This is a genomic window from Levilactobacillus zymae DSM 19395 (genome assembly GCF_001434115.1).
Taxonomy (GTDB): Bacteria; Bacillota; Bacilli; order Lactobacillales; family Lactobacillaceae; genus Levilactobacillus; species Levilactobacillus zymae.
Genome location: NZ_AZDW01000006.1, coordinates 1 through 47,645 on the forward strand (window position 1 = coordinate 1; position 47,645 = coordinate 47,645).

The window sequence follows — 47,645 nt, forward strand, 5'->3', positions numbered from 1 at the left end:
AGTTTCTTATCATGAATCGTTGATTTAACAACATTTCCATTGACAAGACGTAGAAACTAGGGCCTGTCTTAAAACTCAATCACCGATTTAAATGATCATCCATTACCCTCTACTGAAAAGAATCCAGTTTATTTATTGTTATAACTCGTATCAGCTGGAGGGCCAGTCAGAAATGGGCTCAGGGGTGAAATTTGTGTTGGCCGGTGTCCTTTGCCGGCCTAGACAAAGGTCGGTCTTCAAGACCTGGGCTATGGGCTTGAAGCCGTGCCCACCCCGTTCCAGCCCGTTTCTGACTGGCCCGGAGGCGCTGAATACTCAAAATTAGTCTTTTAAGACAGGCCCTAGTAATCCGCCTATACTAACGACAAAGGAAGTGTTTGTATGATTAATTGGGCCGCCAGTCTTCCGGCCATTAAACCCAAATACCTAGCCATCACGCAACTGATCAAAACGCTCATTCAAAGCGACCAGCTGCTTCCCGGTCAACGATTGCCCGCCGAACGCCAACTGGCGACCTGGTTGCGCGTCGACCGGTCCACCGTCAGCCGGGCGTTGGCCGACCTCAGCGCCCAGGGCGTGTTGGTCAAACGCCGCGGCAGCGGGACTTTCGTGGCGCAGATTCCCCAACTCAAGCCACTGACCACCAGCGTGAACTGGCAGCTCTTGCGGCATCCCGCTCCGCCCAGCGCCTCGTTACAGGCCCAACTGACCCAGGCTCGGGCCCTCGACCACGGTCAACTCATCGACGGAGCCGCGGCGGGCCTGCCCCCCGAACTGATTCCTCGGCTGGGACAGTTTCAGCTGGATTGGGCGACCTACCTGGCCCAGCAGACACCGGCGACCACCCTGGGTGACCCCGACCTGTTGGCTACGCTAAGCCGGCAACCCGTTCTCTTTCCCCAACTCGACCTGACGCACCAAACCCTCATGGTCGCCGGGGGCGCGGAACAATCCCTCTTTTTAGTCCTCAGTAGCCTCCTGCAGCCGGGCGACGCGGTGGCGTTCGTCACGCCCTCCTACTTCAACGCCACGGCCGTTTTCAACACCCTGAGCATTCGGACCTACCCCGTCCCACTGACCACGACGCATTTTGCCCTCGACCAACTCGACCAAACCATCCGCCAACACCGTATCAAACTGCTGATCATGAATCCCACGTTTGAAAACCCGACCGGCGAAACGTTGACGTTGACCCAACGCCAGCGACTCCTGCGCCTTTGCCAGCATTATCAAATCCCTATCGTCGAGGATGACGTGTTTGGCTGGCTGGTGACCGACGAAACGGCCATGCCGCCGCTCAAGGTCCTTTCCCCGGCCAACGTGATCTACATCAGCTCCCTATCGAAACTTCTAGGCGCGAACACCCGTATCGGGTGGCTGATTGCCCCGCAAGCCATCGGTCAGCGCCTGTTGCAGGTCCAAAAACAACTCGATATGGTCCCCAGTATGTTAGCGCAAGCCTGGGTCAACCTGGCTCTCAACAGTCCGCGCTTCGACGGTGAGTTAACCCGGCTAACCACCGAACTGACCCAGCGCCGGCAAGCTGTGGCCGCCATCTTTCGGCGGTACCGCCCCACTTGGCGTTTCACCCTCCCGCAAGGCGGCTTTTATCTCTGGGTCCACCAAGATGACCGCACCATTTTTAACCGCCTTCTCGAGCAGGACATCCTGGTACAGCCGGGAACCCTGTTCGGCGCCGGTCGGGGGGACTTTCGCTTCAACGTGGCGGGGATGACTCCCAGCCGCCAACGTGACTTGGCCAACCGTCTCGCTGCCACGCAATCGTCCTAAAATGTTTCATGTGAAACAACGTTCCGTGGTGTTCACTAAATTTAGACGTTATCAGGACGCAAAAGGCCGTGCTGCGAATTTTCGCAGCACGGCCTTTACTAGCTTTAATTTTTAGAAATCGGCGTTTCCTGGCGTCCGTGGGTAAGGGATCACGTCGCGGATGTTCTTCATCCCGGTGACGTACATCACTAACCGTTCGAAGCCAATCCCGAAGCCGGAATGGACGGTTTCCCCGTACTTCCGGAGGTCTTGGTACCAACCGTATTCTTCTTCCGACATGTGGTTGTCCTTGATCTTTTCGGCCAAGACATCCCGGCGTTCTTCCCGTTGGCTCCCACCAACCAGTTCCCCGATTTCAGGAACTAACAGGTCGACCGCAGCGACGGTCTTGCCGTCGTCGTTGGCCCGCATGTAGAAGGCCTTGATTTCCTTAGGGTAGTCCGTCAAGAAGACCGGCTTGTTGTAGATGTGTTCACACAGGTAGCGTTCGTGTTCGGCTTCCAGATCCAAGCCCCAGTAAACCGGTACTTCGAAGTCCTGGTCGGCGTCTTCGAGTTCCTTGATGGCTTCGGTGTAGGTCAGGCGCGCAAACTTTTCATCGCGGGTCTTTTCCAACCGTTCGATCAAGTGGTCGTCCACGTTGTCGTTCAAGAAGGCCAATTCGTCCTGGGCGTTGTCCAGCACGTAGCTGACCACGGCCTTGATCAGTTCTTCGATGGTCACGATGTCGTCATCCAGGTCTTCGAACGCCATTTCGGGTTCGATCATCCAGAATTCGGACGCGTGCCGGGCCGTATGCGAGTTTTCCGCCCGGAACGTTGGGCCGAAGGTGTAGACCTTCCGCAAAGCCAAGGCAAAGGCTTCGGCTTCCAGCTGACCACTCACCGTCAGGTTGGTTTCCTTCCGGAAGAAGTCCTTGCTGTTATCGACCTTGCCGTCCTCGGTGTGCGGTAAGTTGTTCATGTCGAGCGTGGTGACCCGGAACATCTCTCCGGCCCCTTCGGCGTCACTCCCAGTGATGATTGGGGTGTTCAGGTAGTTAAACCCGTGCGCCTGCAGGTACTGGTGCGTAGCAAACGCCGCCAACGACCGAATCCGGAAAACCGCGTAGAACGTGTTGGTCCGGGGCCGCAAGTGCGCGATGGTCCGCAGGTATTCGTAGGTGTGGGCCTTCTTTTGCAGCGGGTAGTCGCTGTCCGAAGCGCCTTCGAGAACCACGGCGTCCGCGTGGATTTCTAAAGGTTGCTTAGCATCCGGCGTGTAAACGACTTTCCCGGTCACCGCAATCGTGGAGCTGATGGGGAACTTAGCAATGTCGGCGTAGTTGTCGAGGTCGCTGGCCTTCATCACGATTTGCGCGTTTTTAATGGTCGAGCCATCGTTTAATTCGATGAACCCGATCTTCTTGGAACTCCGAATCGTCTTGACCCACCCGTGAAGCGTGATGGTCTGGTCTTCAGCGTAATGTTGGTCGCTGAATAAATCTTTTACTAAAATGTCTGACATGGTGGATTCTCCCTTCGTGTCTTATCCTTGGTCAAAACCATAAAAAAAGATCCATCATCCCCTGTAACAGGGACGAAAGATCTTTCCGCGGTACCACCCAATTTGTTTATTGTTAAACCGACTTTAATTGGCATCCTAACAGATGCCCCGAACGATAACGTGTCGGCCACGGTCCTTCCTACTAGCGGTGCGTTCAGAAGACAACAGAAAAGGTGTTTTTCCGATAAGTGACCGTGCTAAGCTTTCACTGCCCTTAGCTCGCTAGATGCGGCGGCGTTACCGTACTCTCGTTTTCTATAGTTTTTAACACTATTCAGATAAGCACAGGTTACCACGGATTACGGTTAGACGCAATCCCCTAGCTTAAGCCCGTTGGTGCGCGTAGGCGCCGCGCAGGGCCACCTTATCCTGAGAACTAATGGTGGCGTAACGGTTCGTCGCGTTCATCACGCTGTGCTTATCCTGGGAATGACTCAGGCCTAGCGCGTGTCCCAGCTCGTGGGTGGCGACGTTGACGCGTTGGGTCTTGGTGTAGCGGTAACCCGTGAGGATGCCCCGGTTCAAAATCGACTTGGCGGAAACGATGCGGTTGTCGTGAGGCCGTTGATAATAGCTGTAATCCGTATAGCCCGCAAAGACCTGTGCCCGGGTGATCGACTGGGCCGACGTTAACTCGATATCGGCCTTCTGCCCGGCGGGAACGGCTCGCAGCCGCACCACGCCAGTGTTATTCCATTGCCGGATGGCCCGTTGCCAGACATCCCGATAATATGTAGATTTAGACGCGCAATGGTAGGTAATCGTCAGGGAGTTCCAGTGGCCCCAGGTGGGCGTCACGGTCGCCGCCGATGAGGATTGCCCGGTCAGACACGTTAAGGTTCCGGCAGTCAGTAAAACGGTCAGGGTTTTCATGAGTAGTTTAAACATCAATCAGCACTCGCTTTCGTTGGCTAGGATGAGATACGGTGTCAGATGACCCGGTCGGGGGGTATTTGACATTTCAAATTGTACGCAATTGAATTGTGAAGAAAATTGTGACGCAATTTTGACCGGTTTCCCGTGATTAATTTCGTCAAGCCCCTCAGGTGTGTGTGGGCTTCACCATCAGGCCAACTCATCGCTTATGCTCTGGTCAACCCACGCAAAACGCCCACCGGACAAGGCCGGTGGGCGTTTTTTTTCGGTGCTGATTTTATCTGATTGGCTAACGGGTTCACCCAATGGGCTATCGGCCACAAGTTATTTTTAAGCGTTTTCATCTCACGCAAATTGCGTAAGTTCGTTCAGTGGTAGCTTCGTTGCCACCGTAAATCCCTTGTGTCCCAAGGGGTCACAACACTGTCCAGCCACTCGTTCAAATTTGAGCGCTCACTACTGGACGAAGTCGTGCCAACCGTCCGGGACCGCTCAGCCGCGTGCTCATTGGCTTTTGCCACCACCGGGCCACCTTGACGGGCCGGGCGTTCGTCGTCTACTTAACTTGTGCGCAAAAACCATCTTCTTGCGCGTAAAACTTGAAAACGACCAAAAAAACACTTCGTTTCAGCTGATTGCCGAAGCGAAGTGTTGATTTCCGTTTAGTTAAAAACATTTAAGTTGCACTCATAACCAGTATAAGCTGGAGGACCAGTCAGAAATGGGCTCAGGAGTGAAATTTGTCTTAGTCGGCGTTACTCAGCCGACTTAGACAAAGGTCGGTCTTCAAGACCCGGGTTGCGGGCTTGAAGCCGTGCCCACTCCGTTCCAGCCCATTTCTGACTGGTCCGGAAGCGCTGAATTAGCCTTGAAATTTAGGACTAGTTTAACTGCTCGCGGTGCCACATCCCCCAAACGTTCGGGATGATCACCGCCGTGATAATCAGCAGGACCCCCACGATTTGCAGGCCGCTGACCGTTTCACCCAAGACGACAAAGGCCACCACGATCGACGCCGGCAATTCCAGCGACGAGAGGATCGGGCCAATGCCGAGTTCCAGGTGCGGCATGAAGATCGAATACGCCACCAACGGAAAGACCATCGAGAACAGCGCAATCCAAAAGCCCCACTTCAACGTCGGCCAAGTCGTCGGCGCCGTCACGATTTGCGGCCCCCAGACAATGGAAATCAGGATAAACGCCCCGAAACACAGTAACCAGGTCTTGGTCAACGGGTCGAGGTTGTTGCCCAAGTGCGCCGTGAACTGCATGGTGCAAGCGTACCCGCAAGCCGCCAGAAAGGCGTAAAACAGACCCAGCGGCGACAAGGCCTGGGTAATCGGGAACAGCCCCGCCGCCAGCACGGTCCCAATCAGGACCAAGATGATGCTTAACACCTGCAGCCGTGACGGCCAGCGGCGTTGAATCAACGAACCCAGTAACACGGATAACCACACGGCCTGCATCAGCATGACCGCGGCCGCCGCCACGGGGATCAATTTCAACGCCTGAATATAGAAGGTGTTGGTGAACCCCGAGCCGGTCCCCGCCGCAATCACTAGTAGGAGTTGTTTCCAGTTCGTATGTTGATACCGTAGCCATTTGCGACGGGCTAGATGCACGATGCCCAGCACAATCACCGCGCTTAGAAACGACCAGAATAACAGGGGGCCGTTGACGACCCCTTCTTGGCGGGCAATCTTAAACAGTGTCGCGGGCACCCCAAAGCTGATGGCCCCCAACGCCACAAAAATTGGCGCAATTTTCTTCACTTCACTCATCCTTTATGTAGTAAAAAGTTCTACTACCTTATGATACACGGCCAATTTACGATTGCCAAATTCTTGGGAGAAATTCCGACCAGATGAAAAGCCCCACCGTATTTTTCAACGGTGGGGCTTGCGCCACTTAAGTTAAGCTGTTGCCACTTTTGACGTAATCTTCGCTTTGTTCAACAGAACCGAACTGGTGACCACGGACAAGGAACTAAAGGCCATCGCCAAGCCGGCCAATTCCGGACTCAGGGTTAACCCGATGGCGAAGAAGACGCCGGCCGCCACCGGAATCCCCAAGACGTTGTAGACGAACGCCCAGAAAAGGTTGAGCTTGATGCGGTTGAAGGTCTTTTGGCTTAACGCCAAGGCCCGGTCCACGTCGCGCAGGTCGTTTTTCATCAGCACGATACCCCCGGAATCGATAGCGATATCGGTGCCGGACCCCATGGCGATGCCGACATCGGCAGTGGTCAGCGCGGGCGCGTCGTTGATCCCGTCACCCACGAAGGCCACCTTACCGGTCTGCTGGTGCTGGTGAACCCAGTCGGCCTTGTCCCCTGGTAAAACGTCGGCAATCACGTCGTCGATGCCCACTTGTTGGGCGACGGCTTCCGCGACCCGCTGGTTGTCCCCGGTCAACATGACCGTCTTCAACCCGCGCGCCTTCAGCGCCGCAATGGCTTCACGCGACGTGGTCTTCGGTGCGTCTTGAATGGCGACTAACCCGATAACCTGATCAGCTAACCCGACCAGCACCACCGTCTTGGCTTCGTTTTGCAGGCGCACCATTTCTCGCTTCAGGGTCGCGCTGAGTTGGTCGTCGGTAACCATCTTCTGGTTGCCGACAAACCCGGTCTGACCGTTGAGTTGAGCCGTGACACCTTTCCCTTCAACGGCGCGAAAGGCCGTCGTTTCAATCGGTGTCAGGTTTAACGCCTTGGCCCGGGCCAAAATAGCCGCGGCCAACGGGTGTTCCGAGGCGGCTTCCAAACTGGCGGCGACTTGTACCACTTGGGCTTCGTCGCCCACCACGTCGGTCACTTGTGGCTGGCCAACGGTAATGGTCCCCGTCTTATCGAAGATCACGGTGTCCACGTCGTTCACGGCTTCGAGGACTTCCCCGTTCTTGATCAGGATGCCCATCTTAGCGCCGCGGCCGGTCCCGACCATCAGGGCCGTGGGCGTCGCCAAACCTAAGGCACACGGGCAAGCGATGACCACCACGGAGACCGCAAAAATCAGCGCGTTCGCCAGGCTGGCGCCCAAGAAGACGTACCAAATCAGGAAGGTCACGATGGCTAAATTCAACACCACCGGCACGAAGATATCGGATACCTTATCGGTCAACTTTTGAATCGGTGCGTGACTGTTTTGAGCCTTTTTGACCAGCTCAACAATCTGCGACAACATGGTCTTTTCGCCGACCTGGTTGACCCTGAATTGGAAGGTTCCCGTGCTGTTTAGGGTGGCGCCAATCACGGCGTCGTCGACGTGCTTTTCGACCGGCATACTTTCACCGGTGACCATCGACTCGTCCACGCTGGAACTCCCGGCGGTGATCACGCCGTCGACCGGGACCTTCTGGCCGGGCTTGACCCGCACGATGTCGCCTAATTGCACGTCGGCAATGGGGACCCGGACAAAGTCGCCATCCCGTAAGACTTCGGCATCCTTGGCTTGCAAATTCATCAGTTTTTCCACGGCGTTGGCGGAATTATTACGCATCCGCTCTTCGAAAACCTGACCCAGCAGGACGAAGGTGGTCACGAAGGCCGCACTTTCGAAGAAAACCGCCTGGTGGGTGATCATCGCGTACAGGCTATAGACGTACGCCGTCGCGGTCCCAATCGCCACTAAGGTATCCATGTTGGCGTGGTGCTTGGTAAACGACGCCCAGGCACTCTGCCAGAACGGTCGCGCCGACACCAGCATCACAATCGTGGTCAAAATCAGCTGGGTCCAGTCCCCGCCCGGCAACATCCAGCCGAACGGCATCCCGATCATCCCCGCCAACATCGGTAGCGAGAAGATCAGGGAAACCCAGAAACGCTTGGTGATACTCATCGGTCGATCACCACTTTCCCGTGCACCATGTCCATGCCACAACTAAAGTCGAATTTGCCGGCTTGATCCGTGGGAATCGTCACGGTCTGGGGCGCGTTCAGCGGCAAGTCCAGCTTAAACGCCAACGCGGCGGAATGCACTTGGTCCAAACAGCCGCGGTCGCTGACCCGCTTAAAGGTCAGTTGCGCCGGTTCGCCCTGCTTCACGTGAATTTCTTGGGGTGCATAGCCCCCGTCTACCGTAATCTGTTTTTCAGTCATGTGCTCGTCCTCCGTTATTTGATAATCAATTTGCCGTGAAACATGTCCATGCCGCAGGCCCATTCGTACTCGCCGGGCTTGCTGGTATCAATCTTAATGGCTTGGGGTTGGTTTTGCGGTAACTCCTGGTTGATGCCGAAGTCACTGAACACCACCCGGTCCAAACAACTTGAGGCGTCCTGCCGGGTAAAGTTCAAGACGGCGGGCACCCCCTGCTTGAGCACCACTTGTTCGGGCGAATAGCCCCCATTAACGTCGATATCCACGCGTTGTTGGTCGACCGTCACGTTGGCTTGGACCTCCTGGATTGCGTGCTTCCCGAAGAACCACCAGGTGATAAACCCAATCAGGACCAAGCCGCCCAGTAGCACCATTAATTTAATCATGAGTTAACGCTCCTTTTTATAATTTACATTTGTAATCGATAAATACAGGTTACCGCCATCGTTTACATTTGTCAACAGAAAGCCAACAAAAAATGCCTAACTCGTCACCGAATTAGGCAATTCCCTTAAATTCAGTTGGGATACTTCGCCAGCAACTGCCGCAAGCGCGCGGCCTCGCCCGGCCGTTGGGTCACCCGTGTCAGTGCCGGTAAATCGTGGGTGTACACGTGGCCCGTGGTCAACTGATCGGCGTAAAGGTCGGCGTAGGGCAACTGCCGGGACCGGGCCAACGCGATCTCGGTGGTCGCATCGTAGGCCACCTGGCGAAAGGTCACGTTGGGCATCCGCCGGCCCTGCGTGGTGATGATGGCGTATTGCGCGCGTAAATCCTGAGCGAAGCGCCCCCAGTGGGGAAACGGCATCCCCACGGTGCCGGGGTTCACGATCAGTTGCCCGGCGGTACTTTGCCGCATGAGCTGATGGTGAACGTGGCCGTAGACCATCACGTCCGCCCCACCCCGGGCGAGCTGGTCGAACCCGGTTTGGTCGCCTTCCGGACTCAGGGTCTGTCCCGAATTACGGTCCGGTAGGTTATGGGTCAATTGGAAGGTCAAGCCGTCCAGCGTAAGGGTCTGCACCATGGGCAAGTGTCGAATCCGCGTCACGTCAGCGGCGGTCAGGTGGTCGTGCACGTAGTCGTCGATCCACGATTCGTAGACGTCGCTGGGGTCGTGCGGGTCGATTTTCCCGGCCAATGTTTCCAAGAGGCCGTCCTCCCAGTTGCCCCGCAGGTAGGCCGTGATTGGTAACTCATCCAAAAGGGTTAACAGGTCGTGGGCCCCGGGACCCGGCACGAAGAGATCGCCCAGGTACCAAAAGTCGGTACAGTGGGATTGACGCGCATCGGCAATGACTGCCTTGAGCGCGGTGACGTTGCCGTGAACGTCCGAAATAACGGCAATTCGATGCATATGCTCACCTCATTTATAGTTTAGTCTAGCAGATTCTGACGTAAAAGCGGCGCCCACCACCTCAGTGATGACCGCCGCCAAACGAACCGAATTAATCACAATGCCGCCACTTTTTGTCCAACAGTGCGCGGGCCACGAACAGCCCTAACGGCAGGAACATGATGATCAGAACGGCCTTGGTCAGCCATAAGGCCCCCACGCCGATCTGATTCATCCCGATGTTGTAAATCGCCCGGTAGATGTACAAGCCGGGAACCATGATGACGATGGCCGGCACCGTCAGCGAAATGCGCGGATACCCGTTATACCGGTTGACCACCGAGGCAATCAGCCCCGCCACCAGCGCCCCCGTAAAGGCCGCCGCGGCCGGGGGCATCACCGTAAAGTCGACCAGTTCCAGCCGCAGGGTGTTGGCCACCGCCCCGATGCAACCGGCCACGATGGCCATTTTTTGCGAGCTGTTAAACATAATCGAGAAACCGTAGACCCCACAGAAACTGGCCGGGATCCGTAACAACCCGATGACCAACGGCGACAGACCCAACGGTAGGAAGTCTTCCGGCTTAAAGTGAAAGATCGTGGCGACCAACCAGCCGACCAACGTCGCAATCAACGTAATCATGATAGCGTAGGCCAGCCGCTCGAGTCCGGAGCGCATATCGAGTTTGGAAATATCCAACATGCTGGTGATAAACGGGAACCCCGGAATCACGAACAACATGGCGCCGATGTAGCCGGCCTCGTGTTGGGCCAAGACCTGAAACGACGCCTCGAACAGCCGGAAGCTAAACATGTAGACCAGGCAGGCCACCGCCACGCTGACGGCAATCTTGGCGACCGTCGACATGGTGTGTTCCCCCATCACGGCTCGCACGTAATTCCCGATGCCGGCCCCCAGAAAGGAGCAGACCATTTCGGGAATCCCGCCGCCCAAGAGAAAAATAAAGGCGCTGCAGGCCAGAGCCGCGGCTAAACCCGAAATCAGCGGCGAATACTGCTTGGGGCGGTTCTGCACCTCGTCGATCATGGCGTGAATCTCTTGCACGGTCAGAAAGGAAAAGTCGTTGTCGAAGTTCTTCACGACTTCTTCCATGATATTGAGCTTGTCGGTGTTGACCCCGGTGTTCGGCAACGCCAAGACCTGCGTATAACTCTGCTCGCTACTGCTGAAGCAGGTGAACTGCAACGAAATCAGCCCGATATCGGCCGAGCAGGTCAGGTTGAGGCTCCGGGCCACGCGGTCCATGGCGTCGCGCACCCGCCAGGCCCCGGTACCACACGACAACAGGGTAATGCCGATGCGGCCCACGATGGACGCTCTGGCCTGCACGCTGGCCTCGCGGGCCGGAACGTCCTTATCTTGAATAAAATTTTTCCAGCGAATCTTCATGTGATGCCGGCGAGAGAGCTGTCCTTCTGGGGCACTCGCCGTTGGTTTCTTATCCATATTCTCCTCCGTTAACCCTTAACTAGTTTTAGGAAACGTCATTCAGCTAATCATCCTTTTCATTATAGAAGCATTGCCCCACCGGCTTCAATACAGGATTGTGCCGTTAGCGCTTACAATTAAAAGGGCGTATACTTGATTTAAATAGTCTAGGAGGCGTTTTCGATGTTAAATCACCTATGGTCTACGCACCATCGTCCACTCTCTAAGCGCGCCCGTCAGCGTTTGTTACCGCTGGCGGCCTTCGAATTCACGGCGAGCACCCTGGCCCTCAGCGACCTACTGCGCGCCAATTCCTTCCGTCACGGTAATAAATTCTTGTGGTTCTGCCTGGCCTTCGTCCAACCGATTGGCCCGTGGCTATACTTTGCTTTCGGGCAGGAACGCGACGATTAAGTTCCCTTGCGGCATAAAAATGGATTCGACCACCCGGCCGAATCCATTTTTAATTACGAATTAATATAATCGAGTAACTGAAAGAGCATGCGCCGGTTTTGACGGGGAATCGGATGATCCACGATTTCCTGTGCCGTCTGGTGAATCACCGACCCAATCAAGTAAGGGTAATCGTTGACCATCATCTCGCGCACGTTGTTGCGCCGCGGTTCCAGGTGAAACTGGAGGCCAATCACCCGGTGATTTAAGACAAAGCCCTGATTGCGGACCCGGTCGCTCGAAAATAACAAATCGGCGTGGGCCGGAATTTCAAACATTTCCTCGTGCCAGTGCAACACGTCGGCCTTAAGCGGAATCCCGCGGACCGTGGTGGCCTGCCGGTAAACCGGGGCCCAGCCCACTTCTTTGGCCGGAGCCTTGGTCACCGGATAGCCCAGCGTTTTGGTAATCTGCTGGGCGCCGAAACACACGCCAAAGAGCGGTTTGTTTTGGGCCAACAGGGCTTGGATCAACTGCCGTTCCTGACCGATCCACGGCAGATCGTCGTTGGGACTCATCGGTCCACCCAAGATCACCAACATGTCGGTCTGCGCCGCGCTGGGCAGGTGGCCGAACTGGTACGGGTGGTACACGTACAGGTCAAATCCGTGGGTGTTGGCCCAATCTTCAATCATTCCGGGCCCCTCGTTGGGGGTGTGCTGTAAGACGTTAATTCGCATAGAATCCCTTCCATCAACGGCAATGTTTGGCTGGGGATCGCCTGCAATTCCCCAAGATGGGCCTATTATAACATGTTTAATAAAAGGGGCCCTAGCGTTCGCCGTCTCAGTTGCCCGCCTTGCATACCAGATAACGTATTAATTGCGGCTGCCATAATCTAAAACCATCAGCTCGGCCATGGCGACTTCGCGATATAGACTGTTGAACAGCTCTTCGGAAACCTCGTGCTGGGTGTAGTACAGGTCAATCAAGTATTGCCGTTCGGTTTTGAAGACCCGCTGATAGGTCGCAATCAACAAATTCATTTCGGCCTGCGTGTATTCGGGATGGCGGACCATTCGCCGCCACTCACTGACAAACTGCTGAACCGTGGTATGCCCGTCTTGGGATTTCAAATCAAACGTGACGGCCTGCTTAAACTCGTCAGATAGCTCCGGTAAGTCGTCCAGGTGATCGATGCCGCGCTGAATCATCTTCTCGCGCACTTGGCGAATATCTTGGGCCAACGCCTCATCGGTCTCGATCTTGGGTAACATCAGCCGGAACAGAATCGTCGGCACCACCATACTTAAGATGATCAGCACGCTTTCCGACATCAACACCAGGTTAAAGTCCTGCGTCTTAACCTGCGTTGCGGCCACGGTAAAGGCCAACGCAAAGGTAACCGCCCCGTGAATGCCACCCAGCGCAAAGATCCAAGCTGACCGATTATCGCGTCGTTGAACCAGCCGACAGTAGACGTACCGACCAAGCAGGTTGGCCACGTAAAGAATCACCCCGACCCCAATCCAAATCAGACTGCCGTGATAGGTCACAGATTTGTCCAGCGACGTCCGGACTAACATGATTCCTAGCACCACAAAAACAACGCTGTTGAGCACGTCGCTGACCAGATCCATTAATTGAAAACTATCGTAGGCCAGTTTGGGGTTGGCTAAAGCGCTCCGTTCCCCTTCGGCGTTGTGCACCAGACCAGCGAAGACCACGGCGATGATGCCGGAGACGTGGAGTTCTTCGGCCCCGAAATACAGGAAGAACGGCGTCAGCATGTAGATAACCTTCAACGGCGTGCCCCGGTTATAAGTATTATTGATGAAGTTCAACCGCGACCGCAACATGCTCTGCCGCAGATAAATCAAAACGCCGCTGACCAGGGAGCCGAAAATCACCCCACCCAGTGCGGAATAGAGGAAGTCGCCTAACGTTTGACCGTAATTAATGTAGCCGTTAACGTACCAGAGAATCGCCATGTTCAGCAAGATGATGCCGGACGCGTCGTTGAATAACGATTCGAGTTTCAACGAGGTGGCTTCCCGGCGGGGCAGTTCCAGCCCCATCACCACGGACTCGGTGGCCGTGGCGTCGGTCGGCGTGCTGATGGCCGCCAAGATAAAGGCTAACGGTAGCCCCAGTGAGGTGAGCCAGGCCGTGCTAAAGCCAGCGACCACGGCGCACACGATGACCATCCCCACAGTTAAACTAATAATCTGGCGAAAATTTCGCCCCACGCTATTCATCCGGGTACCCTGGCCCTCGAAGAACAGCAGGGGCGCCACGATCAACCCAATAAACACGTCCGCGTCAAACTTTGCCACCAACCCGTTTAGCACGGGAATTGCTGCTAACACGCCACCCAGCACCATACTAACGTAATTGACCGAAATCTTCGGTACCAATTGGCGATTGACGATGATACTTAAAGTGGCCGCCAAAATCAGGGTGGTCGTTGAAACTAGGAGGGTCATCCCCCATCACTTCCTTATCCGCTGGCTATTTCATTACACTAAGAACCGTTACTAGCCATCATTATTTTTTGGCTTTATCATACCGTTTCCGGTTTCTGCTGACCATCAAAGCGATCCCGCATAAAAAAATTTTTAGCCACCAGCACTTTTTTTGACCCATAACGGGCAAAATCGTGGTAGAATATCTTGATTCACAATATGCTGAATCATTAGTGATGTGTCATTTATCACACCACATAACTTTACGATGCGGAGGCGCACAAGCATGGGATACTTATACTTAGGCATTGCTATCACGGGGGAACTCGTGGGCACGAATTTGTTAAAGGCTTCGGCCGGATTCACGCGGTTGTTTTTCACAATGGGGAGTTTAGCGGCGTATGTACTTTGCTTTTATTTCTTATCGTTAGCCATTAAAACGATTAACCTGAATATCGCCTATGCCTTGTGGGCCGGCGTCGGCATCGTGGCCACCACCGCATTATCCGTGCTGGTCTGGCACGAGCAGCTCAACCCGGTGATTATCTTTGGGATTGGGTTTATCGTAGTGGGCACCATTCTGTTAAACATCAACGTAAGCTAACACTTATAAAACCAGTAAAAGAGCAACGCCCGGCAGCAGGGGCGTTGCTCTTTTTTAGGAAGTGAACCCAAAGTTAGTTCCCTTGAAAGGGATTGGACCAGCGCCATGCCCGCACTTCGGGAATATCCCGACCGTATTCGCGGATGTAATCATGGTGCTTCTGGAGTAACTGATTCATCTGGTGGTCGAAGTCCTGCGCTTGGGTCGCAAACGCCGTCTTGTGGATGGCTGACTTCGCCAGGTGGAACCGGTCTAGTTCGTTTAACACCCGCATATCGAACGGCGTGGTAATGTCCCCGTTTTCACGGTAACCGTGGAAGTCGATATTGTGGTTGTGCCGGGCGTAAACCAGACCTCTAAACGTATTTTCAAAGCCGTGGAAGGCGAAGATTACCGGCGCATCCGTGGTAAAGTAGCGGTCAAATTCCGCATCCGTCAGACCACGACTGTCTTGGTCCGCCCCCGCCGGCCGGAGTTTCAAGATATCCACCACGTTGACGAAGCGTACCCGCAACTTCGGAAAGGCTTGGTGCAAAAGGTCGATGGCCGCCAAGCATTCCATGGTGGCCTCCGTTCCGGCCGCCGCAAATACCACGTCGGGATGACCTTCATCGTTAGACGCCCACGGAATGATGCCCAGGCCTTGGTGGACCAGCGTTTGCGCTTCGTCTAAGCTGAACCACTGGGGCCGAGGGTGCTTCGATGCCACGATCAAATTGATTTTTTCGCGCACGGTCAAGGCCTTGTGCATCACGGCCAATAACGAGTTGGCGTCGGCCGGGATGTATTCGTTCACCAGTTCGTGGCCCTTTTCCGCCAGGTGACCCAGCATGCCGGGATCTTGGTGCGTGTACCCGTTATGGTCCTGCTGGAAGGCGTGCGAGACGTTCATGATGTTCAATGACGGGTAATCGTGCCGCCAAGGTTGTTCGGACGCCTTACGCAACCACTTGTAGTGCTGCGTCAACATCGAGTCGATGACCCGGGTAAACGCCTCGTAGGAAGCAAAGAAGCCGTGCCGACCACTCAACACATATCCCTCTAACCAGCCCTCTGCTTGGTGTTCCGACAACTGCGCGTCCAGGACCCGACCCGCGGGGGCCATGTCCTCGTCATTGGGTTCTTGAATCGGTTCTAGCCACTGCCGTTTACCGTAGTCCAGCATACTGAAGAATTTGTTGGACTTGGTTTCGTCGGGGCCAAACGCCCGGAACGTGGACGCGTTGGTCTTCATGGCCTGGGTCAACATTTTCGCTAAGACCTCGGTATCCTGGGCGTCTTGAGCCCCCGGTCGGTCGATCTGCACCGCGTAAGGTTGAAGATCCGGCAACTTCAGTGGTTGTGGGGACAACCCGCCGTTCACGATTGGGTTCATCGCCATGCGTTGCGTCCCCCGCGGCGTGGTGGCCTGAATGTCGGCGTTGAGCGCGCCATTTTCATCAAACAGGGTCCCTGGGTGATACGACCGTAACCAGTTGACCAGCAGATCCTGATTTTCCATGTGCGTCGCGTCCACCGGGATCGGCACCTGGTGCGCCCGGAACGACCCAGCGATTGGCAGGTGATCCAGGTCGTATTGCGGTCCCGTCCACCCCTTAGGCGACCGCAGGATCAGGAGCGGCCAGGTCGGTAGCGTCTCGTCGTGGGTTCGGCGCGCTTTGGTCTGAATGGCTTGAATCTGTTCCACGATGCGGTCCATGGTTTGCGCCATGCGCTCGTGCACCGCCATCTCGTCGCTACGTTGACCGTCCGTTTCAACGAAATAGGGTTGCCAGCCTAAGCCTTCGAAGTAGTCGTTCAATTCTTGGTCCGTCATCCGCGATAAGATCGTCGGGTTCGAAATCTTAAAGCCGTTGAGGTTCAGCATCGGCAAAATGGCGCCGTCGTTGACCGGATTGATAAATTTATTAGAGAACCACGAGGTGGCTAACGGACCGGTCTCGGCCTCGCCGTCACCAATTTCCACGGCCGCAATCTGATTCGGATTGTCCAAGATGGCGCCAACCCCGTGCGAGATGGAATAGCCCAGTTCGCCCCCTTCGTGCATGGACCCCGGCGTTTCTGGTGCCGCGTGAGATGCCACCCCACCGGGGAACGAGAACTGCTTGAACAGGCGTTGAAGCCCCGTGGTGTCCCGCGTGATTCGAGGATAAATTTCGCTATAACTGCCGTCCAGGTAGGAATTGGAAACCATCACCTGGCCCCCGTGACCGGAACCCTCGATGTAAAACATCTTCAGGTTGTACTTCTTGATGACCCGGTTCAGGTGCGCGTACATGAAGTTCTGCGAGGCAATGGTTCCCCAGTGCCCAATGGGTTTAAACTTCACGTCATCGGCCCGCAACTCGCGTCTTAACAAAGGATTGTCGCGTAAATATAACTGGCCCACCGAAATGTAATTTGCCGCACGCCAATACTTGTCAACCAGCGTCAAATAGTCTCGTGAATCAAAATCAGTCATGCTAAAGCCCTCCTTGTTTAACCGTTTTGCAAATTGGAGCGACCCAATTGCAATTGATGGCTTTAGTTTAAGCGCAAACCCCAAGAACCACAAGGCTTTGGCGATTCCGATCCTTTATATCGGTCTATAAATTATTTTTATCGATAGGTCCTAATCAGTCGTCAACATTGATTGAAGGGCCTGATAAACCGCGCGCAACTGGCCGTCTAGCACCACGTCGGCCTGGTTAGATAACAGGTAAAATTGCCGGTCGAAATGGGCGCCTAGGGGGTGCGCCGTGACGCCCGCGGGAACCAGGCGTTGGGAGACCACCGTCTGCCCCATCCCCCGTTGGACCAGGGACAAAATCAGGTTGACGTTGTCAATTTCAATCAGTTGTTGGGGCACAATGCCCGCTTCTTGCAGGTACTGGTGAGTGTATTGATAAGTCCCCGACCCCCGCTCACGGGTCAACCAGATGCCCGTGTCTTCACCGATGCGCACCAGTTGGTCGTGCATCACCGCCACCCGTTCGATACCGTTCGCCACCACCGGTTTTTCGATCAACCCAATTTGGAGTTGGTGGGCTTGGAGCTGTTGTAAGACCTGTTGGGAATTCATCATCTTGATGCGTAACGCCGCCTGGGGAAACTGCGCGTGTAGCTGCGGAACCAGATCCGGCAAGAGGGTCAGTGCAATCGTCTGTGAGGCGCCCAGGACCACCATCAACGACTTCTGCTGGGTGGTGGCTTCCAGCTTGCGAGTCGTGGTTTGCCACGTGGCTAATAGCTGGGTCGAATCGGCGTACAGGATTTGCGCCGCCGTGGTGGGTTCGACGTCGTGATTGCCACTGCGTTGGAAGAGCTGCACGCCTAGTTGGGCTTCCAGTTGTTTGATTTGGTGGGAAATGGTCGGTTGGGTCACGAAGAGTTGGGCGGCCGTTAGCGAAAAACTCCGGGTCTCGTACACCAAGCGGAAGGTCTTGAGATAGTTAAACATGGGCGGCTGCCTCCCCGTTAGCCGACGCAAACGTTCGTTTAAACCACAAGGCGTCGGCCGGATCGTGGTCGCTCGCCACGTCACCGGTCGCTGCGACTGGTTGAAAGCCCAACTTAGCTAAGACCCGTTGTGATTGATGATTCTCCGGCAGACAATCCGCGTATAAATTGGTCAAGCTACCGCCCTCGCGCCGGATCAACGTCCAGCTGGCACTGACTGCGGCCGCCATGTAGCCGTGCCCCCAGGCGTTGGGTTCCAGGAAGTACCCCAGATCGTACGTGGCCGGCTGGTCCTGGTGCGGGTAGTACAGAATGGCGCCGATAAAGTGGTGTTCAACCCGGTCGACCACCGCGAAGGCGTAGGGGCTGTGGCGGTCCTTTTCAAACCAGTAAGCTAATAAGTCCGGCGCCGTACTGCTGGTGGCCCCGTTCGCGGTCGCCATCACGGGATAGGCCAGGATGCGCTGGTAGTCCGCCAGGTCGCTTTCGACCAGGTTGCGCACCCGCAACCGCTGTGTGTCTTCAATCATGGAGATGCCCTCTTTCGTCAGTGTGAATGTCCCCATTATACCGCGTGCGATCCCCGCGCCCGGCGGAATCAGTTGCGAAATTTCAAGCGAACAATTATAGTTGGACTTAACTTTAAGTCTAGAAAGTAGGTAATCCCATGCCCTATTCCATTGGTCAGGTGGCTAAACGCCTCGACATCAGTACGTACACCCTGCGCTATTACGACAAGGAAGGCTTACTCCCCTTCGTCGACCGCAACGCCGCGGGCCGGCGCGTCTTCAAGGACGCCGACTTCAACTATTTAGAAACCATCAGCTGTTTAAAGGAAGCCGGCTTACCGGTCAAACAAATCGGCACGTTTATCGACCTGTGCCTGGCCGGTGACCGAACACTCGACGAACGGTACGACTTCTTGGCCGAACAGGAACAAGCGCTCGAGGAAAAAATGGCGGCGCTCCAACACACCATGGACTTCCTGCGTTGGAAGAAGTGGTACTACAAGCGCGCCATTCAAGCGGGGACGGAAACCGTCAACTACCTGCCGGACACCACGCAGACCGACCCGGCCTTGCGCGAAAAATTCAACCAACTGGTCGCCGACGGGGCGGACCCCCAAGACTTGGGGCACCTCGACCGGTAACCAAAAAAGACGCCGCAATCGGCGTCTTTTTTAAGTGCAACCAGTGAGCGGTTGTTGTCTATCCGCAAAATGGACTAAAACTCAGCAACCAACGGGGCATATCAGCCCGGGGGAGTCGTCGATTGCTGAATCAAGCTCATTCAGTGTAAGCGTTAGAGTCGACTCTAAGTCAAGGGAACGGCCGCTTTTTTGCACGGCGTACTCACGTCCCGCTGACCGCCGTTGACAGAAATCCACCCGTCCCCCACACTAGAGATAACACTTCAGAAAAAAGGAGGCCGGGTATCGTGACCTGGGCGTTAATTGCGTTTCCCGCTTTACTTGCCGGTCTGGTTCAAGGCCTGACCGGCTTCGGGGCGGTCATCATCATGATGATTTTCTTCCCGGCGATCCTGCCCATCGCGCAGGCCGCCGGGATCGGTGGCGTCATCATGCTCACCAGCGTTTTGGGGCTGACCATCCGCTACCGCCACCACGTTCAGCTCAAGCGACTCATCGTGCCGTTTCTGGTCTACGCCACGGTGGCCACCTGGTCGGTCCATTTAGGCCACGTGTTAGACACCCATCTCTTACGGATGATGCTGGGCGGGCTGTTGGTCGCGTTGAGCCTATACTTCACGTTCGCCAAAAACGCCGGCGCACGCCGCTATCCCTGGTACGTCGCCGGGATTTTCATGATCATCTCCGGCTTTTTCAACGGGCTGTTCGGCATCGGTGGGCCACTGATGGCGCTCTACTACCTCTCGTTGTCCAAATCCATGCCGGAATACATCGGCAACATTCAGGGCTTCTTTCTGATCGATACTTTCTACATCGCCAGCGTCCGGGTGGCCAACGGCATCTTAACGGTCCACGACATCCCCTACATCCTGGTGGGGATGGTCGCCGCCAGTCTGGGCACCATGCTGGCCGCACGTTTATTGACTCGGCTGGACGGAAACACCATCAAAAAATGGATCTACGGCTTCATCGGGTTAAGCGGTATCTACTATCTCTTCTTCTAAGTCCCGCGCGTCACGGCAGAATTGCCGTGGCGTTTTTTTGCAGGCCGTAACAGGCTAAATGGTTGCGTTGGGGGATTATTTTCGGTACGTTTATCCTATAAAATACTGCAAGGAGGAATCATTGATGACTTACGATTACGATGTCTTATACATTGGGGGCGGGCACGCCGCTCACGATGGCGCCGCACCGCTGGCCGCCAGTGGGCAACGGGTCGCCGTGGTCGAACGCGATTTAATGGGCGGGACCTGTACCAACTACGGCTGTAACGCCAAAATCACGCTCGACGAGGCCGTGAAATTGACCCGCGAGCGGGCCCGGGTCGGCCAAATCGTCGATGGGCCGTTGACCATGAACTGGGCCCAGAGTCAGGCGCACAAACGGGCCGTCATCGATCCCCAGCCCCAAGAACTCATCGACAAACTCACCAGTCACGGTGCCACCGTCATCACCGGGAGCGCCCGCTTCAAGGATGCCCACACCGTGACCATCAACGGAACCCGCGACGTTACCGCCGAAAAAATCGTCATTGCGACCGGGCTGGTGCCCCACCGCCTGGCCATTCCGGGCAGTGAGCTCGCCCACGATAGCCGCGACTTTCTGGATTTAGACCACCTACCGGCCCACCTGACCATCGTGGGTAGTGGCTATATCAGTTTAGAGTTCGCCACCATCGCCAACGCGGCCGGGGCCGCCGTCACCATCCTCTTGCACGGCGACACGGTATTGCGCCACTTCTACCAACCTTACGTCCAACTGGTGGTCGCCGACCTCAAACGCCGGGGTGTCACCTTCATTGCTAACGCCAACGTGCAGGCCTTCACCCGCGATCAAACGGGCTACGGTGTCGATTACGGCGACCACCAACACCTCACGACCCACTGGATCTTAGACGCCACGGGGCGGGTCCCCCACCTCGACGACTTAGGACTAGAAACCGTGGGCGTGCAGTTCGATCGCCACGGCATCACGGTCAACGACCATTTACAGACCACGGTACCCAATATTTATGCGGCCGGCGACGTGATTGCCAGCGACCAGCCCAAGCTGACCCCGACCGCGACCTTCGAATCGAAATACCTCACCCAGCTGTTTACCGGCCAGACCTCCGCGCCCATTGATTTTCCGGTGATTCCGTCGGTGGTCTTCACCTCGCCACGAATCGCGCAGGCCGGCGTCACGGTCAATGAAGCCCAACAGCGGGGACTGTCCATCACCCACAACGACCTGGAAACCTACTGGTACTACCGCATCGACCGCGAACCCCTCGTGAAGAGTACCCAGATTCACGACGCCCAGGGTCATCTGGTAGGCGTCACCGAGGTCAGCGACCAGGCACCGGACGTGATCAACACCCTGTTGCCCGCCATCGAATTTCAGTTCAACCGCGACCAGATCAACCGACTGGTCGGCCTCTTCCCGACCATGGGCTACGCCGCTTGGCACCGGGCTTAACCTCACTTTAAAATTCAAAATGACGAATCCAGCCGTGAAATGAGCTGGATTCGTCATTTTTTAAGTTCTGATTCTAGTCAAAGGCCTTGCGCACGCGGGCCTGTAAGTCCGGCACCACGTCGGTCTGGAACCACGGGTTGCGTTTCTGCCAACCGTAGTTCAACGGCGACGGGTGCACCAGCGGGAAGAACTCCGGTAAGTAATCGGTGTAGTGCTGCACCGTAGCGGTCAAGGTCTTGTAGCGCTTGCGACCCAGGTAATACTTGATGGCGTACTGGCCCACTAATAATTTCAGTTGAACGTTGGGCATTTGCGCCAACAACGGGTCGTGCCACTTTTCGGCAAAGCCCTTGCGCGGTGGCAGGTCACCACTCTTGCCCTTCCCCGGATAGTAGAAGTCCAGCGGCATCACGGCCACCTTATCGCTATCGTAGAATTCTTCGCGGGTGACGCCCATCCATTCGCGCAGGCGTTTGCCGCTGGCATCGTTGAAATAGGTCGCGGTGTCCTGGGCGATGCGGCCCGGCGCCTGACTGATCACTAAAATGGTCGCGCTGGGGAGAACGTGAAAGAGCGGGTCCCAGCCCTTAGCGGTGAACTCGGCGTTGGCCGGGTCGTCTTTGATGGCTTGTTTGATACTGGCAACGGTTGGCATGCTAAAAACCTCCTGGGTGAACTACTCGGCCGTAAACGACCGAGCTTCTGGGAACATTAAGGAGTGTTTAGGCTGTTATGTCGGTATTCCGAGTACCTAACTCACAGAACTTAACTCTTTTACCAAGGCTAGTCCCTAGCCTGATGGTTCTTATTGGACCGCTTTTAGTCCTTTATGTAGGATATTAATGGCTGCATTGATATCACGATCATGGTGTGTCCCACACTTTGGACAAGTCCATTCACGAATTTCGAGTGGTTTCCTGCCACTTTGAAACCCACAGCTAGCACATTGTTGACTAGTATAGTTAGGACTCACCACAACGAGCTGTTTGCCATACCACTGGCACTTATACTCTAACATAGTTCGGAACTGGTGCCAGCTGGCATTGGCAATTGACTTAGCCAGGTGATGATTGTGCATCAGATTCTTGACTTTTAAATCCTCAATCACGATCACATCGTAGGCTTTGACCAACTTGGTCGTCAGCTTGCTCAAGTAGTCTTTACGCCGATTAGCGAGTTTACGCTGGTAGCGCGCTTTGATTTGCCTAGCTCGCTGCCAGTTTTTATAGTCATTGAGTTCCAACTCAATCAAGTGAGCTTTATTATGGTTCCACTGAATCACGTTGACCTTGGCTTGATGTTTGCGCCGATCGAACTTCCGTTGCCACGTAGTCCCTTGTTTTTCTTCCCAGAGCGCTTGAAATTTAGGATATTTCTGGCCGTCAGAGGTAATCACCAGGTCAGCTACGCCCAAATCGATACCCACTTGAGCCCCAGTTTTAGGAAGTGGCCTAGGCTCTGGGAATTCAACCTGTAAACTCAAATAGTAACGTCCCGTAGCGTCATGGCTAACAGTATATCGCTTAATTTGACCATCAACCAACTGACCTGTTTTACTAGTCTTGATACTACCAAGTTTTGGTAACTTGACGCGATGTTTAGCCAACACTAACTGTGTGCTAGCAGGAAAGCGGCCGGTGTACGCCTGTTTAGCTGACCGACGTGATTTAAAGTGTGGTTGACCCCCGCGATGTTTGAACAGCATCGAAAAAACCTGCGCTAACTGATGATTTACGACCTGCAGGCTCGTCGAATCACTCAGTTTGAGAAAGGGATATTCAATTTTGAGCGCTTTGAGCAAGTTGTTCATGCCGTATTCATTGATGAAGCGACTACTCGGGTTATTTTTATACCGCGCCTTAGCCATCGCTAACATTTGATTCCAGACAAAGCGATTATTGCCAAACAATTGCCATAGCTGGCCTTCTTGAGTTCGAGTCGGGTACAGACGCAGCTGGATGCCTTTCAACATCGAATCACCACCTTTAACGGAGCCTATCTCACGGTTGTTCAAGTAACTGTTCCAATGTCAGTATACAACTGCGTTACTAGTAATACGGTTTACAAGTACCCGAAAAGGTTAAGGCGATTCATCACGTCCTTAAAAGAACGTGTCTTCTCGCCCAAATATCAATAACTCATTAGGTCCATTCTACCGCAAACCTTGTTTCACGTGAAACATGAGATTCTTTGGTGCCCCCACCCGGAGTATGGTAGGATTAATTATTACATCGACGGAGGTGTTCTAGTTGAAGCCTAATTCAAAATTCATCCAGCGCCTACAACGGCTCATGATCGGGCGCTACGGTCAAAACGACACGCTCAACCGCGTCCTAAACGGCTTAGCCATCATCCTCTTAATCCTGAGTTTCTGGGGAAAATACGCCGGTTGGTTCTTCTTAGCGGGCACGCTCCTCATCGCCGTGAGTTACTGGCGGCTGTTCTCCCGTAAGATCTACCGTCAGGTCGCAATAAACCGCAGCTTTCAACGGTTCTGGTTCGCTTTGATGCGACCGTTCAGCCGGTTGACCTACCAAATCAAGCAACACTGGCGTTACCGGTTTTTCCACTGTGCGCAGTGTCACCAACGGATTCGGATTCCGCGTCACCACGGACACGTGCGGGTCACCTGTCCCAAGTGCGGCCACCAGTTCGACGCGCGCACCTAATTTTGGCAACGTCCCGTCACCGGGCGTTGCCCTTCGTTGAGTATCAGACTCGGCGTTTCATTAACCACCTTAAAAGGGAAACTCAATCGTCCGACCGACGAGCGAGTTTCCCTTTTTTAACGCTGCCACCGGCGAGCCAACAGGCCGCTACGTCGATTCCCGTTTCCCCGCCAAGTGTGCTATATTTTAGGGCAGAGACCCAAAACGATGGAGGTACTGAAATGAGTTATCGGACTTTACTGTTTGACCTGGATCAAACCCTCTTTGACACGGACACCAACGCCCAAAACGCCCTGCGCAAGATGACGTTACCCTTCGCCTTTCACTTTGGCCCGGACGAAGTCACCTACTGGCACAACCTGCAATTCGCGATGTGGGGCGACCTGGAACAAAAGAAGCTGACCCGTGACGAGCTGGTCAACACCCGCTTTGCCCGCTTCTTCGCCCACTACGGCATTACCGTCGACGGCGTGCCCTACGAGCAACAGTTCCGCCGGTTGTTCTACGCGGAACACGCCCTGATGCCCCATGTGCGCGAGGTCTTGACCCAGCTCAAGCCGGACTACCACCTGGTCGTGATTTCCAACGAAGTCCGCGCTAAGCAAACCCAGCAACTGACCGACTCCCAAATCGCCCCGTTCTTCGAGCAAATGTTTCTGGCCGAAGACGTCGGTTACAGTAAGCCCGACCGGCGTTTCTTTGACACGGTCGAGGCCCAGCTTCCTGACGTCGACCCGGCCGATTTACTGGTGATTGGCGATTCCCTGACGGCCGACATTCAGGGCGCCAACCACGCCGGACTTGATAGTGTATGGTTCAACCCGCAGGCTCAACCGGTAACGGCCGTGGCCACGCCGACCTACCAGGTTAGCAGTTTGACGCAAATTCCAGATCTACTGCATTAAAAAAACTGGCGCCCACTTTCCTTGCGGAGGTGGGCGCCAGTCGTCTATTCTGCTAGATTATTTCTTCAGTCGCTTGTAGTTGGCGTCGTAGAACTTACCGGCACGAATGTCGTCGGGCATCCCCGCGTATGGCGCTTCGTTGATCACGTCGTCGTTGTTCTGACCGGCATCACCCATGTAAGTGATTTTAGCCATTTCTGGCACCACCAGCTTCGGGTAAGTGGCATACTTTTCCCGGGATTCCTCCATCAAGTCGATGTGGTCGTTTTGGTAAGTGACCGTGATTTCGGGATGGTCCTGAACCCACTTGGGGAAGAAAATCGTGCCGTGCATCTTCTTTTCGTTAGGCAGGAAATCCAGAGCCACGTCGGTCCCGGTCGGTTCCGTCCAGGAAATCTTGTAGAGTCCCGGCGCCAGCATCACAATGTCAGCTTCCTGGTTTGTCACCCAGCGGCCGGCAACCATCCCGCCGTGAATCCGGTAATCCACGGTGTGGTCGTTCTTGGCGTACCATTCGTACTCCCACCCGTTATCGTAGGTGTAAATGAAGTGGGTTCCCAAAAAATCGTCTAAAGTTTTAAATTGCTTGTCAGCCATGTGTTCAAATCCTTTCTTTTTCAACATGTAATTAATTACATGTTTTAATTTACGATGATTACTATAAATCTCGGTCGCGGCAGAGTCAAGGATTATCTTGAACTTTTTGGTGGAAACTGGTTCAATGGGGAAGAGAATAACGGCCTCAAGGAGGTGTTTACCATCGGACAACGGAATCGACTCCAATACATTATTTTGGGTCTCCTCGGTCAGCAGGACCAGACCGGTTACGACCTGACCAAGGCCTTCGAACACGAAATCGGTGAGTTCTGGCAGGCCAGCCACAGCCAAATCTACCCCCAACTCCAGCGGTTGGAAACGGCCGGCGACATCACTCACCAGGACCAAATCACTGGCGAAAAACTCACCAAAAAGGTTTACCAGTTGACCGCCCAGGGACAAAAAAAGCTCGCCGCGTGGGTCAGCGAGCCCTCACCGGAACTCACCGCCACCAAGGACGAGTTTATTTTGAAACTGTACTTCATCAAATCGGCCAACGACCCGCGGCTGGGCCCCATGTTACGAGAACAAACACAACTCCACGCCGAACAGCTGGCACATTTACAGGAACGGCAACGGGAGGTCTTCCCCAACCAAGCCGCCATCGACGCGGCTTTCGGGCACTACCTCATCTTGGAACACGCCATTGAGCGGGAAAGCCACTACGTTGAATGGCTTCAACGGTATCAAACATTATCTAATAACCACTAATTAAAGGATTTCTGATCGTTAATCATCTGGTCAGAAGTCCTTTAATTATTAGGCCGGTAACGATCCCCTTCAAAATGCGCATTGGAATAGTGCCGGGCAAGGTGCTTCGTATGGTACGCGTAACCATCTGTCCAAATTCCAGCACCACTCGCTAACTGCAACGCCGGACGATACTTTCCCTCCAGGTAATTGCTGGTTCGCATATAGTAGTTTCCGGCACCGGCACCTTGGTACCAACCATAGGTCCAAATCCAATCCTCATCTTGATAATAAGCATGGGTCGCGATAATCCAACTAGGGTGTACCCGTTTAGCCCACGGTTTCCCGGTGAAGTAGACATTCTTTCGTGAATGTAGTCGTTGTGTGGTTCCCGCAGAGATCATCTGTTTCGCGGTAATTTTCACCCGATAATAGCGATGATTGTTGTAAGTGTACCAAGTTCCCCGAATAGATTTAGGAAACACTCTAAGTGTTCGGGTAGCATTAGCGGAAGCAACTGTTACCGGCGTCTCCACTCCCCCGATTCCTATCAGACTCATCCCTAAACTGCCTAAAAGTAACCATCGTTTAAACCTCATCGTACTCCTCCTTTAATTATCTCCAACCATGTTCAGTATAGTTATCCAATCTCCTTTCAGCTACTCCTTCGCCTTATAAATAATTTCGTATAAGAACTTTATTGAATTAAAAATCGCTCTTTGTTTTTAGATAATTACGGTCGATAACAAAAGTTAGGCACATTTTTGTAATCGGTTACATAATGACTTATACTAAACCTATCGAATCGAAACGGAGGGGTTTTCAATGACAGTAGCTATTCGTTATCAAACACGCAACGGCAACACCGAAGCGTTCGCTAAAGAAATTTCCGCAGTCGCCGGTGTACCGGCGGAAGACGTCAAGACGCCCGTCGATGAGGCCGACATCCTCTTCTTCGGCGGCGGGACCTATTTCATGCGGCCCGACAAGAGCGCCTCGGCCTTCATGGAGGGCCTGGACCCCGCTAAAATCAAGCACATCGCCTTCTTCACCACCTCGGGCGGCCCCGAAGCCGTGACCGACAAGGCGTTGACCAAGATTGCCGACGAAAAGGGCATTCCGGTCATCGGCCACTTCCACCAAGTCATGGGCGGTAAAGGGATGAAGATCCTGGGCAGCTCCGGCGGGGTCTTGAAAGACAACCAGGTCCAACTGGTTAAAGAATTTGCCGAAAAAATGTTAAAGGCTTAACGTCAAACGACCGAACACTTCGTCATGGGGTGTTCGGTCGTTTTTGGGTTAGTTTAGCGTTTGCGCCAAGCGGGCAACCCGTTGGCGAATCTGGTCGCGAACCTGCCGAAAGACGGCCAACTGTTGGGCCGCACTGCCCGTGGCCTGCGCCGGGTCCGCCAGCGGCCAATGGACCTTGCGCACGCTGGGTGGCGTCACGGGACAGCGGTCGCGCGCATCCCCACACAGTGTCACGACCACATCACAGTGCGCCAGGTAATCCGGATCGATCAGTTTAGACGTTTGCCCCGAGATGTCGACACCCACCTCGGCCATCACCCGCACGGCTTGCGGATTCAGCCCGTGCGTTTCAACCCCGGCGCTGGCGACTCGCCAAGTGGGCCCCAATAATTGACGGGCAAACCCTTCGGCCATTTGACTGCGACACGAGTTGCCGGTACACAGAAAGTAAACTTGTGGCATGGCTCCCAACTCCTTTTTACTGGTAACATAAGCCGTCTGGCCGGCCTTGTCAACGGGAGAATATGCTATAGTGAAACTAACAATTAAGGAGGTCGTTTTTGATGAAAGCTATCGTTGTGCGTCATCCGGGCGGACCGGAAGTGCTCGAGTATACCGATGTGCCCACGCCGACCGTCAAACCCGGTTGGACGTTGATCACGGTGCGTGGTTTCGGGGTCAACCACTCCGAGATCTTTACGCGCAAGGGCTTTTCGCCGTCGGTCACCTTCCCCCGGATTTTAGGCATCGAGGCCGTGGGAACGGTGGCAGCCACGTCGGCTCCCGACCGGTTTACCGTGGGCCAAACCGTGGTGTCCATCATGGGCGAAATGGGCCGGGCCTTCGACGGGGGCTACGCGGAAGCCGTACTCCTGCCGAACGACCAAATCTACCCGGTCCACACCACCCTCGATTGGGCCGACTTGGCGGCGGTCCCCGAGACCTTCTACACGGCGTTCGGCATCGTGGCCAGTCTGCGCGTTCAACCGCACGACCGGGTACTAATTCGGGCGGCCACCAGTGGCGTTGGCGTCGCGGCCTTTAAGCTGATCCGCGCCCTGGCCCCCCAGGCCACCATCGTGGGAACGACCCGGTCGGCCAAAAAGGTCGCCGCCCTCGAAGCACTAGGCTTTACCGAGGTGCTGGTCACACCAGACCCCCTCGACCTGCCAACTAACAGCGGCACTTTTGATAAAATCGTGGACCTGATTGGCGGCAAAGCTATCCGCGATTCCCTCCAACGCCTCAACGAATTTGGTATCGTGAATTCGACCGGTGAACTTGGCGGCGAATGGACCATTGACGGCTTCGACCCCATCACCGACATTCCCAACAATCGCTACCTGACCGGCTTTTCTTCCGGTGACGTGGCGCCCGACGCGCTGCAACACCTGTTGGACTTCATCACCGCGCACCACGTCGACGTGCACCCGGCAAAGGTCTTTGACCTGGCCCACACCGCCGATGCTCACCGGTACCTGGAAAGCGGGCAGAGCCTGGGCAAAGTCGTGGTCCTACCTTAACCTATCTAAATTGGAGGAACTGACCCATGAAATACGAATGGCGTAAACAAGAACGTGACCTGTACCTGCCCAAGGGCATCCAGGTCGTCAACGTCCCGCAAGTCCACTTTCTCACGCTCACGGGGCACGGCGATCCGAATCAACCGGCCTTTAGCGCGCAGATTCAGGCCCTGTACCCCGTGGCCTACGCGGTGCGCATGGCCCTGAAAAAGGGCGAATTCGGGACGCCCTACGAATACACGGTCTACCCGCTGGAGGGCGTCTGGACCACCACGGATGGCTCGCGTGACGCGACCCTGAATAAGGCCGCCCTGGCCTACACCATCATGCTGCGCCAACCGGACCAGGTCACCGCCGAACAGGTCCAACTCGCCATCGCGCGCACCCGGGACAAACATCCCAGTCCCTACCTGGACCAACTCCAATTCGTGACTTACACCGAAGGACGCTGCTTACAAGCCACCCACACCGGGTCCTTCGACACCGAGGGCACCACGTTCGCCGCGATGCGTGACTACCTGACCGCCCATCAGCTGACCACCCAAACCACGATGGGCGACTACCAACACCGCGAAATCTACCTGTCCGATTTTCGCCGGGTAGCCCCGGAACGCCGCAAGACCACGTTGCAGTGGCGGTTAGCTTAGCGGCCAATCGCACAGAGCGTGGTCTCGTCAAAAAAGGTGCCCTTTCGCTAAGGAAAGGACACCTTTTATTATTAATAACAAGGATTAATAATTATCGTGAGGCCGTCGGGGGCCGTCCCCGAACATGTCGCGCATGTTAGGACCTATGCCGCCGCGCATCCCCATGCCGCCCTCATGCCGGTGCATGCCGTGGCCGCGGTGTAAGACTTGGGCCTGTTCCATGAAGGCGCGGAAGTCCGCCGATTTGGCCCAATCGCTGGGTTGTTTGGCTTCAAGGTCCTTGAGCAACTTCTGGAGGATGTCGCGTAACTGGGCCTGTTCCGCCTCACTGAGCGTGGTGAACAGGGCCTCCGAGAAATCGTCCTTGGCCTTGTGCGCCGTTTCGAGGAACTTGTGGCCGGCCGTGGTCAGTGAAATCAACGCCACCCGCTTGTCGTCCGGTGACGCCTGGCGTTCGATCAACCCGGCGTCTTCCAGCTTAGCGACTAACGCGCTGACGGAACTGGGCCGAATATCGAGGTCCTCGACGATGTCGGAATTGGTCAGGTGATCGTGTTCGGTTAGTAGGTGTAGTAGTCGGAGTTGGTTGGAATTACGTTGGGGATCGCATTCATTCATGCGGGTGCTGCGCACGGCCGCGGAAACGAAGGCCCGTTGTTGAAACAGCCGACCAAAGAGGGTCAATAATGCTTGTGAGTCATAAGTCATTTGTGGTCACTCCCGTTTTATATTTAGTTAGATTCAAAACGTATTAACTAACTAAATGCAGTATACCCCGATAGTTAGTTTATGTCAAATCAAACTAACTAAAAAGCAGAAGACCCCACCCGACCAGCCCGTTCGTGGTAAACTGGTCCCAACTTCACTCACGAAAGGACTGACGCGGATGACCCCCATTAAACTCACGCCCGCTTTTATGGCGGTGCTGGACCAAAAGAACTTAACCACTAAAGACTTGGTGCTAATCGCCGATGACGGTGGCGGCAAGTACTCCCTGCAAGGCGGGGCCTGCACCATCGGCACCAACTTTACGTTAATTGTGCTCGATGCACCGGACCCGGACTACCCCGTAGCCATCGCGAACGACCAGGGCTTGCATCTCTGGTCGTCGGACTACGACCTCTACTTTCTCGGCGCCGGTCTGACCCTCGACGTGGCCCACCACAACATCTTGCTCAAAGACGACGCCGAACTGCTCGATAGCACGGTCAAAATTGCTCGCGGACAGGACGTCCTGGACGCCTTTCGGCAAGGCATCAAGCTCAGTGGTGACGGCTGTTAGGGCCTGTCTTAAAAGTATTCAGCGCCTCCGGACTAACCCGGTCAGCAATGGGCTGGAACGGAGCGGGCACGGCTTCAAGCCCGTAGCTCAGGTCTTGAAGACCGACCTTTGTCTAGGCTAGCAAAGAACGCCAGCCAACACTAGCCCATTTCCCTCCTGAGCCCGTTTCTGACTGGCCCTCCAGCTTACACGAGTTATAACAATAAATAAACTGGATTCTTTTCAGTAAAGGATAATGGATGATCATTTAAATCAGCGATTGAGTTTTAAGACAGGCCCTAGTGTTTCACGTGAAACAAGTCCAGCATAAAGGGGACGCTACCTGAATGGTAACGTCCCCTTTGCTTGTCGTTAATCAAACACCATCTGATTACGGTACAGTTCCGCGTAGAAGCCATTTTCGGCCAACAACGCTTGGTGGTTCCCCTGTTCGATGACTTGACCGTCCTTTAAGACCACAATCTTATCGGCGTTCAGGATCGTCTTCAAGCGGTGGGCAATCACAAAGCTGGTCCGGCCCTGGATCACGTTATCCATCGCGGCCTGAATCCGAGCCTCGGTGACCGTGTCCACGTTGGACGTGGCCTCATCCAAAATCAACAGCCGCGGGTTAGTCAGGATCGTCCGGGCGATCGACATCAGCTGCTTCTGGCCCGCCGAGAAGACGCTTTGCTCGTCGGAAACGCGGGTATCGTACCCCGCCGGCAGACTGGTGATGAAGTCGTGAATGTTGGCCTGCTTGGCCGCATCGATCACGCGGTCCATCCCCGCCTGCGGGTCACCGTAGCGGATGTTATCGGCAATCGTGCCGGTAAATAGCTGCGGTTCCTGCAACACGATACCAACGTTGGTCCGCAGCGACTGCAAATCAAACTGCCGGATGTCGGTGCCGTCCAGGGTAATCGCGCCCTGGTCAACGTCGTAGAAGCGGTTCATCAAGTTCATCACCGTGGTCTTCCCCGAGCCGGTCGGCCCGACCAACGCGACCATTTCGCCGCGATGCACGTCGATCGAGACCCCGTGAAGAATTTCCTTGCCCGGTACATAACTGAAGTGCACGTCGTCGATCTGCAACCCGTTTTGAATGGCGGGCATCTCGTGGCCCCGCGCCGGGTTGGTTTCTTCCGGTTGGTTGCGGACCTCATCGACCCGCCGCGCCCCGGTAATCGCCAGTTGAATCATGCTGTAGAGGCTGGTCAGCGACATGATGGGCTGGTAATACTGTTGCGCGTAGTTGACAAACACCACCACCAGCGCCAACGCGGCCCCGGTGGACAGGCTACCGTTCAACGCGAACCAGGAGCCAAAGAAGATCACAATGGCCGTGTTGAGTAGCGACATCCCCTGCATCAGGGGGTTCAGAATCCCCGACCAGATCTGCCCGGTCAGTGCCGACTGCCGCACCTTGGCGTTGTAGCCGGCAAAGCCCTTCAGCGAGTCTTGCTGCAGGCCGTTGGTGATCAACACCTTCTGGCCGGTGATCTGCTCGTTGATGTAGCCGTTGAGCTTCCCGATATCGTCCTGTTGCTGGTTGACGGCTACCCCGGCCTTGCGCATCACAACCGCCGCCACAATCAGGGCTAGCGGCGTCGAGGCCATGGTGACCCAGGCCATCGTGACGTTTTGGTTGAACATCACGATCAACAACCCGACGAACTGGGCCACCGCCAACAAGATTTCCAGCAACGCCTGGTTCATGGCGTTGAAGATGTTATCCAGATCGGAGGTGAATCGCGCCAGGATATCGCCGTCACTGTGGGTGTCGAAGTACTGGACCTTCATCCGTTGAAGCTTGCGGAACAGCCCCACCCGCATGGTCCCCGTCGAATGGGCGGTGACCCGCGCGAGAATCAGACTCGAGATGAAGATGGTGCTGGCATCCCCCACGTACAGCAGGATGTAGATGATCAGCGTGTGGTTAAACGGTGTCAGGCTGGCTTGCCCCCTGGTGGCTGGCGAGCTCCACTGCTGGAGGTAGGTGGTCAGTTGTTCGACCGCCCGGCCCAGGTAGGTCGGGGCCACCACGATGCACCAGGTGGAAAAGGCAATCAGGAGCATACTGATGATAAAGCCGCGCCAGTAGCGTTTGAGATAGTGCCAGTAGTACTTGCCGGCATTGCGTAAATCATTCATTGACCGTCCCCTCCTCTCGCGCCTTTTGGGTCTGGTAAATGGCTTGGTAAATCGCGTTATCGGCGACCAACTCGTGGTGCGTCCCCACGCCCGAAACGCGGCCGTGGTCGAGCACTAGAATCTGGTCGGCGTTGATGATCGACGAGATCTTTTCGGCAATCACCACGGTGGTGGTCCCCTTCAGGTCCCGGTTCAACGCCTCTTGGACCAGCTTTTCGGACCGGGCGTCCAGTGCCGAGGTCGCGTCGTCTAAAATCAAAATCTTAGGATTGGCAATCACGCCCCGCGTAATCGCGAGTCGCTGTTGCTGCCCCCCGGAGAAGTTCTGGGAGCGTTCTTCGACGGGCGCATCGTAGGTCTGCGGCAGGCGTTCGATGAATTCCGAGGCCTGGGCGATATTGGCCGCCCACTGCATGTGACCAACGCTGGCGTCCGGTTGGACCTGTTTGAGGTTACCGGAGATGGTCCCGGAAAAGAGCGTCGAGCGTTGCAGAACGTAGGCCACGGTGGACCGTAGCGCCTTTTCGGGTAACTGGCGCACGTCGACGCCACCGACCTTGACTTGACCGCTATCCGGGTCGTACAGCCGCGCAATCAACTGCGCCAGCGTGGTTTTCCCGGAACCCGTAGCCCCCACGATGCCTAACATGGTGCCGGCCTTTAAGGTAAAACTGACGTCGCGTAACGTCGGGTGGTCGTCACCGGGATAGGTGAAGGTCACATGGTCGAACGTCACGTCGCCCTTGACCGGTTGGTCGTCGCCACTGACGTAGGTCATGCTGGGTGACGTGTCCAGGACTTCACCGATCCGCCCCAGTGAGATGAAGGCCCGTGACGCGAAGGTCATCAGAAAGCCCCCGTTGATCACGGCGAACAAGATTTGCATTAAGTAGGAAATAAAACTGGTAATGGCCGCCAAATAGGCCGGGTGAGTGGTGACGTTTTGTCCCACGATGTAGACCGCGATGCCGACCGCCAAGTTGGCGGTTAAGAAGAACGCCGGCATCAGGATGGCGAACCAGTACCCAATCTTAGCGGTCACGTTGGTCAGCTCGTCGGAGGCCCCGGAGAACTTCTTGATTTCGTTTTTCTCCTGGACGAACGACTTGACCACGCGAATCCCCATCAGGTTTTCGCGGGCGACCGTGTTGACGTTTTCGATGTCCTGTTGGGTCTGACCGAAGTACTTGGTCATCCGCTTGACGGCGACCAGACAGACCAGCAGGATGATCACCATCATGGCCAGGATGACCCACCACTGTTGTGGCATGGTCACCAGCGCCAAGATTAGGGCCCCGATAAACAGCAACGGAATCCGGGTAATCTGTTGAAACCCGGCCATCACGATTTGCTGGACCTGGTTGATGTCGTTAGTCATGCGGACCACCAGGTTGGACGCCGAAAATTTCTCAACGTCGGCGAAGGCTAGCGACTGGACGTGGGCGTATAAATCGGCCCGTAAGTCGGTCGCCACCCCCAACGCCACGCGGGCGGAATAGATGGTGTTGACGATCCCGCCAATGATGCCTAAAACGGCGAGCCCCAGTAAGAAGAGGCCCTGTTGAAAGACCGTCTGCTGGTCGTTTTTAATGATGGCTTCCATGACCACCTGCAAGAGGCGCGGTTGCCATAAGGTCGCAAAGACCAGCACGATGATTGAAAGGAGCGCTACCCACACGTCGCGGTGGTAGCGCCGAAAATATGGCATTAAGACTTTCATTGTTGCGCATTCCTCCTTGACTCTTGGCCCGAGCAACGTGGGTCAGCGTGACCCGGGCGCCATTAAGCCGACGTTTCGCGGACTCCCCTAAAAAGTTATGGCCCGTCACCATCGCCGGATAACAGCCCCACTTCCTCGCGCTAAACGCCTTCTTGACCAGATTATACACGATATTGAGATATTTATATGGTTTGCGGTTTAACTTCTGTAGCGGTTGACTTCTCCTCTACATTGTTTTACTATGTACCAGTACCTAGTTAAACGATATAGCAAGTCAAGCTGGTGACGCTACTCATCGTCACCCCACCAAGGAGGCGCTTCGTGCAAGGCTTAACGGAATTACTCAAGGGATCGCTGGAAGGCATCGTGCTGCAGCATATCGGCCACGGCGAGACCTACGGCTACGAAATCACCCACTATTTGATTGACCTAGGCTTCGAGGACATCGTCGAGGGCACCGTCTACACGGTCCTCTTGCGGCTCGAAAAGAAGGGCCTGCTCACGGTCGAACGGCGTAAATCCGCCGTCGGCCCCCAACGCAAATTTTACCAACTCAACGCCGCCGGAGAAGCCTACCTCCAGGAATTTTGGACGAAGTGGGACTTTCTGGCGCAGAAGATGACCCAATTAAAGGAGGATTAAGTCATGGCAAACATTTTGAAAAAACTCATCGGGGACAAGCAACGGTACCACCAGTTCCAACGCGACGTGGCCACCCTGCCGCACCCCTACGCGGCAACCTTACAGGCCCTCGAAAAATACATGTGGAATTTCGCTAAGGGCGAAGGCTTCATGGACGCGTTGGAAGCCATCCTCCACCTGTTTCAAGAAAGTGCCGCCGACCAGGTGCCCGTCACCCAGGTCATCGGGGACGATCCCGTCAAATTCTGTGATGACATCATGGCCCAATACCCCAACGACCTCTGGTTAATCACCTACCAGAACCGACTACGGCAGCAAGTTGCCGCCATCGACAAAACCGCTCAATAACCCAAAAAGTGCCCCGCTGACCTGATCTGGTCGGCGGGGCACTTTAGTCGTCAGAACTTGGGGGAAGTTACTTGGCGAGGCCTAACGGCGCAACGTTCACATCGGTTTCTACCGGCTGAGTGGCAACGTTATTTAAATCAACGGCCACAAATTGGATAAAGTCGGCGGGATAACGGTGGGTTAACTGCGTCATGGTACTAGCAACGGGTAAGTTACTTTGATGGTCGACCAAGAACCGCCCCAGAGTCGCGGTGGCGTTGACCAGGCTTTCGCCTAAGTCGCGGCCCCCAGTAACAGCGTCGGCGATGTCGGGGAAGATGACCGTGTAGCCATCGGCGTCGTCGGCAATAAAGACAGCGGGGTACGTCACAATGCTTGTTTTCTTCATATTTACACCTCTTAGTTATTGACAATAGACGCATTATAGTCGGTCTCAACAATAACCTCAACCGCTGGTTCTTTCACTTAATTAAGCTTCAGCTAATCGAACCAAAAGGCTCTGTGAAATTGTGATGGCGTTTGCAAAACGCTTGCTATAAAATAGGTAATTGTCAGATGAATTGAATTCATCGATTAATTTTGGAGGAGGAACATTGATGCAATCTAAATCGGCTATCTGGGTGAAATGCTTGGCGGTGCTGGTCCTATTCTGTGGCGGCCTAGTCACCACCACGGCGGTCACCCCACCCACCGTGGCGCACGCGACCACGGTCTACGTCACCCGGACGGGGAAACACTACTTTTACAACCGGCACGACCGGGGCTTGAACCGCGCCAAGAAGGTCTACGCGGTCTCGCTGAAAACGGCGAAGCAACGCGGTTTGACCCTCTCGGCCACCGAAAAGGCCCCGGCCAAACGCCGGACGGTCAAGCGAGTCACGCGCAAGAAGGTGACCCGGAAGCGCACTGCTAAAAAGGTCACGACTAAGCGTGCCGCGGTCAAACCCCAGGGAACCTACACCGCGGGGTCCCAGACCTACCACGTCAAGGTGGTCAACCACAACAACCCCGGTTTCAGTCGGGCCACCCTGTCGACCAAGCACGGCGCTTGGCAGACCTACGGCAACCTGGACGGCTATAACCGCGCCACGGCGGCTAACGCCCTGCTGAACCGGAAGTTGATGCCGAAGGGGCAACGCCAGGCGCTGGTCGTCAACCCGACCGCGTGGCACAATAAGCGCATCAAGACGGGCTGGTTGTACAACCGTTGCCACCTGATTGGTTACCAGTTGACCGGGCAAAACAACAATTTGAAGAACCTGATCACCGGGACCCGCCAACTCAACGACCCGGGGATGACCACCTACGAAAACCGGGTGGCCGCCTACCTCAAAGCTAGTCCCAAGCATTACGTGCGCTACCGCGTGACGCCCGTCTTCAAGGGCCACGAGTTGCTGGCCCGGGGCGTGAAGATGCAGATGCAGTCGATCGGGTCGAACCGGATTCGCTACAACGTTTATCTGCCCAACACCCAAAGTGGGATGAAATTGAATTACGCCACCGGCCTAAGTAAGGTCGCTGGTTAACACAAACGACGGTCACCCGCAAACGGGGTAACCGTCGTTTTTAGTTCAGCTAATTGTGGAAATGAACGACCTTCTTCGCCAGCTGGGCGCCCTTAAAGCCCAGTTTCTGGTAAGACTCATAATAGGTCAGCTTGAGCGTCTTGCCCTTCCGGTAAATCATGTAATCGCGGGTCATGGGCAACACGATTCCCCGTCTGGCCACGTGCCCCTTCAACCGATATAAATGCGCGCCCAGCTTCTGGTAGCGCAGCCGACTGTGCGATTGCAGCGGCATGTTCGAGACGCCCCACAGAAATTTCTTGGTGGTAAAGGTGTACTCGCTCGCGAATCCCTGCGCGGGTGTCTTATGTAGCTCTTGATACTTGCCCCGCAACACTTTCGGCGTCCCCTTGTGCCAAGTTGCGGCGCTGGCCGGGGTGGCCGGGACCGCTCCGAGCGTCAGGGTCGTGAGGGCCACCAGGGCTAGGGTCTTAACTTTGATCATCAGTTCTCCTCCTTAGACGAGCCACGGTTTTGAGAATGGCTCATCTCAAGTTTAGCGTATTTAGAGTCTGATTACCCTATCTTTGGTCTGATGAACGCAATTCTAGAATCTGCATCAAAAATTTGAACCCCACGCTCCGTTGTTTCACATGAAACAATTTAAAAAACGAGCCATTCTCCCAGTCAACTTTTGGGGAATGGCTCGTTTTAATTTATACCACTAGTTTATCACCAGCGAATAACCACCATTAATCGTTAAAACTCGACTCTTCACCACACCCCTACCACCGCAATTAACGGTGCGCCACCATCGCGGAACCTTTCTGTGCTTGGCTTTTCGCTGGGACACGACCAGCTATCTCGCCCGTTACCGCGACTTATTGGCCGCAGCGAAACCGTACCCCAACGCCCAAGGACCAGTGTATGAGCGGTCATTCCCGCTCAAATACGGACAGGTCGGTAGTGGCCAAAACTTTTTGACCGAATTGAGTCTACAAATCGACGGTAAATCTTCTTAATCCAGCAAAATTGCTTATTATTAATTATCAAAATTAGTTATTAATAATAAAAAACACATCAAATTCAATCCCATCACCGTCCTAAATCTGCGTTTCGGCGTCAAACTCGACCCCGGCCTGCTAAACTAACGCTAAGACACTAACCAAAAAGGAGGCCTCACCCGATGCATAAACGACGATTTTTCGCCCTAGCGCTAGCCCTAGTTTCCCTGGCCACCGGCTTGCTTGGCCTACCCGGCACGGCCCAGGCCGCCGTCCCCAAGCGGATTGGGAACTTCACCCAAGTTCACTACACCGAAGACGGCTACCTCTACAACCACTACGCCACCGTGGCCTACCACGCCAATCACAAGACCCACAACGCCTACGTGTGGAACGATACCCACACTAAGAAACTGGCAAACCTGAAACAATACCCTAATTACACCTGGTACCAGCTGGCCACCGGGACCTACAAGGGCAGCAAGAACTGGGTGCGCGTGACCAACTTCCCCGACACCAAGCGTGGCTGGATCCATAAGTCCCAACTCAAAAAGGGGTTCAACCCCACGGGCTACCAGATCCTCCAGAAACGCTACGGCGCTTACGCGGGGCACGCGTTTCACCTGAACTCCCAGACCAAAAACGTCTATCTCTGGGATTGGTCGCACACCAAGAAGCGCGCTAACCTCAAGCACTACACCAACCAGACCTTTGGCCAACGCCACGCCATCCTGGTCCGCCACAACGGCCACGAGAGTTGGTATTCCTACGTTGACGTGACAATCAAGGGCAAGACCGTTTCCGGCTACGTGCAGACCAAACAGCTGCTTAAGGGCCGCACGCCGAACCACACGGGTCACAACCTCCTGTTCCCCGACGACTTCGTGGCCACCGCCGACTACCAGCAGTACATCCGCGACAGCAAGCACCAAAAGCTGGCCCGTTCGATCGTCAAGCTGTTCCCGAACACGCCCGTGGACTACGGCTTGTCGCGCATCGCGGCATACAACTTCGCGACCAACGACACCTGGATTGAGGACGAACCGGAACGCATCTCAACTCAGGGCTACACCCAGTTCGTGGCCTTCAAGCCCATCGTGACCTACCTGATGACGCACAAGGACCAATCCAACGCCCAGAAACTCGCCGCCGTGGAACGCCTCTTAGCCAAGCAAGGCTACACGCCGGCCAAGCGGCAACAACTTAAGGGTTACAAGCTCGGCATCTACATCATCAACAACCTCAAGGGCGGCCGCGTTGACGAAGCCGGCAACGCCTACAAGGGAAACTGGTACGGCCTGGTTTTAGCCAAACCTACCCGTTAATTGCGACACCAAAGGGAGCGTCCATCCGCCTAATCGCTGGATGAACGCTCCCTTTTAATTTCACTATTCTATTAGTCGTCGAGTGCGTAGCTCGTGTAGAACGTCTTACCGCCTAACGTCAAGAAACCGTAGTAGCTCAACGAGGAATCCGAGTCGCCTTCGGGGTCAGAGTCCACCGCGTAGGTCTTTTGGGGGTTGACCAGCGCCAAACGGTACTGGGTCTTCCCGTGAGACTTGACCTTGGTGGTCTTGAAGCCGCTCAGCTTCTTAGCCAGATACAGGTACCGCGTGTGGCCCTTGATGGTGGTCCGTTGAATCTTCACGGACGTCTTGGGTTGGGCCCGGTATTCCGTATCGCGACCCGTGACATCGTTTTGCCGCACTTCCACGTAACCGTTGGTGGTCAGTTGAACGCTCTGCTTGACAATTCCACCGGCCAGCAGTGCCTTGGTGGTGCTCCCCAGGTACAGGTCGCCGACACTACCGTAACGCGGTAAGTACGCCGGGCGCTTGACGCGGGTAAAGGCCGCCGTGTTCTTAGTCGTGGCGGTTCCTTGACCAGCCCACAATCCGCGTTGGTAGCCCGGCTTCAACAGGTTAGCGCTCAACCGCGACGTCGCCAGGTCAAGCACCTTTGTGGTCTTCCCTTTGGTCCGTTGCGTACTCAGCGTTCCCGCCACGATGGTGCCCTTGGGCAGGGTGATCTTGGACTTTAACGTCCCTGAAACGTAAGCGTCAAACGGGGCACTGACCGTGACCTTCTTGGTGGTCCGGTAGTAGGTTGGCGCCTTCGTGGCCTTGTCCAGACTGGCCAGCGTCTTGGCACTGACCTTCTTAGCCGTTACCGGTGAGGTCGCAGCCGCTTCGTAGGTGAAAAACGGTTGGCCACCAATCAGGTAGGTGTCGTAGACCTTATCCTTGACCGTGGTGGTCTTAGCCTGCGGCGCAATCGTCAACTGGTAGCCCGCCTTACCGGCCACCGTGGTCGGCGTATCCTTCAAGCCCTTGATGTGCGTCCGGTACGCCACCGTGGTGATGCCGTGGCTGGTGCTGGACTGCAAGATTTTCTGGCTAGCCGGCTTCCCCTGAGGGACCGCTTCACTCTGGGTTTGGGTCGCGCCGTTGTCGTAGTATTCGACGTACCCGTCACTGGTGGTCCGGAACAGCTGCTTTTGGGTGCCGGCGTTCGGCTTGCCCGCAAACAGGTTCGAGGCGTGGGTGTCCGCAAAGCTGTTGTGCTGGACCGTGTTGTAGGCCGGTTGGGCGACCGGCGTGACCTTAACGGCGTTCAAATCAACGGCTTTCAGGCGTTTGGTCCCCGTCAGGCCTAACTTTTGGCGGAGCTGATAACTCAGTGCATCACCGTTAATGGTCAGACTTTCGTGGCCGTTATAGGCACTATAGGCGGTCTGCACCACCGTACCCTTGGGCAAGGTCACCGAACCGCTGGGCGATACGCCAACCTTGGTGGCCGCGTCTAACCGGTAATATCCAAAGTACGCCGCGTCCGTCTGGTAACCCTTCGAGTAGCCCTTGACCATCGACTTGGCGTACACGTAGCCGTCGTCGCTGTTGTATTCATCCCCGATATGTAGGTAGGTCGCCGACTTGCCGTTATGGGTCATGGTCACCTTCTGGTCGGCCATCCAGCTCATGGTCTGATCGGCGCTGTCCATCTGGTTTAGGATCCACAAGCGTTTGGTGTGGGTCTTGTCCCAGGTAAATAACGTCTTTTTGTCGTTCCTGATGTGATAGGCCGTCCGTCTGATGGGCTGAACCTTGGTAATCGTGTAACCGGACTTAGCTTGCGCCGGGGTGGTCGCAAGCAAGACGCCACCACCGATAGCCGCCAAAACAGCCGTGAGTTGTCCCCAATGTTTCAACATATAATCTCCTCCTAGAATCGTTTCCTCCCTGTAAGGGTAACATAAGAATTTAGTCACCGATTCACCGTTCTGCTCGACCAAAAACCGGCGACCCCTGCGAAATCGCGTGGTTCTCCGGCTTAAGTTCCTGATTAATTTTACGTTACAATTTTAGCTGCGCGGGCTCACTCGTAACGTTGACGCCCGGGGCCCCGCTTGCAGCATCCCCGTCAGGTAAGAACTATCGCCATACTTCTGGCGGTACGCGGCGTCCACTTGTTGGTTCACCGCCGTGTCTTCGAGCGGTGCGAACGTCACGTTGTAGTTCTTCCCGGCCAACAAAATGCGCCCAGCGCCCTGTTGGACCGCCGAACGGTGCCAGCGCGACGCTAGCCCGTTCCACGCGCGAATGACTAATTGGCCGTCGACTACCACGGACCATATCCAAGTCGGGGTTCCGTAAGTGTGCCCGTCGCTATAGAACGGTGAGACCCGGAAATCGTCCGCGGTGGCGAACCGGGTCAGTTCCGCGGCGGTCCAGGTTGGTGTTGCATGCTCTGTCAAATAACCAAATCCTTTCTGGTGTTAAACAGTCGTCAGTTGACGGTGGCGGGCGGGCCACCGTATATTAAAGATATAATTAAGCATTTTTGACGCAAGGAGTGATTTTATGGAATTACGCGTTCTGCGCTATTTTCAAGCGGTCGTGGCCGACCTGAACATCAGTCGGGCCGCCGAACGGCTCCACGTTTCGCAGCCAACCATTTCCCGGCAGCTCAAGGATCTGGAAACCGAATTGGGCGTGACTCTGTTCGACCGGCACGGCCGGCACCTCCAACTCACCGATAGCGGCGAGTACTTCGCCCACCAGGTCACCCAGATTCTGGCCCTGACCGACAAGACCCTCAGCAATATCCACACCACCCAAGCCGTGCGCGGCACCGTCGTGATTGGCTGTGCCGAATCGCGGAATTTCCTGAACGTGGCGCAGACCATCCGGACCCTCCAGCGACAACATCCTCAGATCCAGGTCTCCCTGGTCAGCACCAACGCCGACGAGATTCGCGCCCATTTAAAGACGGGAACCTTTGACTTCGGGGTGGTCATGGACCCCACCGATAAAAGCGAGTTTGATTTCCTGAAGTTACCGGGCGAAAGTCGTTGGGGGCTCTTAGTTCCCCGTTCCTCGGCGTTAGCGACCCGCGACCACTTGACGCTGGCCGACCTGGAAAACCAAAACCTCATCCTTTCCCAGCAACGGGGGATTCGGGAACAGCTCCGGGACTGGTACGGCGAGAGCACGCCCAAGTTCAACGTGGTCGCCACCTATAATCTACTCTATAACGCGTCCTTACTGGTTTCGGCGGGCGTGGGGTACGCGCTGTGCATCGACGGCATCATCAACACCAATCAATCCGATTTGGTGTTCATCCCGTTGACGCCGCGCTTGACCACCGGCACCAGTCTGGTCTGGCACAAGGACCAGCACTTTTCCCCGGCCGCCGCGGCCTTTTTGAAACAGCTAGCGGCCGATAACCAGCAACCACTCACCAGTTAATGCGCAACGTGTACGCATCAGCGCTGGGTTAAACTTCCTGTTCCGCTGGCCGGACTAAGACTTCACTGATGGCCACGTGCTTGGGTTGGTCGATGGCGAACAACACGGCGTTAGCGATGTCTTCGGGATCTAGCGCCAGGCCACTAGCTTCTTCGCTGTTCATCAATTGGCTGATGCCCGCTTCGATGGCGGCATTGCCAATCGTCTTGACCAGTTCCGTGCGCACGGCCCCGGGGGACACGATGGTCGACCGGATGCCGTGGCCCTTTTCTTCCTGGCGTAAGCCTTCCATAATCGCCCGCACCGCGTACTTGGTGCCATTGTAGACGGCCGAGGCGGGATAGACCACGTGACCGGCCACGGAATCGGTACTAATGATCTGACCGTCGTGTTGCGCCTGCATCACCGGCAGCACCTCGCCGATGCCGTTCAGCACGCCCATCACGTTGACGTCCAACATCAGCTGCCACTTGTCGTATTCGCGGTCGCTGAGGTTGCCTTGGGGCATGGTGCCGGCGTTATTGTACAAAACGTCGACCCGACCAAATTCACTTACGGCCAGCTGAATCAGGTCGTGCACGGATTGCCGGTCGGTCACGTCCGTTACGTGGTACCGTGCGTTCTCCCCGATGGCCTGGGCCAAGGCGGCTAGCCGGTCTTCGCGCCGGGCCCCCAAGACGACCTTGGCGCCCTTGGCCGCTAACAGCTTGGCCGTCGCCGCCCCAATCCCACTGGAAGCTCCGGTAATCACAACTACTTTGTTTTCGATACTCATCTTAAACCACTCCTTTAAGTTAAATAATCTTGATGACTTTAGCGGGCACACCCGCCACTACGGCATTGGCTGGCACGTCCTTGGTCACGACCGCACCGGCCGCGACCACCGCGTCTGGCCCCACCGTGACGCCCGGCAAGATAATCGCCTTGGCGCCAATCCAGGCATTTTGCTCAATCGTAATCGGGGCCACCGTCAAGGCCCGGCGGTGGGCCGGATTCAACTGATGGTTGACTGTGATCAACGCGGCACCCGGGCCAATCAACACGTCGTCGGCCAAGGTGATGCCACCTAAATCGGTAAACTGCACCTGGTCGTTGATCATGACGCGTTTGCCAATGGTCAAGTTCCGCCCGTAATCCGTATAGAACGGTAAGCGAATCTCGACGGAAGGGTCTAGCGGTCGTCCCGTCAGCTCCCCCACCACCGCGCGAATCTCAGCCGGTTGGTGCTGGCCCGTATTTAATTTCTGTACTAATAATTGGTTGCGGTCGATGGTCGCTTGCTGAGCGGCAATCTCCGCCACACTCATGTTCTGTGCTGCTGGCACGTTGTCAGCCCCCTTTGTTTAACGATGAGTCCTAGTATAGGGGCGCCAACGGCATATGTAAAAGTCCTATATCAAATGATAATGTATAGCAAATACGCATAGTTGATTGAAACCCGATGATGTTTCATGTGAAACAAAAGCGCGGTGTTCCCGGATGAGGAACGCCGCGCTTTCGTCATTTCGCCATCGTCAGCGGCCAAGGCCCGGTCAAACTGCTATAATAGGCAAGTGCTGACGGCCGACCACTCGCTAGGCGGCCGTCAATTAAGAGAAATCGACTAGATTAGGAGTAACTATTTTGAATAAGATCTTACAAGAACAATTCTTCGTCAAGGACCTCTCCGACGATCAAAAACACGTCATCACCGACCTCAACGCCTACATCAAACAGGGGCTGAGCGGCAAGCAATCGTCCGTCGCCATCATCGAAGGCGCCGCGGGAACCGGGAAATCCGTGGTCTTGATGGAACTGGTCCGTCAATACATGACCGACCCGCACTACCGCACCTCGCTGGTGGTCAACCACCCCGAACTGTACAAGGCCTACCGGGACCTGGCCGCCTCGATTCCTAACATGCACGCCAAGGACATCCGCCGGCCCACGTCGCTGATCAACTTCGCCCAGAAGACTCACCAAAAATACGACATCATCTTCGTCGACGAAGCCCACCTGCTGTACTCCAAGTCCGAACCCTACGCGCACTACCGCGGCCAAAACCAACTCACCGATTTGATGGCCCTAGCCAAGGTGGTCGTGGTGGTCTACGACTTCGAACAGGTCTTCCAGTCCAAAATGTACTGGGACAAGGACCTCCTCTACAAGACCATCGGCGACCACCCGCACCGCCTCTTTAGCATGAACTTCCAGTACCGGATGGTGGCCAACGACGACCAGGTGGCCTGGATGGACGACCTGACCGCCGAAAAGCCGCTGCGGCCCTTCCCGGACGACAGTGAATTCGAATTTAAACTCTTCGATACCGCCGGCGGAATGTTCGACGCCATCAAAAAACGCAACCAGGAAGTCGGCATGAGCCGGATGGTCGCCACGTCCGGCTTCCCCCGCATCGACGGACGCCACAACGTCGAGATGGATAGTTTCAACCTGCCGTGGGACGAGTGGGACCCGCAACGGACCCACTGGGCCAAGCGCGAAGGCTCCATCACCCAGGTGGGAACCATCTACACGCTACAGGGCTTCGACCTGAACTACGTGGGGATGATCATCGGTCCGTCGTTTGGCTACGACCCGCAGACCGACACCATGACCGTGATTCCCGAAAAATACTCCCACAAGGAAATCTTCAAAAAACGCAAGGACATCCACTTCTCGCGTGACGAATACAAAACGTTTATCGCTAACGTCTTAAACGTCTTGATGAAGCGCGGGAAGTACGGCCTGTACCTGACGGCCTACGACGATGCCTTGCGCCACCGGTTGCTGGAACTGGGGACGACTAAATAACTTTAAAAAAAGCTGAAACGTTAAGCCCAACTAGGCCTAGCGTTTCAGCTTTTTCAATTAGTCGAATTTTTTTGTTGTTCGGTCGCGATTTGTCGTTCCGTGGCCTGGGCGTGTGCGAAATTCACGTCCAAGTTGGGTTCTGCCGCCGCATCCTGATTGAACGGCGTGGTCATGAAGAGGTCGACCATCTGGTTGGCTAGTTCCGGGGTCACCAGCCGACTCCCTAACGCAAGAACGTTGGCGTTATTAAGTTCCCGGGCCAGACGCGCCGATTCAGCGCTCTCACACAACGCGCAGTAGACCCCTGAATATTTGTTGGCCATGATGCTCTCGCCCATGCCGGTACTGCCAAAGATGAAGCCCCGCTTAAACTCACCGCTGACCACGCCCCGGCCAACTTCGTACCCCGCTCGAAAATAAGCGAAGTCGTTATCCGGCGTGACGTCTTGGACGATGATGCCCTGCGCTAAGAGGTGGCGACGAACCTGGTCCTTTAACTCGGCCCCCAGGCGGTCGGCGCCCACAATGACTTTGATCATGACTGGTATCTCCTTTTAAGTAAACCGTTTTATAAAATGCTGGTTTAACTATAGCCTAACGTCTCAGGCAACGCAAGCTGCTAATATCATTAAACTTGTAAGGGGTCGGGCTTGCAGAATAATGTCAAACATGTTTTACTTAATTTGTCAAAGATGTTTTACATAAGGACGTGAGTAGGATGCAAAATACCATTGCGAGTCGGCGCAAACAACGCAAGCTATCGCAGGCGGACCTCGCGGCGTTAACCGCCGTGACGCGCCAAACCATCAACGCGATTGAAAACGACAAGTATGATCCGTCATTGTCGTTAGCCTTCAAGTTAGCGGCGGTGTTGGAGACCACGGTGGATGAGCTGTTCAATCAAGGGGAGGATCATCAATGAGTCGAGCAAAACGAATCGTGCGCGTGACGTTCTGGAGCAATACCTTTTTTCTGATCATGTTGGCTGCGCTAATGGCCGTGACTTTTGGAACCTGTTTCAGGAACGAGCGCTAATTTTGGGGTTAGATTTAGTGTTAGTTATCGGGATCTTCATCATGTTTTGGGTGCTGCAACGACGCCTGGACGTTAAGTCCTATAAGGGGCTGTACTGGGTCAGCGACGAACGGGAACGAGAAATCGCCCTCAAGGTTCATTCGGCCATCATGATGGGCAACACCTACTTTCTCTACGGACTGTTGGTGGTCATCTTCCTGCTAATGAACTTCGGCCTGTCCACGCAACGATTTGGCCAGGTTCTGCTGGGGCTGGTCTGGCTGTATCTGCTCTTCACCAACGTACAATACCTCTGGTTGTGGACCCGCTACGACCAAGACTAACCCCCCACCCGTTAAAAAGTTAGGATTCTTGGTTAGAATCGGGTGCAGGTATGGTATACTCTTAGATGCGGAACTTCTTCATTCCAAGGATTCACCGAGGAGTTCCCAACGTATCTAGCCGCAATGTTGCCACATTGCGGTTTTTTTGTGCGCTGATTTAAAGAAATACTTTCACCCTGAATTATTCACCAGAAACTCCAAAATCCCCATCAAACACATGATTCAAGTG

At 55.2% G+C, this 47,645-nt stretch carries 49 protein-coding genes; 21 read left to right on the top strand and 28 right to left on the bottom strand.

Annotated elements, in window-relative coordinates:
• The first annotated feature begins 381 nt into the window (after nucleotides 1-381).
• Nucleotides 382-1,791, top strand: a complete 1,410-nt coding sequence (locus FD38_RS00980; RefSeq protein WP_057730336.1) for an aminotransferase-like domain-containing protein — start codon at nucleotides 382-384, stop codon at nucleotides 1,789-1,791.
• A gap of 111 nt (nucleotides 1,792-1,902) precedes the next feature.
• Here FD38_RS00980 and asnS read toward each other — a convergent pair whose 3' ends face one another.
• From asnS to FD38_RS01020, 8 genes are all read right to left on the bottom strand, one after another.
• Nucleotides 1,903-3,297 carry an asparagine--tRNA ligase gene (gene asnS, locus FD38_RS00985; protein ID WP_057730338.1) on the bottom strand — a complete coding sequence of 465 codons (1,395 nt, stop codon included), beginning with the start codon at nucleotides 3,295-3,297 and terminating at the stop codon, nucleotides 1,903-1,905.
• A 363-nt stretch (nucleotides 3,298-3,660) separates the two neighbouring features.
• Nucleotides 3,661-4,224 carry a matrixin family metalloprotease gene (locus FD38_RS00990; protein WP_057730340.1) on the bottom strand — a complete coding sequence of 188 codons (564 nt, stop codon included), beginning with the start codon at nucleotides 4,222-4,224 and terminating at the stop codon, nucleotides 3,661-3,663.
• An 869-nt stretch (nucleotides 4,225-5,093) separates the two neighbouring features.
• A complete protein-coding gene (locus FD38_RS00995; RefSeq protein ID WP_057730341.1) occupies nucleotides 5,094-5,984 on the bottom strand; it encodes an EamA family transporter in 891 nt (296 codons plus the stop codon).
• 141 nt (nucleotides 5,985-6,125) lie between these two features.
• Nucleotides 6,126-8,051, bottom strand: a complete 1,926-nt coding sequence (locus FD38_RS01000) for a copper-translocating P-type ATPase (RefSeq protein ID WP_057730343.1) — start codon at nucleotides 8,049-8,051, stop codon at nucleotides 6,126-6,128.
• The gene (locus tag FD38_RS01005) at nucleotides 8,048-8,374 is read right to left on the bottom strand and encodes a cupredoxin domain-containing protein (protein WP_337692312.1); all 327 of its coding nucleotides are present in this window, start codon (nucleotides 8,372-8,374) and stop codon (nucleotides 8,048-8,050) included. The genes FD38_RS01000 and FD38_RS01005 overlap by 4 nt, the downstream gene beginning before the upstream one ends.
• Complete coding sequence (locus FD38_RS01010; RefSeq protein ID WP_057730346.1) at nucleotides 8,326-8,697, bottom strand: cupredoxin domain-containing protein; 372 nt, start codon at nucleotides 8,695-8,697, stop codon at nucleotides 8,326-8,328. Before FD38_RS01010 ends, FD38_RS01005 begins: the two co-directional genes overlap by 49 nt.
• Before the next feature lie 131 nt (nucleotides 8,698-8,828).
• Nucleotides 8,829-9,668 (bottom strand): metallophosphoesterase family protein, encoded by an 840-nt coding sequence (locus FD38_RS01015; RefSeq protein ID WP_057730348.1) that lies wholly within the window; start codon nucleotides 9,666-9,668, stop codon nucleotides 8,829-8,831.
• A gap of 91 nt (nucleotides 9,669-9,759) precedes the next feature.
• Nucleotides 9,760-11,115 (bottom strand): threonine/serine exporter family protein, encoded by a 1,356-nt coding sequence (locus tag FD38_RS01020; protein WP_057730350.1) that lies wholly within the window; start codon nucleotides 11,113-11,115, stop codon nucleotides 9,760-9,762.
• Nucleotides 11,116-11,280: 165 nt separating this feature from the next.
• Here FD38_RS01020 and FD38_RS01025 point away from each other — a divergent pair, with 165 nt between their 5' ends.
• Nucleotides 11,281-11,511 carry a PLDc N-terminal domain-containing protein gene (locus FD38_RS01025; protein WP_057730352.1) on the top strand — a complete coding sequence of 77 codons (231 nt, stop codon included), beginning with the start codon at nucleotides 11,281-11,283 and terminating at the stop codon, nucleotides 11,509-11,511.
• Nucleotides 11,512-11,564: 53 nt separating this feature from the next.
• On the opposite strand, the gene FD38_RS01030 is transcribed toward FD38_RS01025, so the two are convergent.
• Nucleotides 11,565-12,230 carry a type 1 glutamine amidotransferase gene (locus FD38_RS01030; protein ID WP_057730354.1) on the bottom strand — a complete coding sequence of 222 codons (666 nt, stop codon included), beginning with the start codon at nucleotides 12,228-12,230 and terminating at the stop codon, nucleotides 11,565-11,567.
• A 138-nt stretch (nucleotides 12,231-12,368) separates the two neighbouring features.
• Entirely contained in the window at nucleotides 12,369-13,976 is a 1,608-nt protein-coding gene (locus tag FD38_RS01035) for a cation:proton antiporter (protein WP_057730356.1), read from the bottom strand.
• A 265-nt stretch (nucleotides 13,977-14,241) separates the two neighbouring features.
• Here FD38_RS01035 and FD38_RS01040 point away from each other — a divergent pair, with 265 nt between their 5' ends.
• A complete protein-coding gene (locus FD38_RS01040; RefSeq protein ID WP_057730357.1) occupies nucleotides 14,242-14,559 on the top strand; it encodes a DMT family transporter in 318 nt (105 codons plus the stop codon).
• A 73-nt stretch (nucleotides 14,560-14,632) separates the two neighbouring features.
• On the opposite strand, the gene FD38_RS01045 is transcribed toward FD38_RS01040, so the two are convergent.
• The 3 genes from FD38_RS01045 to FD38_RS01055 form a co-directional block, all read right to left on the bottom strand.
• On the bottom strand, nucleotides 14,633-17,020 hold the full coding sequence (locus FD38_RS01045; RefSeq protein ID WP_057730359.1) for a phosphoketolase family protein: 2,388 nt from the start codon (nucleotides 17,018-17,020) through the stop codon (nucleotides 14,633-14,635).
• Between the two features lie 150 nt (nucleotides 17,021-17,170).
• Complete coding sequence (locus tag FD38_RS01050) at nucleotides 17,171-17,998, bottom strand: LysR family transcriptional regulator (RefSeq protein WP_057730360.1); 828 nt, start codon at nucleotides 17,996-17,998, stop codon at nucleotides 17,171-17,173.
• Nucleotides 17,991-18,527, bottom strand: a complete 537-nt coding sequence (locus tag FD38_RS01055) for a GNAT family N-acetyltransferase (RefSeq protein ID WP_057730362.1) — start codon at nucleotides 18,525-18,527, stop codon at nucleotides 17,991-17,993. Before FD38_RS01055 ends, FD38_RS01050 begins: the two co-directional genes overlap by 8 nt.
• Before the next feature lie 137 nt (nucleotides 18,528-18,664).
• Between FD38_RS01055 and FD38_RS01060 the strand changes: the two genes are divergently transcribed.
• From FD38_RS01060 to FD38_RS01070, 3 genes are all read left to right on the top strand, one after another.
• Entirely contained in the window at nucleotides 18,665-19,147 is a 483-nt protein-coding gene (locus tag FD38_RS01060) for a MerR family transcriptional regulator (protein WP_057730363.1), read from the top strand.
• A gap of 287 nt (nucleotides 19,148-19,434) precedes the next feature.
• Entirely contained in the window at nucleotides 19,435-20,151 is a 717-nt protein-coding gene (locus tag FD38_RS01065) for a sulfite exporter TauE/SafE family protein (RefSeq protein WP_057730364.1), read from the top strand.
• Between the two features lie 124 nt (nucleotides 20,152-20,275).
• Entirely contained in the window at nucleotides 20,276-21,604 is a 1,329-nt protein-coding gene (locus FD38_RS01070) for a dihydrolipoyl dehydrogenase family protein (RefSeq protein ID WP_057730366.1), read from the top strand.
• A gap of 73 nt (nucleotides 21,605-21,677) precedes the next feature.
• On the opposite strand, the gene FD38_RS01075 is transcribed toward FD38_RS01070, so the two are convergent.
• Both FD38_RS01075 and FD38_RS01080 read right to left on the bottom strand, forming a co-directional pair.
• On the bottom strand, nucleotides 21,678-22,259 hold the full coding sequence (locus FD38_RS01075; RefSeq protein ID WP_057730368.1) for a uracil-DNA glycosylase family protein: 582 nt from the start codon (nucleotides 22,257-22,259) through the stop codon (nucleotides 21,678-21,680).
• Nucleotides 22,260-22,409: 150 nt separating this feature from the next.
• Nucleotides 22,410-23,576 carry an RNA-guided endonuclease TnpB family protein gene (locus FD38_RS01080; protein WP_057730369.1) on the bottom strand — a complete coding sequence of 389 codons (1,167 nt, stop codon included), beginning with the start codon at nucleotides 23,574-23,576 and terminating at the stop codon, nucleotides 22,410-22,412.
• 277 nt (nucleotides 23,577-23,853) lie between these two features.
• On the opposite strand from FD38_RS01080, the gene FD38_RS01085 reads away from it, so the two are divergent.
• Nucleotides 23,854-24,273: a zinc ribbon domain-containing protein gene (locus FD38_RS01085; RefSeq protein WP_057730371.1), complete on the top strand. Its 420-nt coding sequence runs from the start codon at nucleotides 23,854-23,856 to the stop codon at nucleotides 24,271-24,273.
• Nucleotides 24,274-24,494: 221 nt separating this feature from the next.
• Complete coding sequence (locus FD38_RS01090) at nucleotides 24,495-25,178, top strand: YjjG family noncanonical pyrimidine nucleotidase (protein WP_057730373.1); 684 nt, start codon at nucleotides 24,495-24,497, stop codon at nucleotides 25,176-25,178.
• Between the two features lie 57 nt (nucleotides 25,179-25,235).
• Here the strand turns inward: FD38_RS01090 and FD38_RS01095 are convergent, their stop codons facing one another.
• Nucleotides 25,236-25,775, bottom strand: a complete 540-nt coding sequence (locus FD38_RS01095) for a phenolic acid decarboxylase (RefSeq protein ID WP_057730374.1) — start codon at nucleotides 25,773-25,775, stop codon at nucleotides 25,236-25,238.
• Nucleotides 25,776-25,937: 162 nt separating this feature from the next.
• Here FD38_RS01095 and FD38_RS01100 point away from each other — a divergent pair, with 162 nt between their 5' ends.
• Nucleotides 25,938-26,486 carry a PadR family transcriptional regulator gene (locus FD38_RS01100; RefSeq protein ID WP_057730415.1) on the top strand — a complete coding sequence of 183 codons (549 nt, stop codon included), beginning with the start codon at nucleotides 25,938-25,940 and terminating at the stop codon, nucleotides 26,484-26,486.
• 41 nt (nucleotides 26,487-26,527) lie between these two features.
• Here the strand turns inward: FD38_RS01100 and FD38_RS01105 are convergent, their stop codons facing one another.
• Nucleotides 26,528-27,064, bottom strand: coding sequence for a hypothetical protein (locus FD38_RS01105; protein WP_057730376.1), 537 nt, complete (start codon nucleotides 27,062-27,064; stop codon nucleotides 26,528-26,530).
• A gap of 226 nt (nucleotides 27,065-27,290) precedes the next feature.
• Between FD38_RS01105 and FD38_RS01110 the strand changes: the two genes are divergently transcribed.
• Nucleotides 27,291-27,716, top strand: a complete 426-nt coding sequence (locus tag FD38_RS01110) for an NADPH-dependent FMN reductase family protein (RefSeq protein WP_057730378.1) — start codon at nucleotides 27,291-27,293, stop codon at nucleotides 27,714-27,716.
• 48 nt (nucleotides 27,717-27,764) lie between these two features.
• Here the strand turns inward: FD38_RS01110 and arsC are convergent, their stop codons facing one another.
• Nucleotides 27,765-28,178, bottom strand: coding sequence for an arsenate reductase (thioredoxin) (gene arsC / locus FD38_RS01115; RefSeq protein ID WP_057730380.1), 414 nt, complete (start codon nucleotides 28,176-28,178; stop codon nucleotides 27,765-27,767).
• Nucleotides 28,179-28,279: 101 nt separating this feature from the next.
• Here arsC and FD38_RS01120 point away from each other — a divergent pair, with 101 nt between their 5' ends.
• Together FD38_RS01120 and FD38_RS01125 are read left to right on the top strand one after the other, a co-directional pair.
• A complete protein-coding gene (locus FD38_RS01120) occupies nucleotides 28,280-29,239 on the top strand; it encodes a zinc-binding dehydrogenase (protein WP_057730381.1) in 960 nt (319 codons plus the stop codon).
• Nucleotides 29,240-29,265: 26 nt separating this feature from the next.
• The gene (locus FD38_RS01125) at nucleotides 29,266-29,886 is read left to right on the top strand and encodes a GyrI-like domain-containing protein (protein ID WP_057730383.1); all 621 of its coding nucleotides are present in this window, start codon (nucleotides 29,266-29,268) and stop codon (nucleotides 29,884-29,886) included.
• 84 nt (nucleotides 29,887-29,970) lie between these two features.
• On the opposite strand, the gene FD38_RS01130 is transcribed toward FD38_RS01125, so the two are convergent.
• Nucleotides 29,971-30,594 (bottom strand): MarR family winged helix-turn-helix transcriptional regulator, encoded by a 624-nt coding sequence (locus FD38_RS01130; protein ID WP_057730385.1) that lies wholly within the window; start codon nucleotides 30,592-30,594, stop codon nucleotides 29,971-29,973.
• Between the two features lie 178 nt (nucleotides 30,595-30,772).
• Between FD38_RS01130 and FD38_RS01135 the strand changes: the two genes are divergently transcribed.
• Nucleotides 30,773-31,168: an iron-sulfur cluster biosynthesis family protein gene (locus FD38_RS01135; protein WP_057730386.1), complete on the top strand. Its 396-nt coding sequence runs from the start codon at nucleotides 30,773-30,775 to the stop codon at nucleotides 31,166-31,168.
• Between the two features lie 351 nt (nucleotides 31,169-31,519).
• Here FD38_RS01135 and FD38_RS01140 read toward each other — a convergent pair whose 3' ends face one another.
• The gene (locus FD38_RS01140; RefSeq protein ID WP_057730388.1) at nucleotides 31,520-33,301 is read right to left on the bottom strand and encodes an ABC transporter ATP-binding protein; all 1,782 of its coding nucleotides are present in this window, start codon (nucleotides 33,299-33,301) and stop codon (nucleotides 31,520-31,522) included.
• Nucleotides 33,294-35,021, bottom strand: coding sequence for an ABC transporter ATP-binding protein (locus FD38_RS01145; protein ID WP_057730389.1), 1,728 nt, complete (start codon nucleotides 35,019-35,021; stop codon nucleotides 33,294-33,296). Before FD38_RS01145 ends, FD38_RS01140 begins: the two co-directional genes overlap by 8 nt.
• Before the next feature lie 321 nt (nucleotides 35,022-35,342).
• Between FD38_RS01145 and FD38_RS01150 the strand changes: the two genes are divergently transcribed.
• Entirely contained in the window at nucleotides 35,343-35,663 is a 321-nt protein-coding gene (locus FD38_RS01150; protein WP_057730391.1) for a PadR family transcriptional regulator, read from the top strand.
• 3 nt (nucleotides 35,664-35,666) lie between these two features.
• A complete protein-coding gene (locus FD38_RS01155) occupies nucleotides 35,667-36,011 on the top strand; it encodes a DUF1048 domain-containing protein (RefSeq protein ID WP_057730393.1) in 345 nt (114 codons plus the stop codon).
• A 67-nt stretch (nucleotides 36,012-36,078) separates the two neighbouring features.
• Here the strand turns inward: FD38_RS01155 and FD38_RS01160 are convergent, their stop codons facing one another.
• Nucleotides 36,079-36,399, bottom strand: coding sequence for a type II toxin-antitoxin system HicB family antitoxin (locus FD38_RS01160; RefSeq protein ID WP_057730395.1), 321 nt, complete (start codon nucleotides 36,397-36,399; stop codon nucleotides 36,079-36,081).
• Nucleotides 36,400-36,607: 208 nt separating this feature from the next.
• Here FD38_RS01160 and FD38_RS01165 point away from each other — a divergent pair, with 208 nt between their 5' ends.
• Nucleotides 36,608-37,537, top strand: a complete 930-nt coding sequence (locus FD38_RS01165) for a DNA/RNA non-specific endonuclease (protein WP_057730397.1) — start codon at nucleotides 36,608-36,610, stop codon at nucleotides 37,535-37,537.
• Nucleotides 37,538-37,586: 49 nt separating this feature from the next.
• Here FD38_RS01165 and FD38_RS01170 read toward each other — a convergent pair whose 3' ends face one another.
• On the bottom strand, nucleotides 37,587-38,021 hold the full coding sequence (locus FD38_RS01170) for a hypothetical protein (RefSeq protein ID WP_057730399.1): 435 nt from the start codon (nucleotides 38,019-38,021) through the stop codon (nucleotides 37,587-37,589).
• A gap of 681 nt (nucleotides 38,022-38,702) precedes the next feature.
• On the opposite strand from FD38_RS01170, the gene FD38_RS01175 reads away from it, so the two are divergent.
• Nucleotides 38,703-39,845: a hypothetical protein gene (locus tag FD38_RS01175; protein WP_057730400.1), complete on the top strand. Its 1,143-nt coding sequence runs from the start codon at nucleotides 38,703-38,705 to the stop codon at nucleotides 39,843-39,845.
• Nucleotides 39,846-39,916: 71 nt separating this feature from the next.
• Here FD38_RS01175 and FD38_RS01180 read toward each other — a convergent pair whose 3' ends face one another.
• Together FD38_RS01180 and FD38_RS01185 are read right to left on the bottom strand one after the other, a co-directional pair.
• Nucleotides 39,917-41,731 carry a hypothetical protein gene (locus FD38_RS01180; RefSeq protein ID WP_057730402.1) on the bottom strand — a complete coding sequence of 605 codons (1,815 nt, stop codon included), beginning with the start codon at nucleotides 41,729-41,731 and terminating at the stop codon, nucleotides 39,917-39,919.
• A 150-nt stretch (nucleotides 41,732-41,881) separates the two neighbouring features.
• Nucleotides 41,882-42,274 (bottom strand): DUF2255 family protein, encoded by a 393-nt coding sequence (locus tag FD38_RS01185; RefSeq protein ID WP_057730404.1) that lies wholly within the window; start codon nucleotides 42,272-42,274, stop codon nucleotides 41,882-41,884.
• A gap of 106 nt (nucleotides 42,275-42,380) precedes the next feature.
• Here FD38_RS01185 and FD38_RS01190 point away from each other — a divergent pair, with 106 nt between their 5' ends.
• Nucleotides 42,381-43,268, top strand: coding sequence for a LysR family transcriptional regulator (locus FD38_RS01190; protein ID WP_057730405.1), 888 nt, complete (start codon nucleotides 42,381-42,383; stop codon nucleotides 43,266-43,268).
• 28 nt (nucleotides 43,269-43,296) lie between these two features.
• Here FD38_RS01190 and FD38_RS01195 read toward each other — a convergent pair whose 3' ends face one another.
• The gene (locus FD38_RS01195) at nucleotides 43,297-44,043 is read right to left on the bottom strand and encodes an SDR family oxidoreductase (protein WP_057730407.1); all 747 of its coding nucleotides are present in this window, start codon (nucleotides 44,041-44,043) and stop codon (nucleotides 43,297-43,299) included.
• Nucleotides 44,044-44,062: 19 nt separating this feature from the next.
• Nucleotides 44,063-44,575, bottom strand: coding sequence for a DapH/DapD/GlmU-related protein (locus FD38_RS01200; protein WP_057730409.1), 513 nt, complete (start codon nucleotides 44,573-44,575; stop codon nucleotides 44,063-44,065).
• A 316-nt stretch (nucleotides 44,576-44,891) separates the two neighbouring features.
• Between FD38_RS01200 and FD38_RS01205 the strand changes: the two genes are divergently transcribed.
• The gene (locus FD38_RS01205) at nucleotides 44,892-46,058 is read left to right on the top strand and encodes a DUF2075 domain-containing protein (protein ID WP_057730410.1); all 1,167 of its coding nucleotides are present in this window, start codon (nucleotides 44,892-44,894) and stop codon (nucleotides 46,056-46,058) included.
• Nucleotides 46,059-46,111: 53 nt separating this feature from the next.
• Here FD38_RS01205 and FD38_RS01210 read toward each other — a convergent pair whose 3' ends face one another.
• Nucleotides 46,112-46,597 (bottom strand): RpiB/LacA/LacB family sugar-phosphate isomerase, encoded by a 486-nt coding sequence (locus FD38_RS01210; RefSeq protein ID WP_057730412.1) that lies wholly within the window; start codon nucleotides 46,595-46,597, stop codon nucleotides 46,112-46,114.
• 179 nt (nucleotides 46,598-46,776) lie between these two features.
• Between FD38_RS01210 and FD38_RS01215 the strand changes: the two genes are divergently transcribed.
• Nucleotides 46,777-46,980, top strand: coding sequence for a helix-turn-helix transcriptional regulator (locus tag FD38_RS01215; protein WP_057730414.1), 204 nt, complete (start codon nucleotides 46,777-46,779; stop codon nucleotides 46,978-46,980).
• Nucleotides 46,981-47,095: 115 nt separating this feature from the next.
• Nucleotides 47,096-47,416, top strand: coding sequence for a hypothetical protein (locus FD38_RS01220; protein WP_225430812.1), 321 nt, complete (start codon nucleotides 47,096-47,098; stop codon nucleotides 47,414-47,416).
• The last annotated feature ends 229 nt before the right edge of the window (nucleotides 47,417-47,645 follow it).

Coding starts and splice junctions, on each gene's coding strand:
- FD38_RS00980 (WP_057730336.1), top strand. CDS start 382: ATGATTAATTGGGCCGCCAGTCTTCCGGCCATTAAACCCAAATACCTA.
- asnS (WP_057730338.1), bottom strand. CDS start 3,297: ATGTCAGACATTTTAGTAAAAGATTTATTCAGCGACCAACATTACGCT.
- FD38_RS00990 (WP_057730340.1), bottom strand. CDS start 4,224: ATGTTTAAACTACTCATGAAAACCCTGACCGTTTTACTGACTGCCGGA.
- FD38_RS01000 (WP_057730343.1), bottom strand. CDS start 8,051: ATGAGTATCACCAAGCGTTTCTGGGTTTCCCTGATCTTCTCGCTACCG.
- FD38_RS01005 (WP_337692312.1), bottom strand. CDS start 8,374: ATGGGCCTGCGGCATGGACATGTTTCACGGCAAATTGATTATCAAATA.
- FD38_RS01010 (WP_057730346.1), bottom strand. CDS start 8,697: ATGATTAAATTAATGGTGCTACTGGGCGGCTTGGTCCTGATTGGGTTT.
- FD38_RS01015 (WP_057730348.1), bottom strand. CDS start 9,668: ATGCATCGAATTGCCGTTATTTCGGACGTTCACGGCAACGTCACCGCG.
- FD38_RS01020 (WP_057730350.1), bottom strand. CDS start 11,115: ATGGATAAGAAACCAACGGCGAGTGCCCCAGAAGGACAGCTCTCTCGC.
- FD38_RS01025 (WP_057730352.1), top strand. CDS start 11,281: ATGTTAAATCACCTATGGTCTACGCACCATCGTCCACTCTCTAAGCGC.
- FD38_RS01030 (WP_057730354.1), bottom strand. CDS start 12,230: ATGCGAATTAACGTCTTACAGCACACCCCCAACGAGGGGCCCGGAATG.
- FD38_RS01035 (WP_057730356.1), bottom strand. CDS start 13,976: ATGACCCTCCTAGTTTCAACGACCACCCTGATTTTGGCGGCCACTTTA.
- FD38_RS01040 (WP_057730357.1), top strand. CDS start 14,242: ATGGGATACTTATACTTAGGCATTGCTATCACGGGGGAACTCGTGGGC.
- FD38_RS01045 (WP_057730359.1), bottom strand. CDS start 17,020: ATGACTGATTTTGATTCACGAGACTATTTGACGCTGGTTGACAAGTAT.
- FD38_RS01050 (WP_057730360.1), bottom strand. CDS start 17,998: ATGTTTAACTATCTCAAGACCTTCCGCTTGGTGTACGAGACCCGGAGT.
- FD38_RS01055 (WP_057730362.1), bottom strand. CDS start 18,527: ATGATTGAAGACACACAGCGGTTGCGGGTGCGCAACCTGGTCGAAAGC.
- FD38_RS01060 (WP_057730363.1), top strand. CDS start 18,665: ATGCCCTATTCCATTGGTCAGGTGGCTAAACGCCTCGACATCAGTACG.
- FD38_RS01070 (WP_057730366.1), top strand. CDS start 20,276: ATGACTTACGATTACGATGTCTTATACATTGGGGGCGGGCACGCCGCT.
- FD38_RS01075 (WP_057730368.1), bottom strand. CDS start 22,259: ATGCCAACCGTTGCCAGTATCAAACAAGCCATCAAAGACGACCCGGCC.
- FD38_RS01080 (WP_057730369.1), bottom strand. CDS start 23,576: ATGTTGAAAGGCATCCAGCTGCGTCTGTACCCGACTCGAACTCAAGAA.
- FD38_RS01090 (WP_057730373.1), top strand. CDS start 24,495: ATGAGTTATCGGACTTTACTGTTTGACCTGGATCAAACCCTCTTTGAC.
- FD38_RS01095 (WP_057730374.1), bottom strand. CDS start 25,775: ATGGCTGACAAGCAATTTAAAACTTTAGACGATTTTTTGGGAACCCAC.
- FD38_RS01105 (WP_057730376.1), bottom strand. CDS start 27,064: ATGAGGTTTAAACGATGGTTACTTTTAGGCAGTTTAGGGATGAGTCTG.
- FD38_RS01110 (WP_057730378.1), top strand. CDS start 27,291: ATGACAGTAGCTATTCGTTATCAAACACGCAACGGCAACACCGAAGCG.
- arsC (WP_057730380.1), bottom strand. CDS start 28,178: ATGCCACAAGTTTACTTTCTGTGTACCGGCAACTCGTGTCGCAGTCAA.
- FD38_RS01120 (WP_057730381.1), top strand. CDS start 28,280: ATGAAAGCTATCGTTGTGCGTCATCCGGGCGGACCGGAAGTGCTCGAG.
- FD38_RS01125 (WP_057730383.1), top strand. CDS start 29,266: ATGAAATACGAATGGCGTAAACAAGAACGTGACCTGTACCTGCCCAAG.
- FD38_RS01130 (WP_057730385.1), bottom strand. CDS start 30,594: ATGACTTATGACTCACAAGCATTATTGACCCTCTTTGGTCGGCTGTTT.
- FD38_RS01135 (WP_057730386.1), top strand. CDS start 30,773: ATGACCCCCATTAAACTCACGCCCGCTTTTATGGCGGTGCTGGACCAA.
- FD38_RS01140 (WP_057730388.1), bottom strand. CDS start 33,301: ATGAATGATTTACGCAATGCCGGCAAGTACTACTGGCACTATCTCAAA.
- FD38_RS01145 (WP_057730389.1), bottom strand. CDS start 35,021: ATGAAAGTCTTAATGCCATATTTTCGGCGCTACCACCGCGACGTGTGG.
- FD38_RS01155 (WP_057730393.1), top strand. CDS start 35,667: ATGGCAAACATTTTGAAAAAACTCATCGGGGACAAGCAACGGTACCAC.
- FD38_RS01160 (WP_057730395.1), bottom strand. CDS start 36,399: ATGAAGAAAACAAGCATTGTGACGTACCCCGCTGTCTTTATTGCCGAC.
- FD38_RS01165 (WP_057730397.1), top strand. CDS start 36,608: ATGCAATCTAAATCGGCTATCTGGGTGAAATGCTTGGCGGTGCTGGTC.
- FD38_RS01170 (WP_057730399.1), bottom strand. CDS start 38,021: ATGATCAAAGTTAAGACCCTAGCCCTGGTGGCCCTCACGACCCTGACG.
- FD38_RS01175 (WP_057730400.1), top strand. CDS start 38,703: ATGCATAAACGACGATTTTTCGCCCTAGCGCTAGCCCTAGTTTCCCTG.
- FD38_RS01180 (WP_057730402.1), bottom strand. CDS start 41,731: ATGTTGAAACATTGGGGACAACTCACGGCTGTTTTGGCGGCTATCGGT.
- FD38_RS01190 (WP_057730405.1), top strand. CDS start 42,381: ATGGAATTACGCGTTCTGCGCTATTTTCAAGCGGTCGTGGCCGACCTG.
- FD38_RS01195 (WP_057730407.1), bottom strand. CDS start 44,043: ATGAGTATCGAAAACAAAGTAGTTGTGATTACCGGAGCTTCCAGTGGG.
- FD38_RS01200 (WP_057730409.1), bottom strand. CDS start 44,575: ATGAGTGTGGCGGAGATTGCCGCTCAGCAAGCGACCATCGACCGCAAC.
- FD38_RS01210 (WP_057730412.1), bottom strand. CDS start 46,597: ATGATCAAAGTCATTGTGGGCGCCGACCGCCTGGGGGCCGAGTTAAAG.
- FD38_RS01215 (WP_057730414.1), top strand. CDS start 46,777: ATGCAAAATACCATTGCGAGTCGGCGCAAACAACGCAAGCTATCGCAG.